Source organism: Streptomyces sp. NPDC103540 (assembly GCF_055584445.1).
The window spans coordinates 172480-226044 of sequence record NZ_JBVJMA010000014.1 but is presented as its reverse complement, the minus strand read 5'-3'; the positions used below and the strand labels follow the sequence as shown (position 1 = coordinate 226044).

55 protein-coding genes and 1 tRNA gene (2 of these 56 cut by a window edge) are annotated in these 53565 nt (G+C 74.9%); 39 read left to right on the top strand and 17 right to left on the bottom strand.

Annotated features, from left to right (window positions below; all coding sequences use genetic code 11):
- Both ACZ6ZI_RS30455 and ACZ6ZI_RS30450 read left to right on the top strand, forming a co-directional pair.
- Positions 1-713, top strand: the end of a protein-coding gene (locus ACZ6ZI_RS30455; protein ID WP_469526126.1) for a phosphatase domain-containing protein. 1591 nt of this gene lie to the left of the window's left edge; only the last 713 of its 2304 coding nucleotides appear in the window; the start codon falls outside the window, past its left edge; it ends in the stop codon at positions 711-713.
- A gap of 38 nt (positions 714-751) precedes the next feature.
- Complete coding sequence (locus tag ACZ6ZI_RS30450) at positions 752-1108, top strand: PIN domain-containing protein (protein ID WP_469526171.1); 357 nt, start codon at positions 752-754, stop codon at positions 1106-1108.
- Positions 1109-1202: 94 nt separating this feature from the next.
- Here ACZ6ZI_RS30450 and ACZ6ZI_RS30445 read toward each other — a convergent pair whose 3' ends face one another.
- The gene (locus ACZ6ZI_RS30445; protein WP_469526125.1) at positions 1203-1724 is read right to left on the bottom strand and encodes a hypothetical protein; all 522 of its coding nucleotides are present in this window, start codon (positions 1722-1724) and stop codon (positions 1203-1205) included.
- Between the two features lie 241 nt (positions 1725-1965).
- On the opposite strand from ACZ6ZI_RS30445, the gene ACZ6ZI_RS30440 reads away from it, so the two are divergent.
- Both ACZ6ZI_RS30440 and ACZ6ZI_RS30435 read left to right on the top strand, forming a co-directional pair.
- Positions 1966-2205: a DUF397 domain-containing protein gene (locus ACZ6ZI_RS30440; protein WP_363059785.1), complete on the top strand. Its 240-nt coding sequence runs from the start codon at positions 1966-1968 to the stop codon at positions 2203-2205.
- Positions 2206-2315: 110 nt separating this feature from the next.
- Positions 2316-3242, top strand: a complete 927-nt coding sequence (locus tag ACZ6ZI_RS30435; RefSeq protein ID WP_469526123.1) for a helix-turn-helix domain-containing protein — start codon at positions 2316-2318, stop codon at positions 3240-3242.
- 34 nt (positions 3243-3276) lie between these two features.
- On the opposite strand, the gene ACZ6ZI_RS30430 is transcribed toward ACZ6ZI_RS30435, so the two are convergent.
- Entirely contained in the window at positions 3277-4110 is an 834-nt protein-coding gene (locus ACZ6ZI_RS30430; RefSeq protein ID WP_469526120.1) for an SAM-dependent methyltransferase, read from the bottom strand.
- A 162-nt stretch (positions 4111-4272) separates the two neighbouring features.
- Here ACZ6ZI_RS30430 and ACZ6ZI_RS30425 point away from each other — a divergent pair, with 162 nt between their 5' ends.
- Complete coding sequence (locus ACZ6ZI_RS30425; RefSeq protein ID WP_363059779.1) at positions 4273-4647, top strand: YbjQ family protein; 375 nt, start codon at positions 4273-4275, stop codon at positions 4645-4647.
- A 126-nt stretch (positions 4648-4773) separates the two neighbouring features.
- Here the strand turns inward: ACZ6ZI_RS30425 and ACZ6ZI_RS30420 are convergent, their stop codons facing one another.
- Complete coding sequence (locus tag ACZ6ZI_RS30420; RefSeq protein ID WP_469526119.1) at positions 4774-5589, bottom strand: EamA family transporter; 816 nt, start codon at positions 5587-5589, stop codon at positions 4774-4776.
- A gap of 212 nt (positions 5590-5801) precedes the next feature.
- Here ACZ6ZI_RS30420 and pdxR point away from each other — a divergent pair, with 212 nt between their 5' ends.
- The 5 genes from pdxR to ACZ6ZI_RS30395 all read left to right on the top strand — a co-directional run bounded on the left by pdxR (position 5802) and on the right by ACZ6ZI_RS30395 (position 10534).
- On the top strand, positions 5802-7295 hold the full coding sequence (gene pdxR / locus ACZ6ZI_RS30415) for a MocR-like pyridoxine biosynthesis transcription factor PdxR (protein WP_469526118.1): 1494 nt from the start codon (positions 5802-5804) through the stop codon (positions 7293-7295).
- Between the two features lie 357 nt (positions 7296-7652).
- Positions 7653-8570 carry a nitroreductase/quinone reductase family protein gene (locus ACZ6ZI_RS30410; RefSeq protein ID WP_469526115.1) on the top strand — a complete coding sequence of 306 codons (918 nt, stop codon included), beginning with the start codon at positions 7653-7655 and terminating at the stop codon, positions 8568-8570.
- Between the two features lie 229 nt (positions 8571-8799).
- Complete coding sequence (locus ACZ6ZI_RS30405; RefSeq protein WP_469526114.1) at positions 8800-9288, top strand: LPXTG cell wall anchor domain-containing protein; 489 nt, start codon at positions 8800-8802, stop codon at positions 9286-9288.
- A gap of 8 nt (positions 9289-9296) precedes the next feature.
- Positions 9297-9977, top strand: a complete 681-nt coding sequence (locus ACZ6ZI_RS30400; protein WP_469526112.1) for an RNA polymerase sigma factor — start codon at positions 9297-9299, stop codon at positions 9975-9977.
- A complete protein-coding gene (locus ACZ6ZI_RS30395) occupies positions 9974-10534 on the top strand; it encodes a hypothetical protein (protein ID WP_469526109.1) in 561 nt (186 codons plus the stop codon). The genes ACZ6ZI_RS30400 and ACZ6ZI_RS30395 overlap by 4 nt, the downstream gene beginning before the upstream one ends.
- A gap of 57 nt (positions 10535-10591) precedes the next feature.
- Here ACZ6ZI_RS30395 and ACZ6ZI_RS30390 read toward each other — a convergent pair whose 3' ends face one another.
- Positions 10592-11053 carry a MarR family winged helix-turn-helix transcriptional regulator gene (locus ACZ6ZI_RS30390; protein WP_363059765.1) on the bottom strand — a complete coding sequence of 154 codons (462 nt, stop codon included), beginning with the start codon at positions 11051-11053 and terminating at the stop codon, positions 10592-10594.
- Positions 11054-11243: 190 nt separating this feature from the next.
- On the opposite strand from ACZ6ZI_RS30390, the gene ACZ6ZI_RS30385 reads away from it, so the two are divergent.
- The 3 genes from ACZ6ZI_RS30385 to ACZ6ZI_RS30375 all read left to right on the top strand — a co-directional run bounded on the left by ACZ6ZI_RS30385 (position 11244) and on the right by ACZ6ZI_RS30375 (position 14693).
- Positions 11244-12473: an MFS transporter gene (locus ACZ6ZI_RS30385; protein ID WP_469526106.1), complete on the top strand. Its 1230-nt coding sequence runs from the start codon at positions 11244-11246 to the stop codon at positions 12471-12473.
- Positions 12474-12535: 62 nt separating this feature from the next.
- On the top strand, positions 12536-12970 hold the full coding sequence (locus ACZ6ZI_RS30380; protein WP_363059763.1) for a GlcG/HbpS family heme-binding protein: 435 nt from the start codon (positions 12536-12538) through the stop codon (positions 12968-12970).
- 76 nt (positions 12971-13046) lie between these two features.
- Positions 13047-14693, top strand: a complete 1647-nt coding sequence (locus ACZ6ZI_RS30375; protein WP_469526102.1) for a beta-N-acetylhexosaminidase — start codon at positions 13047-13049, stop codon at positions 14691-14693.
- A 39-nt stretch (positions 14694-14732) separates the two neighbouring features.
- Here ACZ6ZI_RS30375 and ACZ6ZI_RS30370 read toward each other — a convergent pair whose 3' ends face one another.
- Positions 14733-15590 (bottom strand): endonuclease I family protein, encoded by an 858-nt coding sequence (locus ACZ6ZI_RS30370; RefSeq protein ID WP_469526101.1) that lies wholly within the window; start codon positions 15588-15590, stop codon positions 14733-14735.
- 217 nt (positions 15591-15807) lie between these two features.
- Here ACZ6ZI_RS30370 and ACZ6ZI_RS30365 point away from each other — a divergent pair, with 217 nt between their 5' ends.
- Positions 15808-16374 (top strand): DJ-1/PfpI family protein, encoded by a 567-nt coding sequence (locus ACZ6ZI_RS30365; RefSeq protein ID WP_363059757.1) that lies wholly within the window; start codon positions 15808-15810, stop codon positions 16372-16374.
- A gap of 137 nt (positions 16375-16511) precedes the next feature.
- Here ACZ6ZI_RS30365 and ACZ6ZI_RS30360 read toward each other — a convergent pair whose 3' ends face one another.
- Positions 16512-17324 carry a glutamate ABC transporter substrate-binding protein gene (locus ACZ6ZI_RS30360; RefSeq protein ID WP_363059755.1) on the bottom strand — a complete coding sequence of 271 codons (813 nt, stop codon included), beginning with the start codon at positions 17322-17324 and terminating at the stop codon, positions 16512-16514.
- Between the two features lie 255 nt (positions 17325-17579).
- Positions 17580-18266 carry a M15 family metallopeptidase gene (locus ACZ6ZI_RS30355; RefSeq protein ID WP_469526099.1) on the bottom strand — a complete coding sequence of 229 codons (687 nt, stop codon included), beginning with the start codon at positions 18264-18266 and terminating at the stop codon, positions 17580-17582.
- 151 nt (positions 18267-18417) lie between these two features.
- On the opposite strand from ACZ6ZI_RS30355, the gene ACZ6ZI_RS30350 reads away from it, so the two are divergent.
- The 6 genes from ACZ6ZI_RS30350 to ACZ6ZI_RS30325 all read left to right on the top strand — a co-directional run bounded on the left by ACZ6ZI_RS30350 (position 18418) and on the right by ACZ6ZI_RS30325 (position 24774).
- A tRNA-Arg gene (locus ACZ6ZI_RS30350) sits at positions 18418-18490 on the top strand.
- Positions 18491-18607: 117 nt separating this feature from the next.
- Positions 18608-19756 (top strand): leucine-rich repeat domain-containing protein, encoded by a 1149-nt coding sequence (locus ACZ6ZI_RS30345; protein ID WP_469526169.1) that lies wholly within the window; start codon positions 18608-18610, stop codon positions 19754-19756.
- Positions 19753-21600 (top strand): ankyrin repeat domain-containing protein, encoded by a 1848-nt coding sequence (locus ACZ6ZI_RS30340; protein ID WP_469526096.1) that lies wholly within the window; start codon positions 19753-19755, stop codon positions 21598-21600. The genes ACZ6ZI_RS30345 and ACZ6ZI_RS30340 overlap by 4 nt, the downstream gene beginning before the upstream one ends.
- Positions 21585-22808: an AAA family ATPase gene (locus ACZ6ZI_RS30335; RefSeq protein ID WP_469526093.1), complete on the top strand. Its 1224-nt coding sequence runs from the start codon at positions 21585-21587 to the stop codon at positions 22806-22808. The genes ACZ6ZI_RS30340 and ACZ6ZI_RS30335 overlap by 16 nt, the downstream gene beginning before the upstream one ends.
- A 13-nt stretch (positions 22809-22821) precedes the next feature.
- A complete protein-coding gene (locus tag ACZ6ZI_RS30330) occupies positions 22822-24051 on the top strand; it encodes a vWA domain-containing protein (protein WP_469526092.1) in 1230 nt (409 codons plus the stop codon).
- A 171-nt stretch (positions 24052-24222) separates the two neighbouring features.
- Positions 24223-24774: a TerD family protein gene (locus ACZ6ZI_RS30325; protein WP_363059745.1), complete on the top strand. Its 552-nt coding sequence runs from the start codon at positions 24223-24225 to the stop codon at positions 24772-24774.
- A gap of 171 nt (positions 24775-24945) precedes the next feature.
- On the opposite strand, the gene ACZ6ZI_RS30320 is transcribed toward ACZ6ZI_RS30325, so the two are convergent.
- Positions 24946-25566 carry a TetR/AcrR family transcriptional regulator gene (locus ACZ6ZI_RS30320; protein WP_363059743.1) on the bottom strand — a complete coding sequence of 207 codons (621 nt, stop codon included), beginning with the start codon at positions 25564-25566 and terminating at the stop codon, positions 24946-24948.
- Positions 25567-25767: 201 nt separating this feature from the next.
- Between ACZ6ZI_RS30320 and ACZ6ZI_RS30315 the strand changes: the two genes are divergently transcribed.
- From ACZ6ZI_RS30315 to ACZ6ZI_RS30280, 8 genes are all read left to right on the top strand, one after another.
- Positions 25768-26763 carry a phosphatase PAP2 family protein gene (locus ACZ6ZI_RS30315; RefSeq protein ID WP_469526090.1) on the top strand — a complete coding sequence of 332 codons (996 nt, stop codon included), beginning with the start codon at positions 25768-25770 and terminating at the stop codon, positions 26761-26763.
- On the top strand, positions 26760-27668 hold the full coding sequence (locus ACZ6ZI_RS30310) for a DMT family transporter (RefSeq protein WP_469526088.1): 909 nt from the start codon (positions 26760-26762) through the stop codon (positions 27666-27668). The genes ACZ6ZI_RS30315 and ACZ6ZI_RS30310 overlap by 4 nt, the downstream gene beginning before the upstream one ends.
- A 5-nt stretch (positions 27669-27673) precedes the next feature.
- Entirely contained in the window at positions 27674-28012 is a 339-nt protein-coding gene (locus ACZ6ZI_RS30305; protein ID WP_363059737.1) for a hypothetical protein, read from the top strand.
- Between the two features lie 114 nt (positions 28013-28126).
- Entirely contained in the window at positions 28127-28393 is a 267-nt protein-coding gene (locus ACZ6ZI_RS30300) for a GlsB/YeaQ/YmgE family stress response membrane protein (protein ID WP_363059735.1), read from the top strand.
- Between the two features lie 130 nt (positions 28394-28523).
- Positions 28524-29009 carry a ribonuclease E activity regulator RraA gene (rraA, locus tag ACZ6ZI_RS30295; protein WP_469526085.1) on the top strand — a complete coding sequence of 162 codons (486 nt, stop codon included), beginning with the start codon at positions 28524-28526 and terminating at the stop codon, positions 29007-29009.
- Between the two features lie 144 nt (positions 29010-29153).
- On the top strand, positions 29154-30863 hold the full coding sequence (locus tag ACZ6ZI_RS30290) for a peptide-N4-asparagine amidase (RefSeq protein ID WP_469526084.1): 1710 nt from the start codon (positions 29154-29156) through the stop codon (positions 30861-30863).
- A 27-nt stretch (positions 30864-30890) separates the two neighbouring features.
- Positions 30891-32579 (top strand): serine/threonine-protein kinase, encoded by a 1689-nt coding sequence (locus ACZ6ZI_RS30285; RefSeq protein WP_469526082.1) that lies wholly within the window; start codon positions 30891-30893, stop codon positions 32577-32579.
- 168 nt (positions 32580-32747) lie between these two features.
- On the top strand, positions 32748-33674 hold the full coding sequence (locus tag ACZ6ZI_RS30280) for a squalene/phytoene synthase family protein (RefSeq protein ID WP_469526080.1): 927 nt from the start codon (positions 32748-32750) through the stop codon (positions 33672-33674).
- Here ACZ6ZI_RS30280 and ACZ6ZI_RS30275 read toward each other — a convergent pair.
- Both ACZ6ZI_RS30275 and ACZ6ZI_RS30270 read right to left on the bottom strand, forming a co-directional pair.
- On the bottom strand, positions 33658-34353 hold the full coding sequence (locus tag ACZ6ZI_RS30275) for a transglycosylase SLT domain-containing protein (protein ID WP_469526078.1): 696 nt from the start codon (positions 34351-34353) through the stop codon (positions 33658-33660). The two genes, ACZ6ZI_RS30280 and ACZ6ZI_RS30275, sit on opposite strands and share 17 nt — an antisense overlap.
- A 358-nt stretch (positions 34354-34711) precedes the next feature.
- Positions 34712-35776 carry a dihydrodipicolinate synthase family protein gene (locus tag ACZ6ZI_RS30270; protein ID WP_469526076.1) on the bottom strand — a complete coding sequence of 355 codons (1065 nt, stop codon included), beginning with the start codon at positions 35774-35776 and terminating at the stop codon, positions 34712-34714.
- Positions 35777-35846: 70 nt separating this feature from the next.
- Here ACZ6ZI_RS30270 and ACZ6ZI_RS30265 point away from each other — a divergent pair, with 70 nt between their 5' ends.
- From ACZ6ZI_RS30265 to ACZ6ZI_RS30250, 4 genes are all read left to right on the top strand, one after another.
- A complete protein-coding gene (locus ACZ6ZI_RS30265) occupies positions 35847-36866 on the top strand; it encodes a LysR family transcriptional regulator (protein WP_469526074.1) in 1020 nt (339 codons plus the stop codon).
- A gap of 78 nt (positions 36867-36944) precedes the next feature.
- Positions 36945-38030: an S-(hydroxymethyl)mycothiol dehydrogenase gene (locus tag ACZ6ZI_RS30260; protein WP_363059720.1), complete on the top strand. Its 1086-nt coding sequence runs from the start codon at positions 36945-36947 to the stop codon at positions 38028-38030.
- A gap of 88 nt (positions 38031-38118) precedes the next feature.
- Entirely contained in the window at positions 38119-38883 is a 765-nt protein-coding gene (locus ACZ6ZI_RS30255; protein ID WP_469526071.1) for a PIG-L deacetylase family protein, read from the top strand.
- Positions 38884-38934: 51 nt separating this feature from the next.
- Entirely contained in the window at positions 38935-39768 is an 834-nt protein-coding gene (locus ACZ6ZI_RS30250) for an enoyl-CoA hydratase/isomerase family protein (RefSeq protein ID WP_469526069.1), read from the top strand.
- Positions 39769-39787: 19 nt separating this feature from the next.
- On the opposite strand, the gene ACZ6ZI_RS30245 is transcribed toward ACZ6ZI_RS30250, so the two are convergent.
- A complete protein-coding gene (locus tag ACZ6ZI_RS30245) occupies positions 39788-40687 on the bottom strand; it encodes an SDR family oxidoreductase (protein ID WP_469526067.1) in 900 nt (299 codons plus the stop codon).
- Positions 40688-40736: 49 nt separating this feature from the next.
- Positions 40737-41903, bottom strand: a complete 1167-nt coding sequence (locus ACZ6ZI_RS30240) for a hypothetical protein (protein WP_469526064.1) — start codon at positions 41901-41903, stop codon at positions 40737-40739.
- A gap of 417 nt (positions 41904-42320) precedes the next feature.
- Here ACZ6ZI_RS30240 and ACZ6ZI_RS30235 point away from each other — a divergent pair, with 417 nt between their 5' ends.
- The 5 genes from ACZ6ZI_RS30235 to ACZ6ZI_RS30215 all read left to right on the top strand — a co-directional run bounded on the left by ACZ6ZI_RS30235 (position 42321) and on the right by ACZ6ZI_RS30215 (position 46975).
- Complete coding sequence (locus ACZ6ZI_RS30235) at positions 42321-43298, top strand: NADPH:quinone oxidoreductase family protein (RefSeq protein WP_469526061.1); 978 nt, start codon at positions 42321-42323, stop codon at positions 43296-43298.
- Complete coding sequence (locus ACZ6ZI_RS30230; protein WP_363059708.1) at positions 43295-44488, top strand: acyl-CoA dehydrogenase family protein; 1194 nt, start codon at positions 43295-43297, stop codon at positions 44486-44488. The genes ACZ6ZI_RS30235 and ACZ6ZI_RS30230 overlap by 4 nt, the downstream gene beginning before the upstream one ends.
- Complete coding sequence (locus ACZ6ZI_RS30225) at positions 44485-45597, top strand: acyl-CoA dehydrogenase family protein (protein WP_469526058.1); 1113 nt, start codon at positions 44485-44487, stop codon at positions 45595-45597. Before ACZ6ZI_RS30230 ends, ACZ6ZI_RS30225 begins: the two co-directional genes overlap by 4 nt.
- A gap of 81 nt (positions 45598-45678) precedes the next feature.
- Complete coding sequence (locus tag ACZ6ZI_RS30220) at positions 45679-46050, top strand: tyrosinase family oxidase copper chaperone (RefSeq protein ID WP_469526057.1); 372 nt, start codon at positions 45679-45681, stop codon at positions 46048-46050.
- A gap of 58 nt (positions 46051-46108) precedes the next feature.
- Positions 46109-46975, top strand: coding sequence for a tyrosinase family protein (locus ACZ6ZI_RS30215; protein WP_363059702.1), 867 nt, complete (start codon positions 46109-46111; stop codon positions 46973-46975).
- Between the two features lie 156 nt (positions 46976-47131).
- Here the strand turns inward: ACZ6ZI_RS30215 and ACZ6ZI_RS30210 are convergent, their stop codons facing one another.
- Positions 47132-47413 carry a chaplin gene (locus tag ACZ6ZI_RS30210; protein WP_469526054.1) on the bottom strand — a complete coding sequence of 94 codons (282 nt, stop codon included), beginning with the start codon at positions 47411-47413 and terminating at the stop codon, positions 47132-47134.
- Positions 47414-47508: 95 nt separating this feature from the next.
- A complete protein-coding gene (locus ACZ6ZI_RS30205) occupies positions 47509-47847 on the bottom strand; it encodes a hypothetical protein (RefSeq protein WP_469526051.1) in 339 nt (112 codons plus the stop codon).
- Positions 47848-47985: 138 nt separating this feature from the next.
- On the opposite strand from ACZ6ZI_RS30205, the gene ACZ6ZI_RS30200 reads away from it, so the two are divergent.
- The gene (locus ACZ6ZI_RS30200) at positions 47986-49467 is read left to right on the top strand and encodes a carboxylesterase/lipase family protein (RefSeq protein ID WP_469526049.1); all 1482 of its coding nucleotides are present in this window, start codon (positions 47986-47988) and stop codon (positions 49465-49467) included.
- Here ACZ6ZI_RS30200 and ACZ6ZI_RS30195 read toward each other — a convergent pair.
- From ACZ6ZI_RS30195 to ACZ6ZI_RS30185, 3 genes are all read right to left on the bottom strand, one after another.
- Positions 49436-50854 carry an alpha/beta hydrolase gene (locus ACZ6ZI_RS30195; RefSeq protein WP_469526048.1) on the bottom strand — a complete coding sequence of 473 codons (1419 nt, stop codon included), beginning with the start codon at positions 50852-50854 and terminating at the stop codon, positions 49436-49438. The two genes, ACZ6ZI_RS30200 and ACZ6ZI_RS30195, sit on opposite strands and share 32 nt — an antisense overlap.
- 281 nt (positions 50855-51135) lie before the next feature.
- Complete coding sequence (locus tag ACZ6ZI_RS30190) at positions 51136-51822, bottom strand: GNAT family N-acetyltransferase (RefSeq protein WP_469526045.1); 687 nt, start codon at positions 51820-51822, stop codon at positions 51136-51138.
- Positions 51823-52498: 676 nt separating this feature from the next.
- Positions 52499-53263, bottom strand: a complete 765-nt coding sequence (locus ACZ6ZI_RS30185) for a GntR family transcriptional regulator (RefSeq protein ID WP_469526042.1) — start codon at positions 53261-53263, stop codon at positions 52499-52501.
- A 180-nt stretch (positions 53264-53443) separates the two neighbouring features.
- Between ACZ6ZI_RS30185 and ACZ6ZI_RS30180 the strand changes: the two genes are divergently transcribed.
- A protein-coding gene (locus ACZ6ZI_RS30180; protein WP_469526040.1) for a PTS transporter subunit EIIC crosses the window boundary here: on the top strand, positions 53444-53565 show its beginning. Its footprint extends 1126 nt past the window's final position; only the first 122 of its 1248 coding nucleotides appear in the window; its start codon is at positions 53444-53446; its stop codon lies off the right edge, out of view.

Sequence of the window (53565 nt, the reverse complement as noted above, 5' to 3'; positions counted from 1 at the left end):
TCGACGTGGTGGTCGACAACACCCACCTGACCAAGCACATCCCGAAGCGGCTCAAGGCCGCCGTGGGCGGGCGCGCCACCTTCGTCGTGCACGACTTCACCGACGTCCCGCTGGAGGAGTGCCTGCGCCGGGACGCGGCCCGGGCCAACCCGGTGGGCGAGGAGATCATCCGGATCCTCGCCGACAAGCACCGCCAGGCGCGCAAGGGCGGCTGGCGACTGACGGCGCAGTGGCTCAACGGCTCCGGCTCCGGCGCGGGGACGACGCCCGAGGTGACGCCGTACGTGCCCGACCCCGCGCTGCCCGCCGCCGTGATGTGCGACATCGACGGCACCCTCGCGCTCACCGGGGACCGGGGCCCGTACGACTTCTCGCGCTGCGAACTCGACCTGCTGAACGAGTCGGTCAAGCACGCCCTGGACGCCTTCCGCCGGGCCGACGGCGACGTGATCGTCCTGCTGTCGGGCCGCAGCGAGGAACACCGGCCGCAGACCGAGTCCTGGCTGCGCCGGCACGGGGTGCCCTACGACGAGCTGTGGATGCGGGCCGCCGGCGACACCCGGCGCGACGACGTCGTGAAGGCCGAACTGTTCGACGCCCACGTACGCGACCGCTTCGCGGTGCGGGTGTCGCTCGACGACCGGGACCGGGTGGTCGCGGTCTGGCGCCGGATGGGCCTGCCCACGTGGCAGGTCAACTACGGGGACTTCTGAGCGCCGTGCCCGGGGACGAGCCCGGTCGCGGGGCGACCCTGCTGATCGTGGACGGAGCGAACGTCGTCGGCTCCGTCCCCGACGGCTGGTGGCGCGACCGGCGCGGCGCCGCCGAGCGGCTGCGCGACCGGCTCGCGGAGCGCGGGCGCGGGGAGGAGATCGTGCTCGTCGTCGAGGGCGCCGCCCGGGGCGTCGACTCCGTGCCCGGCGTGCGGGTGGAGGAGGCGCCGGGCAGCGGGGACGACCTGATCGTGGAACTGGTGGCGGCGGCCGGCGAGGGCCGCCGCCGGGTCGTCGTCACGGCGGACCGGGAACTGCGGGCCCGGGTGGAGGCGTACGGCGGCGAGTGCGTGGGGCCCCGTACCGTACGCCCCGTCGACCGACCGGGCCGCTAGGGCCGGTCGTCGCACTCCCGTCTGCCGGGCGACGACAGGAGTGCGACGACAGGCCCTGGACCACGCCTTCCGGATCAGCCGGGCCGGCGGTGGGTCAGAAGCGGCACCACTTCACCGGGGTGAGGTTCTTGACGTAGCGGGCGGAGACCCAGGCGCCGCGGTGCTCCGCGTGGCCCTTGTGGCCCTCGGCGGCGCTCCGGGAGGCGTCGCCGTCCTGCGACTCCCGCAGTCCGTCGAGCGGCTCCATGCCGTTGTCGCCGTTCTCGTGACGCTTGAGGTCCAGGAGGTACCAGAGGTCGTTGCCGTCGACCTTCTGCCCGCGGGTCTTGCACTCCAGCGCCAGCTTCCGGTGCGGGTGCACCTTGCCCAGCAGGTAGGAGTGCGTGGTGGGGTGGCTGCGGACGCTGAGCGGTCCCTTCGAGACCACCTTGCCGTAGGCGCGGTGATAGCCCTCGGAGTCGTACTCGTCCCCGCCCGGGTGCCCGGCGGCGAGCCCGACCGAGGCGGGTCCCTCGTCGACGGGGGCGGTGTCGGCGACGGAGACGCCCGCACCGAGCAGGCCGAGCGCCAGGGTGCCGGCCGCGAGGGCGAGAACGGTCCGGGTGGGTTGCAGCATGAGCCGGCTCCTCTACGAAGACGTCCGTCCGGGCGCGCCACACGTCCGGGGCGGCGACCGGGCGGTCGCCACGGACGACTATGGCGAGGGGGCACGGGCCCGTCCCGGCGGCGCACCGGCCTTTAGCCCGAAATGCCCAACCCTTTCGAGGGACTTCCAGGCGCCCGAGGGCCGGCTAGCATGCTGAGGAGTGCTTGTCATGCCATCCCACCGGGGGTGGCCGATGAGGAGGGGCAGGGTCATGCGGTTACACAATGGCGTCGCGGCGAGCGGGATTCCGGGCGCGGTCTGGGTGAAGAGCAGTGCCAGCGTGGGCAACGGGAACTGTGTGGAGGTCGCCGCGTTGGAGGGCGGAGAGGTGGCGGTGCGCAACTCCCGCCATCCGGACGGACCGGCGCTGGTGTTCACGGCGGCCGAGATGGAGGCCTTCATCGACGGCGCCAAGCGATCCGAGTTCGACCGACTGACTTCGACCGACTGAGTTCGACCGACTGACCGGATGACATTCATATCGTAGGCCAAAGCTTGGATGGCAGGGGCTGACACTCCATTCTGAGGACCGGGACCCGTCCCCGTCGCATTGGAGTCCGTATGTCCGCCCTCCCCGAGCCGACGTCCGAGCCGTCACCCGATCCCCTCGCCTCCGTACTGCCGTTGGAGCGTGAACCGGGTCGGGCGGCGGCCGGGCGCGTGCTGGGCCAGGCCCTGCGGGGGCACCGCGAGGACCGGGGGCTCACCCTGAGACAGGTGGCGGCGGTGATCCGCGGCTCCGTCTCCAAGGTCAGCCGTCTGGAGCGCGGGGAGAGCCCGCCCAAGGCCCGGGACGTCCACGACCTCGTCCACCACTACGGCCTCGACGCCGAGGAGCGGCGGACGATCGAGCGCCTCCTGGAGTTCGCCCAGGACCGCGAGTGGTACGAGCAGTACAGCGACGTGACCCCGGGCTTCCTCAGGCGCCTGATCCAACTGGAGGGCGAGGCCGAGGAGATCTGCGTCTACGAGAACCTCGTCGTCCCCGGCATCCTCCAACTGCCCTCCTACGCGCGGCACATGGTCAGGGCCGTCATGCCCAGCGCCCCCGCCGAGGAGATCGAGCGGGTCGTGCAGCTGCGCACCCAACGCCGACTGCGCCTGATGGACGGCGACGTCCCCCGGCTGACGGCGCTGCTGGACCAGGGCATCCTCAAGCGCCGCTGCGGCAACGCACAGGTGATGCGCGAGCAGCTCACGTACCTGCTGGAGGCGGGCGACACCGCCCGGGTCAACATCCGCATCCTCGACATGACCTCCGGCTACGTCGCCGCCCCGCCGTACCCGATCACGCACCTCACCTTCCGCGACGGCGGCCCCGGCGAACTCGCCTACGTCGAGCACATCAACGGAGCCAACTACGTGACCCGGCCCCGAGCCCTGGACGACCACCGCAACGCGCTGAGCAACCTGCGGGTCGCCGCGGCCTCCCGGGACCGCAGCAGGGAGATGATCCTGGAGGCGCGGGACGCCTTCGCGGGCGAGTGAGCGACCGCCCGCGCGGGGCGGTCGCCGGTAGGGGTCAGCGCGACAGGCGCCCGACGCCGCCCCACTCGACCCAGTCCTTCGGTCGGCGTTCGGGCGGAGGCGGCGCGGAGTCCGGCCGCCAGTCGACCACGTCGACGAGGCGGGGCTCCAGGATCTCCAGACCCTCGAAGTAGCGCGCCACCTCGTGCGGCTCGCGCACCCGGCCCCAGTTCCCGTGGGTGCTGACGTCCATGAGCCGGGTGACCTGCTCGCGCACCTCGGCGTCGTCGCTCACGAGTTGGCAGATCACCATGAAGCTGCCCGGCGGCAGCAGTTCCGCCGTGCGGCGCACGACGGCGGCGGGGGAGCGGTCGTCCTCGGTGTCCGGGATGCAGTGCAGCACCGACACGAACAGGGCGGCCATGGGCTGCCCCCAGTCGAGGAACCGGTCCGTGGCCCGGCGGATCCGCTCGGTCTCGCGCATGTCCTCGGAGATGACCAGCGTGCCGGCGTTGTCGTGCAGGGTGGTCTGGGCGTGCGCGAGGACCATCGGGTCGTTGTCGACGTACGCGACCCGGCAGGCGGGGTGGGCGCGCTGGGCCACCTCGTGGACGTTGTCCTGGGTGGGCAGGCCGGAACCGTGGTCGAGGAACTGGCGGATGCCGTAGTCCTCGACGAGCGTGCGCACGACCCGGGTGAGGAAGGCCCGGTTGTTGCGGGCCAGCAGCTGCGTGCTCGGTGCTATCTCCAGCAGCTTCGCGCACGCCTCCCGGTCGCTGGCGTAGTTCTCCACGCCGCCCAGGAGCCAGTCGTACATCCTGGCCACGCTCGGGGTGTGCATGTCGATGAGGGGTGGCGGGGGATCCTGGGGTTCGTGACGTAAGTACATGTGCCCTCCTCCGTGCGGTCGGCCCATGCTAGGGAGTGGCCCCGAAACCGGGCAATCATCCGGGGACGTTCCGGCCACATTCCGCACGCCGTCCCGGCGCGCGCGTCGGCCCGGGCGCCGCCTGCGGATGCGGGCGGGCGCGCGCGGGGCCACAGTGGCCGCATGGGTATCGAAGACTACGGCGGCGGCCCCGGAGCCCAGCGGACCGGTGTTCTCGTCGTGACCACCAATGACGTTCCCGGGTACCGCGTCGAACAGGTCATCGGCGAGGTCTTCGGGCTCACGGTGCGTTCGCGCCACCTCGGCAGCCAGATCGGAGCCGGCCTGAAGTCCATGATCGGCGGCGAGCTCAAGGGGCTGACCAAGACCCTGGTGGAGACCCGCAACCAGGCCATGGACCGGCTCATCGAACAGGCCAAGGCGCGCGGAGCCAACGCCGTGCTGATGATGCGCTTCGACGTCACGGACGCCGCGGACGTCGGCACCGAGGTGTGCGCGTACGGGACGGCCGTGGTCCTGGTCCCCGCAGCCGGCTGACCGCGCCGACCCCCGGGTCGTCCCGCCGCCCCGGGCGCGTCCCCGCCCCGGGCGCGTCCCCGGCCCCCGGACCGCGTCCCCGGCCCGCGTCCCGCGCGCCGGCGCCCGGAGGGACCGCCCGGTGGCTCACTCCCGCAGTCCCAGAGCGAGTCCGGCGATCACCACGGTGAGCCCCAGCCACACCGCCGCCCCCGGTACGCCGCCCCCCGACAGCACCCCGCCGCCCGCCGCCGCGAGCGGCGCGACCCCCGTCAGCAGCCCCGCCCGGCCGGATCCCACGGCCGCCACCGTGCGGTACCAGAGCAGGAACGCCACCGCCGTCACCAGGACCGCGAGGTACCCGACGGCCGCCCACTGGCCCCCCGACAGGCGCCCCGCGGCAGCCGGTCCCTCCACGCACACCGCCGCCACCGCGAACATCACGGCGCCCATCCACACCGCGTGCAGGGACACCCCCCACGCGCCGTGCCGCCCCAGCACCGGCACCGCCAGCAGCGTGAACCCCGCCTCGCAGGCCAGGGCCAGCGCCGCCCAGGCCACCCCGGCCGCGTCGGTGCGGCCCGTCCCCTCGACCAGGACGGCCCCCGCCACCACGACCGGCGCGGCCCACAGCACCCGACGGCTCGGCGCGCGCCGCTCCAGCAGCGGGCCCATCACCCCCAGAACGATCGGCACGGAGGCCACCGCGACGGCGATGACGGCCGGTTCCGCGTGCGCGACGCCCCGTACGACCGCGACGTTGAACAGCACCAGCCCGGTGGCGGCGATCCCGCCCAGCCACCACCACTCCGCGCCCCGGGGCAGGGACGGTCGGACCCCGGCGGCGCGGGCGAGGCCCACCAGGATCAGGGCGGCGGCCACGTACCGGACGGCCTGCGCGGTGAACAGCGGGGCGTCGACGAGCGTGCGCGAGACGGTGACGCTGCTGCCGACCAGCGCCATGCCCACGACCCCCGGGGCCAGGGCGGCGAGGGAGGACGCGGGGCGCGGGGCCGGGGCCCCGGCCCCGGCGGCGGCCGAGGGCGCGTGGGGTGCGGGGGCGGTGGGTGTGGAAGCCGTGGAAGCCGCAGAAGCCGTAGAAGCCGCAGAAGCCGTGGAGGGCGTGGAGGGCGTGGAAGTGCTCATGCCGTCCAGGCTGCGGGCACAATGGTCCGGTGAGCAGGTCCAAACCAGGCGCCACCGAGGGGTCCAAAACCGTCGACGCCCGCCCGCCCGGCGCCGCCGGCGGAGCGGACTTCCTCCAGCTCGACCTCACGGACGCCCCAGCCGGCGGACGCACCGAATGGCTCGCCGACCGGCTGCGCGCCGCGATCGCGGACGGCACCCTCCCGATCGGCAGCCGACTGCCCGCCGGCCGGGTGCTCGCCGCCGAACTCGGCGTCTCCCGGGGCCTGGTGACCGAGGCCTACCAGCGGCTCGCGGAGACGGGCCAGGTCGCCGGTCGGGGCCGCGCCGGCACCGTGGTCGTCGCCGCACCGCCCCCGCCGCCCGCCGCCGGCGCCGCCGAGGCCGCTCGCGGGGGGCCGGTGGACGCCCTGCGCGCCGTGTCCTGCCGCATCGACCTCTCGCCCGGCGTGCCCGACCTCACCGCCTTCCCCCGCACCGCCTGGCTCCAGGCCGAACGCCGGGTCCTGTCCGCCCTCACCCCCGCCGACTTCGGCTACGGCAACCCCCAGGGGGCGCCCGCCCTGCGGGAGGCCGTCGCCGGTTGGCTCGCCCGCAACCGGGGCGTCCGCGCGGACCCCGCCGAGGTCGTCGTGGTCGCCGGCGTCGCCCAGGCCCTGTGGCTGCTCGCACAGGTCCTGCCCGCACAGGGCGTGCGCCGGATCGCGGTGGAGGACCCCGGTTCGCTGGGCGCGCGCGGGCAGCTCGAACACGCCGGGCTGGACGTCGTCGGCGTACCGGTGGACGGGGCCGGGCTGGACGTGGCCGCGCTCCGCGCGAGCGGGGCCCCGGCGGTGCTGCTGACGCCCGCGCACCAGTTCCCGACCGGGGTCGTGCTCGACGGGGAGCGCCGCCGGGAACTGCTGGACTGGGCCGCGGCCGGGGGACTGGTCGTCGAGGACGACTACGACGCCGAGCACCGCTACGACCGCGCTCCCGTCCCCGCGCTGCGGGCCATGCTGCCCGAGGCCGTCGCCTACGCGGGCAGCGTCTCCAAGCTGCTCGCCCCCGCCCTGCGGCTGGGCTGGTTGCTGGTCCCGACCCGGCTGCGCGACGCGGTGGTCGCCGCCAAACGCCACGCCGACCTCGGCAACCCCGTCCTCGCGCAACTGGTCCTCGCCCGGCTGATGGAGTCCGGGGAACTGGAGCGCCACCTGCGCTTCGTCCGCCGCCGCCACCGCCGCCGCCGGGACGCGATGCTGCGGGCCGTCGCCGCCGAACTGCCCGGCGCCCGGGTCCACGGCGCGGCGGCGGGCCTGCACCTCATGGTCACCTTCGACGGCGCCCCCTTCGCGGACACGGACCTCGCGGCGACCGCCCTCGCCCTCGGGGTCAAGACCCACCCCCTGTCCTGGCACCGCATGCGCCCCGGACCGCCCGGTCTGATCCTCGGGTACGCCGCCGGCCCGGCGGGCGAGATCGAGGAGGGCGTCGCCCTGTTGGGCCGCGCCCTGCGCACCTGCGCCCGCGCGCAACGGAGTTGACAGCGCCGCGCCGGCTGCGTGTAATGGGCAACGGTGTCGCGTGGCGCCGGCCACAGAGCAGTGGGCCGGCCGGCGATCGGGCGAACACCCTTCCTTCAGGAGAACACCATGAGTTCTTCGCCCTCTTCTTCCCCGCACCGCGGTTGACGCGCGGCGGCGCCGGCGATCCGGCCCCGCCCCCGCACCGACCCCCTCGGCACCTCCGTCGTGCCCGTGCGTCGTCCTTCCCCCTTCCACACCCTTCGCCACCCGGGCCTCCCCCGCCCCGCCGCGCACGCCGCGCGCCTGCGCCACGCCGTGGCGGCGCCGTCGGCCGCCGACGGCGCGCACGGGCCCGCCCGGAGAGAGAGACCAACCGTGCCCACGTCCTTCAACCAGTCCGTCATCGAGGAGTTCCGTGCCCACCGGGGCAAGGTCGGCGGCCCCTTCGAGGGGTCCGACCTCCTCCTGCTGACCACCACCGGCGCCCGGTCCGGCGCCCGGACCACCACCCCCCTCGGCTACGTCCGTCACGCGGGCGCGCTGCTGGTCGTCGCCTCCAACCTCGGGGCGCCCCGCCACCCGGACTGGTACCACAACCTGCTCGCCCACCCCCTGGTCGAGGTGGAACTCGGCGAGGAGACCTTCGAGGCGCTCGCCGTCCCCACCGAGGGGGAGCGGCGCGAGGAACTCTTCGCCGAGGTGGTCCGCGCGGCCCCCGGCTACGCCGACTACCAGGCCCGTACCACCCGCGTCCTGCCCGTCGTCCGCCTGGAGCCCGCCGAACCCGACGGCTGGGAGCCGCCGGCCGAGGTGCGCGACCTCGCCGGGAAGCTGCTGGAGACCCACACCTGGCTGCGGGCCCAACTGCGCCACGTGAGCGCCGAGACCGAGGAACACTTCGCCGCCCGGGCCTCCCACACGGGGCCGGGGGAGCCGCCCGCGCCCGGCCTCGGCATCCAGATCCGCCAGCGCTGCCTGGCCTTCTGCCGCGCCCTGGAGTTCCACCACACCGCCGAGGACGCGCACCTGTTCCCCGGGATCGCCGTCCACCACCCGCACCTGGCGGACACGTTCGAGCGGCTGCGGGTCGAACACGCCGTCCTGGCCGGGATCCAGGACGAGCTGGTCGCCCTGCTGGACGGTCTCGCGATCGCCGACCCCGTCCGCTTCCGCGCGGAGCTGGAACGGATGACGGAGCGGCTCACGAGCCACCTCGACCACGAGGAGCGGACGCTGCTGCCGCTGCTGGCGGAGGTCCCCTGGCCACCGGTGGCGCCGCCCGCACGCGACTGACCGGGGCGCGGGCGGCGGGGCGGTCCACGGGGCGGTCCGCAAAGCGGTCCACGGGGCGGTCCGCAGGGCCGGCCGCGGGCCCGGTCGCGGGCCTGGCCCGGCCGTTTCGGCGGGCGCGGAAAGTTTTTCGAAATCGGCGGCAACCGATCGGGGACTCGCGCGTCGTGCGGGGGTGAAGGGCGGGACACACACGCCCTCGTACCGACCGACCCGACCGTGGAGAACCACCGTGAAGAACCTGAAGCGCCTTCCCCTGTCCGCCCACCGGGCGGCCGTCGTCGCCGCGGCCGCCGGCGTGGCCGTCGCGCTCGGCGGGCCGGCCTTCGCCGCGCAGGGGACCTCGCCCGTGCCGACCGCGCCCGCCTCCGCGACCCCGAGCGCCGCTCCCAGCGCGGTCCCGACGAGCCCGGCCGGCAGCGCCACCCCGAGCCCGGCCCCGACCTCGGGTACCGGCAAGCCGAGCCCGGTCCCGACCGCCCCGGGCGGCACCGCCACCCCGAGCCCGGCCCCGACCGGCCCGGCGGGTGCCAAGCCGACCCCGTCGGCGTCCCACCCGGCGGGCGCGACCCCGACCGCCGAGCCCTCCGCCCCGGCCGGAACGGAACTCGCGCATACTGGCTCTTCCGCCACGACCATCGCACTGGGCACCGGCGCCGCCGGCCTCATCGCCGTCGGCGCGGGCGCCCTGTACACCGTGCGGCGCCGCACCAGCAGCTGAGGACCTCCGTGCTCGACCTCGCACCAGCCTCCGGCCCCCTCATGCCCGGGTTCTCCCGGGCGTGGCGGGGCCTTCGGTGGTGGTTCGCGCGCCGGGACCGGTCGGCCACGCCGACGGGTCCCGGCCCGTACGCGTACACCCACGACCGAGACCGTGACCGCACGACCGCCGGCGGGGGCGCCAGCGCGCCGCCGACCGCCGGCGCACCCACGGTCAGCGAGCTGTACCACGCGCACCGCCTGGGCATGGTCCGCCTGGCGGTGCTCCTCGTCGACGACCTGGCCACCGCCGAGGACGTGGTGCAGGACGCCTTCACCGCGCTGTACCGCCGCCACGGGGAACGGATCGCGGAGGTGGACAACGCGCTCGGCTACCTGCGCACCGCCGTCGTCAACACCTCCCGTTCCGTTCTGCGGCGCCGGCGCACCGCACGCGCCTGGATCCCGCCGCGCACGGCGGACGTCCCCTCCGCCGAGGCCGCGGTCGTCCTGGGGGAGGCGCACCGCGAAGTGCTGGCGGCGTTGGGCGCGTTGACCCCGCGCCGCCGCCAGGTCCTGGTGCTGCGGTACTGGGCCGACATGAGCGAGGCGGAGATCGCCGAGACGCTCGGCATCAGCCGGGGCGCCGTGAAGTCGAACGCCAGCCGTGCCCTGGACGCGCTGGAGAAGATTCTGGAGGGACGGGTATGACCGGATCTACGGGTACGCCGCCGGGCGGCGACCGCCCCGTGGAGCGGCTCCTGCGCGACGCCCTCTCCGCCCGGGCGGACGAGATCACGGTCCGCGTGCTGCGCCCGGCGGACCCGCCGGGCCCGCACCTGCGACGGCTGTCCGTGCGGGCCCTGTGGCGGCGTCGCTCGACGTGGGCGCTGGCCGGGTTGTCCGGGCTGGCCGCGGCGGCCGTGGCCGGCTACCTCTTCCTCGGTTCCGGTCCGGTCGGCGAGCGGCACGAGCCGCCCGCCACCCCGCCGGAGCTGACCTCGCCCACCCCGTCGCCGAGCCGTCCGTCCGGCACCCCGTCGCCGAGTCCGTCCGCGGTGCCGTCGCCGCCGCCGACCCGGCCCGGTTCCTCCCTCGGGCCGACGCCCCGGCTCTCGACCGCCGGGGCCACGCCGTCCGCGGCGCCGCCCGCCACCCGGGCGGGCGCGTTCTCCTCGGCGACCCCGACCCCGCCGCCGCCCGCGGGCGGGGCGAGGACGACGACGCCCGTCCCCTCGGCGTCGCCGCCGGCCGCCCCGAAGGGGTAGCGCCGCGGGGTCCTTGACCGGGGGCGGTACCGCCCCCGGTCAAGGACCCCGCGGGTCTCAGACGTGGGCGGGGCGGGAGTTCTCGACCGCCGCGACCAGGGGTGCGAGCTGCGGGTTCAGGGCGGCCTCGTCCAGCGCCTCGCGCAGGGCCGCGTCGTTCGTGGGGCGGGCCTCGGCCAGCAGGGCCAGGCCCGCCTCGCTCACGTCGGTGTAGATGCCCCGACGGTCCGTGTCGCACAGGTACCGGTTCAGCAGTCCGCGGTCCTCCAGCCGGGTCACCAGCCGCGTCGTCGCGCTCTGGCTGAGCACCACCGAGTCCGCGACCTGGTGCATCCGCAGGTGGCCGCCGACGCCGGAGTGCTGCCGGCTGAGCACGTCGAGCAGGGAGTACTCGCGCACGCTCAGGCCGTGCCCGCTCTGCAAGGCCCGTTCGATGTGGGCCTCGATGCGGCCGTGGAGGAGGGAAAGGGCGCACCAGCCCTGGGCGAGTGCGGTCAGGGCGCCGTCCGTGGCCGTCATGGGCTCCTCCGTGTTCGTAGATCGTCGTACCGCCAGGATAGGTCACGCGCGAAATAGTCGGCGTTTGCAAATATCCCGCGTCTGCAATTAATGTGGACGCAGGCAATCGGCGAGCGCCACAGTGCGCCGTCCGCCCGGTTCTCCCCACCTCCCCCTCCTCGCCCCCGCACCTCTGAAGGGCTGCTCCGTCATGCCTCTCGCGCTCCTCGCCCTCGCCATCGGGGCCTTCGGGATCGGCACCACCGAATTCGTGATCATGGGCCTGCTCCCCGAGGTCGCCGCCGACTACGGCGTCACCATCCCCACCGCGGGCCTGCTCGTCACCGGCTACGCCCTCGGCGTGGTCCTCGGCGCCCCGCTCATGACCGTCCTCGGCACCCGCGTCCCGCGCAAGCGCATGTTGATGCTCCTCATGGGCCTGTTCGTCGTCGGCAACGTGCTCTCCGCCCTGGCCCCCGCCCTCGGCGTGATGCTCGCCGGCCGGGTCGTCGCCTCCCTCGCGCACGGCGCCTTCTTCGGCATCGGCTCCGTCGTCGCCGCCGGCCTCGTGGCCCCCGAGAAGAAGGCCGGCGCCATCGCCATGATGTTCACCGGCCTGACCGTGGCCAACGTCGTCGGCGTGCCGCTCGGCACCCTCGTCGGCCAGCACCTCGGCTGGCGCGTCACCTTCCTGATCGTCGCCGCCCTCGGCGTCGTCGGCCTGCTCGGCATCGCCCGGCTCGTCCCCGACCTGCCCCGCCCCGAAGGGGTGCGGATCCGCCACGAGCTGGCCGCCTTCCGCAACGTCCAGGTGCTGCTGGCCATGGCCATGACCGTCCTCGGCTTCGGCGGCGTCTTCGCGGCCATCACGTACATCACCCCGATGCTCACGAACGTCGCCGGCTTCGCCGACACCTCCGTCACCTGGCTGCTCGTCCTCTTCGGCCTCGGCATGGTCGCGGGCAACCTGATCGGAGGCCGGTTCGCCGACCGCGCCCTGATGCCGATGCTCTACGTCTCCCTGGGCGCCCTCGCCGTCGTCCTGGCCCTGTTCACCCTCACCGCCCACAGCAAGACCGGCGCCGCCGTCACCGTCACGCTCATCGGCGCCCTCGGCTTCGCCACCGTCCCGCCGCTCCAGAAGCGGGTCCTCGACCAGGCCGCCGGCGCCCCCACCCTGGCCTCCGCCGTCAACATCGGCGCCTTCAACCTGGGCAACGCCCTCGCCGCCTGGCTCGGCGGCCTCGTGATCGCCGCCGGACTGGGCTGGACCGCCCCGAACTGGGTCGGCGCCGCCCTCGCCGCCTCCGCGCTCGTCCTCGCCGTCGTCTCCGGGGCCCTGGAGCGGCGTACGGGCCGGCGCGCGCCGGACGCGGGCCGCCTCGTGGCGACGGGCGCCCCCGCCTCCCCGGCCACCCCCGTTACCGCCATCCGTTCCTGACCTCCCCCTCTCGCCACACCCACATCCACCCCCACACCCCACACAGATCCACAGGAGTAACCGTGAGCACCACCCGTACCGCCGTCGCCCCGCTGACCACCGAGGACGCCGAACTGCTCGTCGGCGCCGCCCACGCCGCCGCCGAGGAGGCCGGGGCCACCGTCAGCGTCTCCGTCCTCGACGCGGGCGGCCACCCGCTGGCCTTCCGCCGCGACGACCGGGCCGTGCTGATCTCCGGCGAGACCGCCACCCGCAAGGCCTTCACCGCCCTCCAGCTCGACGCCCCCACGGCCGACCTCGTCGACGCCGTCCGGCCCGACGGCCCCTTCCACACCCTGCCCACGGCCCTGGACCGGCCGCTGCTGTTCATCGCGGGCGGTCTGCCCGTCCACCGCGACGGCCGTCTGATCGGGGCCGTCGGCGTCGGTGGCGGCGCGCCCGAGCAGGACCACGCCTTCGCGACCGCGGCCCTGGAGACCCTGGCCGCGCTGCGCTGACCCGCGCCCGCCGACCCCTTCCGGTCGCGCGCCCGTGTCCCCCGTGCCAGGTTGGTACGGGGGACACGGATGCACCATGAGGACGGCGACCGGGCGGATACGCGGGCGGGCCATCGCGACGGCAGTGGCCGCCGCCGTGGTCACCCTCGCCGTACCCTCCTGCTCCGCCGGCGCCCAGGACACCCGGGACACCCGGGACACCCGGGGCGCCCCCACCACCTCCCCGCCCGCCGACCCCGGCGGCCCCACCCCGACCGCGACCCCGCCGCCCTCCGCGCCGTCGACGTACGCGCTGTCCAGCGCCCCGCGCACCGTCCCGGCCGTACGGGAACACGAGCCCGCCCGGGGCCCCGGCTGGAAACCGGCACCGGCCGCGCGGGTCCTCGTGGCACCCGCGAACAGCGCGGCCCTGGCCGACGAGGGGAAGCTGCTCGCCGGTGAGCTGCGGATGGGCTACGCCGAGTCGAACGACGCCCGGCCCGGGGACGTGAGCCTCGCCCTCGGCGCCCGCGGCTCGGGACCGGCGGAGTCCTACACCCTCACGGTCGGGGGCGGCCGGGTCACGATCACCGCCCCCGACGAGGCGGGCGTCTTCTACGGCACCCGGACCCTCAAGCAGGCGGTGCGGGGGGCCGGCTCGGCCCCCGAGGGCACCGTCCGCGACGCCCCGGCCAAACCCCAGCGCGGACTCAACCTCGACATCGCCCGCAAGCACTTCACCGCCGAGTGGATCCAGGCCCGGATGCGCGAGATGGCGGACATGAAGCTCAACCAGCTCGGCCTGCACTTCTCCGACGACCAGGCCTTCCGGATCCAGTCCGACAGCCACCCGGAGATCGTGTCCACCCCGCACCTGACCAAGGCGGAGGTGCGCGGGATCACCGCCCTCGCGGCGCGGCTCCACATCGCGGTCGTCCCCGAGATCGACTCGCCCGGACACCTCGGTGCCGTCCTGCGCGCCCACCCGGACCTGCAACTGCGCGACGTCGGGGGCCGGGCGGTCAAGGGCGCCGTGGACATATCCAACCCGGCCGCGGCCAAGCTCGTCGACGAACTGCTGCGCGAGTACCTGCCGCTCTTCCCCGCCGGAGCCTGGCACCTGGGGGCCGACGAGTACCAGGCCCTGGTCGTGCGCGACCCGCAGGCCTCCTTCCCGCAACTCGCCGCCGCGGCCCGGGCCCGCTACGGGGCGGGCGCGAAGGTCCAGGACCTGGCGACGGGCTGGCTCGACGACCGCGCGGCCGTGGTCCGTCCCTCGGGCAAGGCCCTCAAGGCGTGGAACGACGGCTTCTTCGCCGGGGGAGTGGCCAAGGCCGCCCCGGACCTCCAGGTCGAGTACTGGACGGGCAAGGAGATCGGGGCACGGCCCCCGCTCGCCTACCTGGACGAGGGCCGCAAGGTGGTCAACCTCAACGACGAGTACCTCTACTACGTCCTCGGCGAGCCCAACGCGTTCACGTACCCGACCGGCAAGCGGATCTACGAGCAGTGGACCCCGCTCGTCCTGCGCGGCACGACCGCCGTCCCGGCCCGCTACGACCCGCAGGTCCTCGGCGCCCGGCTCGCCGTCTGGTGCGACCTCGCCGGGGCCCAGACCCCCGCGCAGGTGGCGGCGGGCATCAGGCTCCCGCTGGCCGCCCTCGCGCAGAAGACCTGGGACCCGCGTCCCCCGCAGGCGCCCTGGGCGGACTTCAGCGCCCTCGCCGGGCGCCTGGGGGGATGAGGACCGGGGCCGACCGCTTCCGACCGGGTCCCGGCGGGGCTACCAGATCGAGGCGACCCACTCCGGGTGGTCGATGAACGGGTTCCGGTTGTGCTGGTAGGTGTCGAATATGACCTGGTTGCGGCGCTGCTCGAAGGCGTCCGGCGGGTCCTGCTGGTGCCACTGCTTCAGGACGCTGATCCGGCCCATCGCCGGGGCGCTGCCGTTGTTGACCTTGTCGTTCATCTCCAGGTTGGCGAAGCCGTCACCGCCGTCGTAACGCACCGCCATGTAGAGCAGCATGCGCGCGACGTCGCCCTTGACCGCGTCGCGGGGCTCGAAGGAATCGCCGTCCGTGAAGCTGCCGGGAGCCTCGGAGACGGGGCTGCCGCCCTTGTCGAAGTCCTTGTTGCCGCGGGTGCTGTTGACCGTCACGTCCTCGGGGCGCAGGTGGTGCAGGTCGGTGCCCGGGCCGGTGGCGGTGCCGAAGTCGCCGTGGCTCTTGGCCCAGACGTGCTCGCGGTTCCAGTCGTTGGCCCCGCCGCCGTTGGTGGACTTGGACTGGGAGCGGCCGGAGTAGAGCAGGATGACGTTGTTCGGGTTGGCCGGGTCCTGGTCGGTGACCTTCAGCGCGTTCCACACGCCGTCGTAGTTCACCTTGGACTGGGTCTTGATGATGGAGTGCAGGGCCGTCTTCAGCGCGGCGCCGGTCTTGCCCTCGGCGGCGGCGTAGTACGCGTCCACGCTCGCGGCCGAGGGGCCGGACGGGGCTGACGGCGCGGACGCGGGGGCCGGGGCGGCGACGTCGGCGTGGGGATGCGCCGTCTCCCGCTGGCCCGCCGAGGCGGTGGCCGGCAGGACCAGGAGCGCGCCGGCGGCGAGGGCTGCCGCCCAGGAGGATTTACCGGGGATTCTCATGGTGTGGGGGACCTCTTCGTATGCACCGTGCCCGCCATGGCAGTTGGCGGGGTGTCAGGTGGCAGTGCGAGGGTCACATTGTCATGTGCCGAACAGGTAAAGGCCATGTGTCGGCACGCGGACCACGGCGTTTGCCGTCCGTTGGGTCTGGGCACGGTTGCGGTGGCCTCGGCGGGGCCGGGCCCACCGTGATGAACAGCCTTGTCTGGAGCAGCCCATGGCAGTGAAGATCCTCATCGTGACCGGCGACGCGGCCGAGTCGCTGGAGGTGCTCTACCCCTACCAGCGCCTGCGGGAGGAGGGGTACGAGGTCCACATCGCCGCGCCCTCGCGCAAGAAACTGCGGTTCGTGGTGCACGACTTCGAGGAGGGCTTCGACACCTACACGGAGAAGCCCGGCTACACCTGGCCCGCGGACCTCGCCTTCGCCGAGGTCGTTCCCGAGGAGTACGCGGCCGTCGTGGTCCCGGGCGGACGCGCGCCCGAGTACCTGCGCAACGATCCCGAGGTGCGGCGGATCCTGGCGTCGTTCGCCGGCGCCGACAAGCCCATCGCGCAGATCTGCCACGGCCCGCTGATCACCGCCGCGAGCGGGGCCCTGGAGGGGCGTCGGGTCACGGCGTACCCGGCGCTGGAGCCGGACATGAAGGCCGCGGGGGCCGCGTTCGAGGACTCCGAGGCGGTGGTCGACGGCACCCTGGTCTCGGCCCGGGCCTGGCCCGACCACTCCGCCTGGATGCGGGAGTTCCTGACCGTGCTGCGCGGCAAGGCCCCGACGGCGTAGGGGCGCGGCCGGGCGCCCGGCCGAAGCGGGCCCGGGCGCTCGGCCGAAGCGGGCCCGGGCGCCGGACGCGGCGGCGGGCCCGCGGGGTCGACGTCCCGCGTTCGGACGTCGACCGGCGGGCTCCGCCGCGCGGTTCGTCAGCCGCTGGTCGTGACCTGCGGCGCCGGCTCGTACTTGTAGTTGGCCGGGCCGAAGTTCTTCTTCACGGCCGCTTCCCAGGAGCCGTCGGCGACCATCTTGGTCAGGGCCGTGTTGATCTTCCGCTGGAGATCGCCGTCGCCCTTCTTCAGGCCGATGCCGTAGTTCTCGTTGCTCAGGTTCAGTCCGACCAGCTTGAACTTGCCCTCGTTGCCCTTCCTGGCCGCGTACCCCGCCAGGATGGAGTTGTCGGTGGTCATGGCGTCGACCAGGTTGTCCTGGAGGGCGACCAGGCACTCCGAGTAGCCGCCCAGCTCCAGCACGCTCGCCTTCGGCGCGAGGTTCTTGCGGACGTTCTCGGCGGAGGTGGAGCCGGTCACCGAGCACAGCCGCTTGGTGTTGAGGTCCTCGGCCTTGGTGATCGAGGCGTCGTCGGCCCGGACCAGCAGGTCCTGGTGGGCGATGAAGTAGGGGCCGGCGAAGTCGACCTTCTCGCGACGCTTGTCGTTGATCGTATAACTGGCGGCGACGAACTCGACCTCGTTGTACTGGATCAGCAGTTCCCGGTCGGAGCTGTAGACCTGCTTGAACTCGATCTCGTTCGGCTTGTAGCCGAGCTCCTTGCCGATGTACCTGGCCACGTCGACGTCGAAACCGGTGAAGGTGCCGTCGCTCTCGCGCATGCCGATGCCCGGCTGGTCGAACTTGATGCCGACGGAGAGGGGCTCCTTCGGGGCTTCGCCAGCACAGCCGGAGGCGGTGGCGGCGAGGGCGATCACTGCGGCGACCGCACCGGCCTTGGGAACCTTCATGCTGCACTCTTTCCTCGGGAACGCGTAACCACGTGGGGGTGCGCGGGAACGGGGCACGTGCGTCGCCGATCGGGCGTGAAGGCACGTGTACGAGGAAGCTAGGAAGCCGACGGGAGCGGCGTCACTAGATCTGAGTAAAACTTGAGGATAACGATCCGGTTCAGTCGAAGGATCTTCGGTCGACGCGGAGCGTCACGGGAGAAGGGTCGCGGGCACCCTCCGCGGGGTGGGCGGACGCGGCGCCCGCCGGGCCGCTCAGCCACCCTCGGCGGAGAAGTGCTGGTAGTCGGGCGGGCTCCAGCGACCGCCCCAGTACCAGCCCTCCTCCCGGAAGGCCCGGGTCACGACCCCGTCCGGGGTGATCATCCCGGGGCGGACCCGCTCGCGGTCGAGGTGGGAGCGGCCGTTCGGGGGATGGCTGGTGCCCCGGACGTCGACGTACGGGTTCTCGACCGGGTTGATGTCGACCGCGTCGCCCCAGGCGTGCCGCGAGCGCCGGCCCGGGTCGCCGGTGACCTGCCGGCAGTTGAAGGCGGAGGTGTTGTCGTCCGCCATCGCCGCGAGGTCGTCGCCTCCGTACGCGGCCGTCACCCGCATGCGACGGATCGGGAAGCCCTCGGCGAAGGCCTTCCCGAAGACCCGCAGCACCGGGGCGACCACCTCCTCGCGCACCACCAGCTCGCCCCGGTGCACCGCGCCGTCGAAGCCCCAGTGGTTCATCGTCACGAGCCTGAGCCGCTCCGGCGCCACCGGGCACCCGGCGCGGTGGGTCGCGCCCAGTTTGTCCGGGGGGACGGCCGTGACGTGGGCCGACAGGGTCTTCACGGCGGGCCGGGGGGCGACCTGGGCGCGGAGGGCGGACTGCGGGGTCGTGGTCGTGCAGGACGACGCGGTCGCGCACAGGACGGCGGTGAGGACGACGCGTACCAGGCGATGGCTCACGGATCCACCGTAGGCACGGCCCCGACCCCCCGCCGGCGGGGAGGCGGGCGGGTCGCGACCGCGTCGCCCCCGCCGGCGCGGGCCGCCGACCGCGCCGGCGCTCAAACTGGTGATCGATTCCGGGGCGTCGGGCCGCTATGATCGCCGCAGCAAGGCCGTAGCGCAGAGGTCGTCGCGCCCGAGCATCGAGCTGGAGGACGTCGGTTCGAATCCGACCGGTCTTGCCCTGACCGCCCGTCGCCACCAGCCGTACCGGTGCCCCGTCCCACCGCTGCGGCTCCGTCCACGTCGTTGACGTCGTTGTGATCGCCGGACACCGGCGAGGAACCGGTGAAGTGGTGATGACACGGCCGACGCCCGTACGGTGCCCCGCGATCGAGCACCCCGACCTGCCGCTCGCCGACCCGGCCGACCTCGCCCCGCTCCTCGCGCGCCTCGCGCGGGACCTGCCCCTCGAAGCCGACGAGACCTTCCCGCTCGGCACCCTGCGCCCCGACGGCCGGCTCGACCTGTGCAAGCAGGGACTCGGCCCGGCGGGCGCCGCCCGCCTGCTGCCCGTCGCCGTCGCCTCCCCGCACGCCGCGCACCTGCTCCTCGGCACCAACGCCCTGACGGACGAAGGCGCGCGCACCCTGGCCGACGCGCTCGCGGCCGAGGACTCCCACGGGATCCACACCCTCTACCTCGGCTGCAACCGCATCGGCGCCGACGGGGTCCTCGCCCTGGCCGCCGCCCTCGCCGAGGACACCACCGTCCGCGCCCTGTGGCTCAAGCGCAACCCCCTCTTCGAGGACGGCGCCCGCACCCTCGCGGCCCTCCTGCGCCGCAACACCGCGCTGCGCACCCTCGACCTGGTCAACACCGGCATCGGCGCCGACGGCGTACGCCTGCTCCTCGACGCCCTCCTGACCCGCGAGGCACCCCTGGAGCGGATCTTCCTCGGCGGGAACGGCCTCACCCCCGAGGCCGCCCCGCTGCTCGCCGCCCTCGTCCGCGACGCGGGGGTCCGCGAGCTGTACGCCCCCGCCAACCACCTCGGCGACGAGGGCGTCGCCGTCCTCGCCGAGGCGGCCGCCGCGGCGGGACCCGAGCGCCCGGTCCGACTCGGCCTCGGCGGCAACGGCATCGGCCCCGCCGGCGCCCGCGCCCTGGCCGAAGCGCTCGGCGGCATCGAAGCCCTCGACCTCGGCCGGGCCCCGTCCGAGCGCAGCCTCGGCTCCGTCGGCAACGACACCGGCGACGAAGGGGCGTACGCCCTGGCCGCCGCACTCCCCGGCAGCCCGCTGCGCCGCCTCGAACTGAGCCACACCGGCCTCACCGGGCGCGGCGCCAAGAGCCTGTTGGCCGCGCTGCCCGACGACTGCCCCCTGGAGCACGTGGGCCTCGGCCCCGGACTGCCCCGCCGGGTGAAGCGCTCCTTCACCGAACGCCTGCGCCCCGCCCGTGCCTCCCACCCCGACCTGCGAGCCATCGGGAGCGTGTACCGGTGACGCGTCGCCCCGTCCCGCCCGGCACCCCCTCGTCCGAGGAACTCGGCAGCCGGCGCCGCGTGCGCCGCTACGCCGTACCCGGCTGGATGATCGAAGCGGCCGGCGCGCACCGGGAGGCCGGGGACTGGCGCGCCGCCTGCGCGGCCGCCGCCGTGGACGCGGCCCTGGAACCGGCCGCCCTCGCCGCCCGCCACGGGCGCGCCGTCGCCGACGCGGTCCTGGAGGACCTGCGCCACCTCGCCCCCGACCTGCTGCGCTGGCACCTGCCCCGGGTCCTGGGCGGACGTACGACCCTGGTCCCGGACCAGCGGATCCTGCTCGCCCACTACGGGCCTGCCGGCGGCCCGGGCCGCCCGGGCCGGGGCGTACCGTCCCTGCACGTGCGCACCTACGGCATGGTGGACGGCCCCCAGCGGCTGCGGCTGGAGTGCGGCCCCTTCGTCCCCGTCCCCGACGCCAACCCCTACGCCCGCGTGACCACCGTGGACTGGAGCACCGCCCGGCACCTGTGGGACGTCCGCCACGCGCCCGACCTGCGCACCCGCGCCGCGGGCGGCGGCGCGGACCGGCTGCCCTTCTTCGCCCCCGACGGGACCCCGCTCCCCGCCGACGCCCTGGCCACCCGCGACCCCGGCCCCGGGGACCCGGCCGCCAGGACCGAGTGGATCGCGGTCCTCCAGTCCCGCGCCGGCTCCCGCGCCCACCTCGTGGAGGCCTTCGCCGCGGCCGGGATCGAGGCCGACCTGGACAAGCCCGCGGACGAGTGGCGCTCGTACGGCGTCGTGCACCTGGAGGACGCGCTCGCCTCGGGCCACGTGGACCTGTCCCGCCTGGCCCACGAGACGCGCCTGCTCGCCGCGGCCGGTCTGGGCGACCGGTTCCGCCTCGCCCCGGACTGGCGCGACGGACTGCTCGTGGAGGTCACCGGACCCGGCGAGGGAGACACGGTGCGCGTTCGCACCGCCCGATCCGACGAGCTGCGCGCGCTCGCGCCGCTGCCCGAGCACGCCTGGCGTCCGCTGCCCGACCTCCAGCTGGTGCGGGCCGGCCGCGTCGCCCCCACCGAGCTGCACCCGCTCGTCGCCGCCTCCCTCTTCCCGGGTTCCGGCCCCGCCACGGGGCCGGCGGGCCCCACCGCGCCCCGGCCCGTCCGGGTGCGCTGCCTCGGCGTCTGGCACGAGGTACGGGTCCGGGCCGACGGCCTCGCCATCCCGCACACCGACGAGGAGCGGCGGCGCGAGCGCGCCCTGCGGGCCTTCGGCGGGGTCGTCGCCGGCTGCTTCGCCGCCGAGCGGGCCTGGACCTCGGGCGAGGGCAGGCTGCCGCGCGCCCTGCGCGAGGAGCGGCAGGACCTGTTCGAGCGCGTCCAGCACGGCGACGCCCCCGGCGTGATGGCCCTGCTGGACGCGGGCGTCGACCCGCGCGTGCGCAACGGACGCGGCCAGGGCCTGTTGCACGTCCTGTACCTCCTCGACCACGAGGAACTGCTGCCCAGGCTGCTGGGGGCCGGCCTCGGCCTGGAGGACCACGACCGCGCCGGCCGCACCCCGCTGCTGTCCGCCGTCCACCACGGCGGCGCCCCCGCCCTGGTCCGCGCGCTGATCGACGCAGGCGCCCGCGTCGACGTCACCGACGAGGAGGGCCTCAGCCTGCCCCAGATCGCCCGCCGCTACCGGCGCACCGATCTGGCCTTCCTGCGGGAGCTGGTGGAGGCCGGGCACCCGGACATCGGATCCCCCGACTTCGACGAGTACATGGACGAACGAGACGACGAGTACCGGCGCGAGAACGAGAGCGACGGCCACGAACCGGAACCGGAGGAGGAGCTGTGGGAGGAGGGCTGACGGGCACCACGACGGCGGGAGCCGCGGGGCCGGCGGGGGCGCTGGCCGCCGCCGACGCCCTCAACGCCCGCCTGGGCGAAACCCGTACCGAACCGGCCGAGAACCCCCGACTGGAGGCTCTGGCGCTCGCGGTGACGGCCAATCAGCCCGTCCTGCTCTGGGGCGAGCCCGGCATCGGCAAGTCCGCCGGGATGGAGCGGCTCGCCGCCGCCCTCGGCGTCGGACTGGAGACGGTGATCGCCAGCGTCCACGAGCCCTCCGACTTCGCGGGGCTCCCCGTCGTCGGCGACGACCCGGCCACGACCGGCGTCCCCATGGCCCCGCCGGACTGGGCGGTGCGCCTGGCCCGCACCGGGCACGGACTGCTGTTCTTCGACGAACTGTCCTCCGCCCCGCCCGCCGTCCAGGCCGCCCTGCTGCGCGTGGTCCTCGAACGACGCGTCGGCAGCCTCGAACTGCCCGCCTCCGTACGCATCATCGCGGCGGCCAACCCGCCGTCGAGCGCGGCCGACGGCTGGCACCTCAGCCCGCCGCTCGCCAACCGCTTCGTCCACCTCGAATGGACGCACGACCCGCGCACGGTCGCCCGCGGCATGGCCGGGACCTGGCCCGAGGTCGCCCTGCCCACCGTCGACCCGCGCCGCGCCGCCGGCGCCGCCGCCCGCGCCCGGGGCGTGGTCTCCGGCTTCCTCTCCGCCCGCCCCGGCCTGGTCCACCACCTGCCGAACGACGCCGAGGGGCGCGGCCGGGCCTGGCCCTCCCCGCGCACCTGGGAGATGGCGCTGCGCCTGCTGGCCACCGGTTACGCCGCCGGCGCGAGCGGCGAGGCCCTGTCCGCCGCCCTCACCGGGGCCGTCGGCGACGGAGCGGGCCTGGAGCTGCTCACCTACCTGGAGCACCTCGACCTGCCCGACCCCGAGAAGGTGCTGGCCGACCCGGACGCCTTCGCCCTGCCCACGCGCGGCGACCGTCAACTGGCCTTCCTCATCGCGGTGGTGGCCGCCGTCCAGGCCGACCCGACGCGCTCCCGGTGGGAGGCCGGCTGGGTGGTCCTCGCCAAGGCCGTCGACGCGGGCGTACCGGACGTGGCCGCACGGGCCGCCGCCGACCTCGCCGCGCTGCGCGAACCGGCCTGGGCGGTTCCCGCGGGCATCGACGCGTTCGTCGAAATCCTGAGTCTGGCCGGGTCCCTGCCCGGCCCCCGCTGAGGGACCGGACGCCGTGCCGGGCGACGAACCGCCCCCCGCCCTCGACCGGGCCAAGCTGCTCGCCGCCCGCTACGCGGCGGCCGAGGCCCGCCCGTACCTGGCCTCGGCCCTGTACGCGCTCACCGTGGTGCCCTCCCCGGGCCCCGGCGGCGTGGGGACCATGGGCGTCGACCGGCACTGGCGCTGCTACGTCTCGCCGGCGTTCGTCGCCCGCACCCCGGTCGCCGAGCTCGGCGGGGTGTGGATCCACGAGGTCGCGCACCTGCTGCGCGACCACCACACCCGCGCCGACCGCCTCCCGGCGGCCGACCAGGGCGATCCGGTCCGCGTCAACATCGCCCAGGACTGCGAGATCAACGACGACCTCCTGGCCGACGGACTGGCGCTGCCCGCCGGCCGGATGGAGCCGCGCCTGTTCGGCCTGCCCGCGGGCGGCCTGTTCGAGGGCTACCTCCCGGCCGTCCCCCGTACCCCGCCGCACGGCGTCGACTGCGGGTCGGGCGCCCACGGGATCGCCGCCCCGTGGGAGCTCGGCGACGGCGCGCCCGGGGACCGGAGCGGGGATCCCGCGCGGCTGGGACCCGCGGAGGCGCAGGCCCTGCGCCGGCAGACCGCCCAGGCGATGCGGGCCCACCGGCGCGCCCGGGGCGCCCTCCCGGCCGGCTGGCTGCGCTGGGCGGACGAGGTGCTGGAGCCCGTCGTCGACTGGCGCCGCGCGCTGTCCGGGGCGGTGCGGGAGGCCGCCGCCTGGTCCGCCGGCGCGGTCGACTACACCTACCGGCGCCCCTCGCGCCGTACCCCCGCCCTGGGCGGCCGGGTGGTGCTGCCGAGCCTGCGCAGGCCGCTGCCGCGGGTCGCGATCGTCGTCGACACCTCCGGGTCCATGGGCGAGGCCGAACTGGCGGCGGCGCTGGGCGAGGTGACCGGCGTCCTGCGCGAGGTCGGGGTACGGGGCAACCGGGTCGCGGTGCTGGCCTGCGACGCCGACGTACGGGCCGTGAGGCGGGTGACCAGCGCCGCGGAGGTTCACCTCGCCGGGGGCGGCGGCACCGACATGCGCGTGGGCATCGCCGCGGCGTCGGCCGTCCCCGACCGGCCGAACATCGTGGTCGTGCTGACCGACGGGCACACGCCCTGGCCGGACGAGCCCGCCTCCTGCCGCCTGATCGCCGCCCTGATCGGGGCGGACGCCCCGGCGCCGCCGGCGTGGGTGGAGACCGTGCGCGTGACCCCCGGTGCGTGATGCCCGGTGCGTGATGCCCGGCGCGTGCGCGCGGCGCGGGTCCGGCCCCCGGCCGGCGGAGCGGCGTACGGGCCGGCCGGGAACGTACGGTGATCCGCCCGCCCGTCCCGGGGTCGTGACAGCATGGCCGGGCGACGCGGTCGGAACCGGCCGCGGTGGAGGGGGAGTTCGGTGAGTGGAGTACGCAAGGGCCTGACCAGGGTGGAGATCGCTTTGCGCTGGGACCCCAGCGCGGCCGGCGAGCCCCCGCACGACCTGGACCTCGTCGCGGCGGTGTACGCGAGCGCCGACCCGCACGGCGAGCCCGTCCACCTCGTGCACTTCGGCAGCCGGTCCCCGGACGGCACCATCACCCTGAGCCGGGACAGCCGGACCGGGCAGGGCTTCGGCTTCGACGAGGTGATGGTGATCGAGCTGGACCGGATGGCGTCCGGGGCGGGCCGGGTCGTCGTCGGCGTGGTGATACAGGACGCGGGGGCCGGCGGCCCGGCGCCGCGGCGCAAGCCGTTCGCGGCCGTGCCCGGCACGGGGTTGCGCGTCCGCGCCGGCTACGAGGACCTCGCGACGACGGACTTCGCCGAGGTGGCGGACGCCACGGCGGCCACCGTCGCCGAGTTCACGCGCGAGGACTCGGGCGGCTGGACGCTGGAGGAGGCGCGCCCCCGGGGATTCGAGGCGGACGCGCACGAGTTCACCCGGGTCATGGGCGCCGCCCGCGCCTGATCCCGGGACCGGTCTCGGGGGCGGCTCCCCGGGGAGGAAGCCGTCCGGACCGGGTGGCGGTCACCCTGCTCGGGAGTGACCGCCACCCCGTCCGGTGGCGCGCTGCCGCCGTCCCCACGAGGCAGCGCGAGCGGGTCGCCGTCCGGTCATCGTGGACGGCGGCCCACCGGTTCAGGTGGCCCGTACGGCCTCGGGCGTGATCCCGAGGGCGGGCAACAGGGCCACGTCGACGAACCTGACCAGGTAGTCGGTGTCCGCGTAGCGGCCCTCCAGCACGGGGCGGATCCGTAGGACGCCCATCAGCTGCGCCGGGAGGAACTCCACCGCCGGATGGTCCGCGGTGATCTCACCCCGGGCCACGGCCCGCGCCACGATCGCGGCGAACGCGGTCAGTTCGGGCTCCACCAGCGCCTCGCGGAGCGCGCCCTGGAGTTCCTCGTCACTGAGCACCGCGTGCCCGAGGGCCTGCGTCAGCCGGGTGTCGCGCCCCGAGGTGCAGGCCGCGATCCGGGCCGCCTCCCGCAGGTCGCCCACGAGGCTGCCGGTGTCCACGTCGGCCAGCGAACGATCGCTGCGGCTCGCGCGCAGGGCCGCCGCGACCAGCCGGGGCTTGGTCTTCCACTGCCGGTAGAGCGTCGACTTGCCGCAGCTGGCGCGGGCGGCGACGCCCTCCATGGTGAGCGCCTCGTACCCGTGCTCGCGCAACTGCTCCAGGACGGCGTCGTAGAACTCCTGCTCGCGCTCCGGCGAGATCTTGGAGCGGCGCGCGGTGACCTGCGGCGTCGACGTCATGGGCGGGGGCACTCCTCGGGCTCCGGGACGGGGTGGGTCCGTGCTCCGAGTGTACGGCCAACCGGAGCTCATCGGTACACGCGCGTATCGATACGGGAATGTATCGATACACTGGCGTGTCGATGGAGAGGTGATCCGGACCGACGGCCTCGCCGGCGGACCACCCCGAAGCAGCCGCACCGAAAGAAGTGAGACCGGGGGATGACCACCTCCCACACCACACCGGACCGACCGGCCGCCGGAGCCGGGCGCCGGGACACCCGCCGCCGGCTCCTGCGCGAGCTGCTGCTCGTCGGGGGCCTGTTCGCCGTCTACAAGGCGGGCCGGGCGTTCTCCACGGGCCGTACCGAAGAGGCGTTCCGCAACGCCGCCCGAGTCTGGGACGCCGAACGGACCCTGCGCCTGCCGGGGGAGGGCGCCGTCCAACGGCTGCTGCTCCACTCCGACGCCCTCGTCCACACCGCGAACACCTACTACGCGGCCGTGCACTTCCCGGCGACCGCCCTGTTCCTGATCTGGCTCTACCTGCGCCGACCCCGCCACTACCTGTGGACCCGCAGGGTGCTCACCGCCCTCACCGGCGTGGCCCTCGCCCTCCACCTGGCCTTCCCGCTCGCACCCCCGCGGATGCTGGACGCCGCCCACCTGATCGACACCGGACAGGTCTACGGGCCCACCGTCTACCAGGCCGCCCCGGACGCCGACCGGCTCGCCAACCAGTTCGCCGCCATGCCCTCGCTGCACTTCGGCTGGGCGCTGATGCTGGCGCTCGGCATGATCGCGGCGACGCGCTCCCGCCTGCGCCTCCTGTGGCTGCTGCACCCCCTGGTGACCCTGCTCGTGGTCGTCGGCACCGCCAACCACTACTGGCTCGACGCGATCGTGGCCGGCCTCCTGCTGGGCGCGGCCCTCCTGCTGGTGCCGCGCCCGACCACCACGCCCCCGGGCGACCCCGCGGGGCCGCGACCGCCCGCGGACGGCGCCCCGGCGCCGGTCGCGGCCCCGACGGTGCCGCCGCCGGTCGCGGTCGGGGATCCGTACGCGGACCCGTACGCGGACCCGGACCCGGTCGCGGTCGCGGTCGGGGTCGGGGATCCGTACGCGGACCCGGACCCGGTCGCGGTCGCGGTCGGGGATCCGGTCCGGGCCGCGGAGCCGGCGTCCCGCCTCGCCTCCTCCGCCGGAGCCGGCCGATGAACGCCACCGTCCTCGCCGTGGCCCTCTGCCTCGCCTCCGCCGTCACCTACGCGGCGGCCGCCGTCGCCCAGGAGCGGCTCGCCCGCCGCGCCACCGCCCGCACCGCCCGCGCCCTCCTCGGCAACGGAGCCTGGTGGTGGTCCGCCGGACTGAACGCCGCCGCGGCCCTGCTGCACGCCGCGGCCCTGCGCTACGGCCCGCTGACCCTGGTCCAGCCACTCGGCGCGCTCACCCTCGTCGCCGCCGTCCCGCTGGGCGCGCGGGGCGCCGGGCGACGGGTCGCGGCCACCGAGTGGCGCGGCACCCTGGCCACCGTCGTCGGCCTCGGCCTGCTCCTGCTGCCCGCCTCCGGCCCGGCCCCCGACGACACCCTCACCCTGGCCGAGGCCCTCGCCGTGTCCGGAGCCACCGTCGCCGCGATCCTGCTGCTCACCGCCCGCAAGGACCCCCGTTCCGGACTGCGCCACGCCACCGCCTCCGGGCTGGCGTCCGCCGTCGCCTCCGCCCTGACCCAGACCGTCGCCGTCGCGGGCGGCCGGGGAGGCTCGTTGTTCAGCGTCCGGGTGGTCTCCGTGGCCCTGCTGGTGGTCGTCTTCGCCGTCGGCGGGATGCTGCTCTCGCAGCGCGCCTACCGGGGCGGGCTCGGGGCCCCGCTCGCCGTCGTCAACCTCGCCAACCCGCTGGCCGCCGCCGCCATCGGCATGATCCTGCTCGGGGAACGCCTCCACGGGGGCGCGCTCGGGATCCTGCTCGCCGTGGCCGGCGCCCTCGCGGCGACCCGGGGGGTCCTGCTGCTCACCCGTACGCCGACCGGTTCCCCGACGGGGCCGGCGCCGGTCGCCGCCCGATCCGCCGTGCCGGTTCCGGCGGGAGCGCCCGTACCGGCCGGCCGTGTGACAGCCTGATCGACATGGCTCACTACCGCGACCCGTCGTTCCTCTCCCTGTGGTCCAAGGACTCCGTGCTCTCGATCGGCTCGGTGGGCTCGGTCCTGTCCATCGGCTCGGTGGGCTCCGCCCTGTCCGTGGGCTCCGTCGGCAGCGTGCTCTCCGCCGTCTCCGTCGGATCCGGCCTCTCCGTCGCCTCCGTGGGCTCCTGGCTGAGCCTCGCGTCCGGGTTCTCCGTGCAGTCCTCGCGCTCGTTCCTCTCCTGCCGTTCCCGGGGCGGCTTCGCCACCACCGGGGCCGTCGCCGCCGGGGCGGTCGCCGTCACGCTCCTGCTCCGCGCGGCGTCCACCCGCCGCGCGTAGACGCCGGGGGCGGCCCTCCGCGCGCCGCCCCAGAACCGTTTCGCCCCCGGCCGGCGTCCTGACCGGTGACAGAAGGACGCGAAGGACGCGCACGAGCGAACGGAACGGAACACCATGGGCATCATCGGCTGGATCATCCTCGGACTCCTCGCGGGAGCCATCGCCAAGCTCCTGCTGCCCGGCCGCGACCCGGGCGGCGCCATCGGCACCACCCTCATCGGAGTCGCCGGCTCCTTCCTCGGCGGCTGGCTCTCCGCGAAGTTCCTCGACCGGCCCGTCCAGACCCAGTTCTTCGACCTGGCCACCTGGGGCTCGGCCATCGCGGGCTCACTCGTCCTGCTCATCGGCTACCGGATCCTCTTCGGCAACTCCCGCGACTGAGTCCGCCCCCGTCCGGCCCCGCCCGCCCCCCCGCCACCTGCGGATCCACCCCTCCCCGTACCGCCGGACGCGCCCCGCACCGCCTACGCTGGGCCGCGGCGCGACGTACCAGCCGGGAGGATCCCGAACCATGAGCACCACCCCCGTCCCCACCGCCGACCTCTACGACGAGTACGGCGAGGACCTCGGCATCTGCGCCACCGCCTTCCGGACCATCGGCGGCCGCCGGCTGTTCGCCGGACCCGTGCGCACCGTCCGCTGCCACGAGGACAACGCCCTGCTGCGCGAACTCCTCCACACCCCCGGCGACGGCGCCGTCCTCGTCATCGACGGCGGCGGCTCGCTGCGCACCGCCCTGGTCGGCGACCTCATCGCCGGCGCCGCCCTGCGCTCCGGTTGGGCCGGACTGATCGTCAACGGGGCCGTCCGCGACAGCGTCGCCCTCGGCGGGCTCGACCTGGGCGTCCACGCGCTCGGCACCTGCCCCCGCAAGAGCGGCAAGACCGGCGCGGGCACCGTCGACGGACCCGTCACCATCGGCGGGGTCACCTTCCGCCCCGGCGACACCGTGTACGCGGACGAGGACGGCGTCGTGGTGCTGCCCGCCGGCCACTGACGCGGCGCGGCGCGCCGACGCCGGCGGGGCGCGGAACGGCGCCGGGACGGGCCCGGAAGGGGGCCGGGACGGGATCGAGAACCCGCCAGGTCCCCCTGCCGGGCCCTGGCGGCGGCCGCCCCCGCCGGGCTTCACTGCGGGCCCATGAGACGACACAGGATCACGGGTCTGCTCGGCGCGCTCACCCTCGCCGCGGGCGCCCTGACCGCCGGCGCGGCACCGGCGGCGGCCGACGCGCACGGCGGCCCGACCCCCCGGGCCGCGGTCCAGGGCGAGCCCGCCCCCGGCGCCCCCATCCCCGGCGAACGCGCCGCCGGGGAGCCCGCCGCAGGCGACCCCGTACCGCCCGCCGAGTTCGGCACCGACTGGCACGACCCCCTCACCGCGGCCCCGCCCGTGACCCGGCCCGCGACGCGTTCCTGCACGCTCACCCTGGCCCGCGCGAGCTTCCGCGACTTCACCCCCCACCGGGGCGCGTACGCGCCGCCCGCCGACTGTGCCGCGGGACCCTGGGCCAAGGTCGTCCTGCGCCTCGACGGCAACGTCAAGGGCCGCCAGTACGACCGACTGGGCAACCTCACCCTCGGCGGGGTGGAGATCCTGCGCACCTCCACCCCGCAGCCCTCCCCGGACGGCATCACCTGGTCCGTCGAGAAGGACGTCACCCGCTACCGCGACACCCTCAGCCGCCCGCAGCCGGTGGAGATGCTGATCGGCAACGTCGTCGACGCCACCTACACGGGCGTGATCGACGTGACGGTCACCCTCACCTTCTTCGCCGCCGAGGGGCCCGTCGGCCCCGCCGACACCCCCGACCTGGTCATCCCGCTCACCGGACCCACCGTCACCACCCCGCGCAACACCGAGCGGATCGTCGCCGAGGTGTACGCCACCGGATCCGGCGGCGGCTGCGAGGAGTACTGGTACATGACCGTCCCCGACGCCGCCCCCTACTCCTGCAAGGCGGCCGACGGACCCCACCGCGAGGTCCGCGTCCACGTGGACGGCCGGCTCGCCGGCATCGCCGCGCCCTTCCCCACCGTCTGGACCGGAGGCTGGTCCAACCCCTTCCTCTGGTACGTCACCCCCGGCCCGCGCGCCTTCGACGTCCGGCCGATCCGCTACGACCTCACCCCCTACGCCGCCCTCCTCAACGACGGCCGCCCCCACCGCGTCGAGGTGACCGTCGCCGGAGTACCCGCCGGACAGAGCGGCTGGAGCACCCCCACCAACCTGCTGATCGACCGGGACCCCGGACGCCGGATCGTCACCGGAGCCCTGACCCGCCACGAGGAGACCGCCCCGAGCGGCCACTCCCGCTGGACCCCCGGCACCGAGCACCGCCTCGACACCGAGGGGGCCCACCGACTCACCACCGCCGGGTACCTGAACACCTCCCGGGGCCGGGTCACCACCACCGTCACCCGCGAGGTCCGCGCCGACTCCACCCACCGCTGGACCGACGGCGAGACCCGCGACGCCCTCACCGCCGAGTGGACCGACGGCGAGGAGGTCACCCGGGGGAACACCACCACCCGCACCGCGCGCACGTACACGATGGACGGCGAGACCACCCTCGGCGCCGGCGACCGCCTGCGCACCGTGCTGTCCCTCGGCGACCGGGCCGAGACCGTCACCCTGCGCGGCGGCAGGCCCCTGGACCGCACCCGCCTCGACGACCGGTACACGGGCGACGCCACCTACACCACGAACGTCCCCCGTGACCAGCGGCACGCCGTCGGCACCACCACCGCACGCCACCAGGAGTACGGCTCCGAGGCGGGCGGCGGCTGCTACGACCGTACGGTGACCACCGCCCAGGGCACGGTGACGGCGGACCGCCGTCGTTGCTGACACAGGCGGCGCCTACGATGACCGCCCATGGACACGAGTGAGGCCGACAGACGGCTGGTCGACGGACGTTTCGAACTGATCGCTCCGCTGGGGAGCGGCGGTATGGGCACGGTGTGGCGTGCCCGCGACATCGCACTGCACCGCGAGGTCGCCCTCAAGGAGGTGCGCCCGCCGGACCCCGCCACCGCCGCCGCCCAACCCGAACTCGCCGTCCAACTGCGCGAACGGGCCGTCCGCGAAGCCCGCGCCCTCGCCCGCCTGGCCCACCCGAACGTGGTGACCATCCACCACATCGTCGAACCCGCCGCCGAGGCCGACGGGCACCCCTGGATCGTGATGGAACTGGTCAAGGGCGGCTCCCTCGCCGACCGGCTCGCCGAGGGGCCGATGCCCCCGGCCGAGGTGGTGCGGCTGGGACTCGACGTGCTGTCGGCGCTGCGCGCCGCGCACGCCGAGGGCGTGCTCCACCGGGACGTGAAACCGGCCAACGTCCTGCTGCGTCCCGACGGGGCGGCGGTGCTCACCGACTTCGGCATCGCCGCCCTGCACGGCTCCACCGCCCTGACCTCCACCGGCGTGCTGATCGGCTCCCCGGAGTACATCGCGCCCGAACGCGCCCGAGGCGAGGAGGGACTCGCCGCCTCCGACCTGTGGTCGCTCGGGATGATGCTGTACGTGGCCGCGGAGGGGACCCACCCGCTGCGCCGCGCCACCAGCCTGGCGACCGTGGTGGCCATCCTCGACGAGCCGATCCCGGCGCCGGTGCGGTCGGGCCCGCTGGGGCCCGTACTGGAGCGGGTCCTCGTACGGGACACGGACGCGCGCCCCGACGGCGCCGCGCTGGAGGCGCTGCTCCGGGAGGCGGGCGCCGCTCTCGGCGGGACCGCCCCGCCCGGCGGGTACGGGTACCCGCCGCCGGCGGCGACCCCGTACGCCCCGTCCACCCCGTACGCCGTCCCCGCGTACGGCCCGACCTACGCCCCGACCTCGGTCCTGGGCCAGGGGGCCGCCCCGGACGCGGGCACCTTCGTCGGCGCGGCGGCGCCGGCGCGCCGACCCCGGCCCCGGAAGGCGGCCCTGTGGGCCGCGGTGGCCGTCCTCGTGCTCGCCGGCGGCGTCACGGGGCTCCTGCGCCTGCTGCCCGACGGGGGAGCGGGCACGGACGCCGAGGCCAAGCCGGACCGCTCCGCTTCCGCCCCGCCGGCCGCGTCGGCCACGCCCTCCTCCGCCGGGCGCACCGGCGTCCCCGGCACGGGCGCCGTCGCCGCGGCCGACACGGACCTCCTCACCCCGGCCGGGGTCCGCGACGCCCTCGACGCCCTGCGCCGGGCGACCGGCACCACCACCTTCGCCGACCTGCGGATCTACCCCGGCTACGTGCTCGCCAAGGTGCCCACCGCCCCCGGGGCCCGCACCCTCGACGGATGGGAGTACCGGGGCGGCGCGACCCGCCGCACCGGACCCGACGGGACCGTCGACGAGGGCGATCCCGTCATCGACATGTCCACCGTCGACTGGAACGCACTGCCCGGGCTCCTGGAAGCGGCGCGCACGGAGCTCGGGGTGGAGCGGCCGACCTCGCGGTACGTGATCGTCGACCCCTGGATGATGGACAACCTCCCCGCCATGCGGGCCTACCTGAGCGACGCGTACGGACAGGGCGGCTACGTCCTCGCCGGAACCGACGGCAAGGTGAGGAAGACCTACAAGTCCTGAGCCCACGAGGCCCACAGGAACCACGAGGCCCACAGGAACCACGAGCCCACAGGAACCACGAGCCCACAGGAACCACGAGCCCACGGGAACCACGAGGCCACCGGGACCACGGGGCCCACCGGGCCCACGGGCCCGCAACGACCCACACCGTGCGAGGAGCAGCCCACCGTGCCCACCTGGCGCACCACCCTCACCCGCGCCGGCATCTCGGCGCCCGGGTTGCGCGAGGACTACACGCGCGCCGCGCGTCGCGTCCTGCGCAGGGACCCGGCCCCCTACGTCACCCTGCGCCTGCTGGCCGAGCCCTCGCTGGTGCCGTGGCTCGCGGCCGGGCTGGCCTTCATGAACCTGGTCGACGACGTCGCCGAGACCGGCACCCCCGCGCAGCGGGCCGCCGGACTCGCGGAGTTGACCGAACGGACCGAGGCGGCCCTGGTCACCGGGGACAGCCCGGACCCGCTGCTGCGGGCCTACGCGCACGCCGTGGCCACCCGGGGACTGCCGCACAGGTGGGTCACCCGGTTCCTGGAGGGCGCCGCCGGGGCCGAGGCGGCCTTCGACGGCTTCGCCGACGAGGCGGACTTCCAGGCGTACCTCGACGCCTACGCCTGGCCGGGGGTGCTCGTCTTCACCGGTCTGCAGTACCCGGGAGGCCCCGACGCCGCGCAGGCGCGGGGTTGGCGCGCCTTCGTGGACGCCGCCCAGCGGGTGGACTTCCTCGCCGACCTCGCCGGGGACCTCGCCGAGGGGCGATTGTGCCTTCCGCGTGCCCGCCTCGACGAGCACGCGGTGACCCGCGCGGACCTGGAGGGGGCCCGAGACACCCCCGCCGTACGGGGGCTGTTGGCGGCGGAGTGCGGGCGGGCCCGGACGGCCCTGGCGGCCGGCGCGGGGATCCTGGACCTCACCGAACCGGGACTGCGGCCGGTGGTCCGGGCCATGACCGAGCTGATGGAGCACCAGCTGACGGCCGTGGAGAAGGCGGGCGCGGGCGCGCTGCGCGAGGACGTCGGCTACGGGCTGGTGGCGCCGCTGCGGACCCTCCTGCGCGCCCGGACCGGGCGGACGGCCGCCAGGGTCAGTACGGCCCGTTGACGTTGTCGATCGAGCCGTAGCGGGCCGCGGCGTAATTGCAGGCCGCGGTGATGTTGGCGACGGGGTCGTAGGAGTCCATCGGCGTTCCGGGGACGTGATAGGCGCGGAACGTCGGGTCGATCACCTGGAGGAGGCCCTTGGAGGGAATTCCGGCGGCCGCGTTGGAGTCCCAGTTGTTGATCGCCATCGGGTTGCCCGAGGACTCGCGCATCACGTTGCGGTGGATTCCGTTGTAGCTGCCGGGAATTCCGTGCCGGCTCATGACGTCGAGGGACTCGCGGATCCAGCCGTCGAGGTTGTCGGGGTAGGCGTCGGCGGGCTTCGCGGCCGCCTGCGCCGCACCGGCGGCCTTCGCCGCCGCCCGCGGGGCCTTCGCGGCGGCACCGAGCGCCAGCTTGGTCCCGGGGCGGATCACCGACGGATTGTCCCCGACCACGCCCTTGTTGGCGGCGTACAGACCCTGCCAGCCGCCGGAGACGGAGTGCTCCGCCGCGATCTTCGAGAGGGTGTCTCCCGCGACCACGGAATAGGTGGTGGGCGCCGCCGCGGTCTCCACCGCTCCGGCCGGGTTCGCGCCGATCAACGGCAGGGCGAGGGCGGCTCCACCCGTTCCGGCGAGTGCCAGGCGGCGGGCGATCGGGTTCTGCTTCGGCCGGCGGTGCTTACCCTTTGCGGGCATGGCGCTGCTCCTCACGTGGGGGTACGGGAGAGCCCGGCGGCGGCCGGATTCGGCAATCGGCCGCCGGGAGTGAGGTGACCGTAGGCGAGTGTTCCGGGCCGGAACAAGACACGAATTCCACCCGGAGATCGACTTCCCGTGGATGCCCCCGCAAATGACCTTGGGGCGGTCCGCGCGAACAGGCCGATTCCCTTTCCGGTGAAAGGGAATCGGCCTTTTCGACGAAATGATGTTGATTACTTCGGTGTGACCCACATCATGGGTTCGGCGGGTTTGGTGAAGGGGACCCGCAATAGGGTCAATTCACTCTCCGATGCGCCCGATTCGGGCTACCGGTGCGATCGGATCAAAACGCCCATCAGGCACCATTCTGCTCGACCGTGCCGACCTCGTAGGCCTCACGGACCTCACCGACCTCACCGGCTTCCAGGACCTCCAGGACCTCCAGGGCAGCCGTCACGGCCGCCCCCGAGGCCGGCAGCAGCGGCAGGCGGACGTCCGGGGTCGGGATCAGGCCCCGGGCGTGCAGCACCCCCTTCGTCACCGCCGGGTTCGGCTCCGCGAAGGCCGCCGCCGAGAGTCGGGCCAGCGCGTGCCCCAGGGGTCGGGCCCGGGGGAGGTCGCCGACCCGCCAGGCCTCCACCAGCTCCACGAACCGCCGGGTCGCCAGGTGCGCCGAGGCGAGGATCCCGCCGCTCGCGCCCATCGCCAGCAACGGGGACAGGTAGGCGTCGTCCCCGGCCAGCACCGCGAAGTCGTCCGGCAGGTCACCCAACAGCGCCACCGTGTCCGCGTCGATCCCGCCGCCCGCGTACTTCATTCCCACGACCCCGGGCAGGGCCCCCAGCGCCCGCAGGGTCGTCGCGTCCAGCGACCGCGCCGTCCGGTAGGGGATGTGATAGACGATCAGCGGTACGGGGCTCACCTCCGCCAGCCGCGCGAAATGGGCCAGCACCCCCGCCTCGGAGGGCCGCACGAACGAGGGCACCGTCACCAGCGCCGCCCGTACCTCCGGCCGGCGCGCCAGCCGCGCGAGGGCCGCCTCGCCCGCCGCCGTGGAGGCGGCCCCCGCGCCCACGACGAGCGGAGCGTCGCGCTCCCGGCAGACGCGGGCGCAGACCTCCGTCACCGCCTCCCGCTCCGCCTCCTCCAGCGCGGCGCTCTCGGCGGTGGTCCCGAGCGCCACGATCCCGGACGCGCCCGCGTCGAGGACCCGGTGGGCGAGCGCCTCCAGCGCGTCCGCGGCCACGCTCCCGTCGGCGGCGAAGGGGGTGACGAGGGGGACGTGGATCCCGTCGAGGACCGGTGCGCCGGCCCGGCGGTCCTCGGCGTGCCGTGCGGGTCGGGCGTCGCGGGTGTCCCGTGCCTTCCGGGTGTCCCGGCTGTCTCGGGTGTCTCGGGTCTGCTGTGTGTCCTGTCGCATGGGACGAGCCTCGTCGCTCCCGAGCGTCGAATCCAGTTCGCTTTCCTTCATCGAACCGTAAGCTGAGCCGATGCTCGACGTACGCCGCCTGCGGCTCCTGCGGGAACTCTCCCGCCGCGGCACCATCGCCGCCGTGGCGGAGGCCCTGGCCTTCAGCCCCTCCGCCGTCTCCCAACAGCTCTCCGCCCTGGAGCGCGAGGCCGGTCTGCCCCTGCTGGAACGCACCGGCCGCACGGTCCGGCTCACCCCGGCCGGGCTGCACCTGGTCGGGCACGCCGAGGTCGTGCTGGAGCGGCTGGAGCGGGCCGAGGCCGAACTCGCGCAGGCGCGCAGCGGCCTGGCCGGGGTGCTGCGCGTCGGCGCCTTCCCCACCGCGACCCGGGCCATCGTTCCCGCGGCCCTCACCCACCTGGCCCGCCGCCACCCGGGGCTGGAGCCGATGGTCCGCGAGATCGACCCGGCGGGGGTGGCGCACGCGCTGCGGGCCGGGGAGTTGGACGTGGCCCTGGTCCACGAGTACGACTTCGTGCCCACGCCGGCGGAGCCGGGGCTGGCCACCCGCCCGCTCTACGTGGAGGCGATGTACCTCGCCGAGCCCGCGGGCGACCCGTTCGACGGCACGCCGGCCGACGGCGCACCGCTCGCGGGCCTCCCCGACCTCCCCGACCTCCCGGCCGACCCGCCGGAGCGGGACCCCGCCCCCGACCCCGCCCCCCTCCACCAGGACGCGGTGCTGCGCGCCCGGCGCGACGCTCCGTGGATCACCGCCACCACCGGCACGCTCTGCCACGCCATGACCGTACGGGCCTGCCAGGCGGCCGGGTTCACCCCCCGCGTGCGCCACCAGGTCGACGAGTTCGCCACCGTCCTCGCCCTGGTCGCCGCCGGGCAGGGCGTGGCCGTCGTCCCGCGCCTGGGGGTGACGGACCCGGCGGATCCCGCCGTCACCCTCACCCGCCTGCGCATGGAACGCCGTACGAAGATCGCCTGCCGCGCGGGCTCCGGCGGACACCCCGCCGTGGCCGCCTTCACGCGCGCCCTGCGGGCCGTCCTGCCACCCGATCCGGCCACGCCGCGCCCCGAGGCGTGACGCGACTCCCGCCCGGCGCGACGTCCGTGTACGTTCGATGATCCAGACCGATTCCGAACCTTCAGAGTGGGGAACGACGTGACACATCGCGTACGGGGCGTCATCGCGCGGAGCAAGGGCGCACCGGTGGAGACGACGACCATCCTCGTGCCCGATCCGGGCCCGGGCGAAGCCCTCGTCAAGATCCAGGCCTGCGGGGTCTGTCACACCGACCTGCACTACCGCGAGGGCGGCATCAACGACGAGTTCCCCTTCCTCCTCGGCCACGAGGCGGCCGGTGTCGTCGAGTCCGTCGGTCCGGACGTCACCTCGGTCGCCCCGGGCGACTTCGTCGTCCTCAACTGGCGCGCGGTGTGCGGCACCTGTCGGGCGTGCCGCAGGGGCCGTCCCTGGTACTGCTTCGCCACGCACAACGCCGTGCAGCCCATGACGCTGGAGGACGGCACCCCGCTCTCCCCGGCGCTGGGCATCGGGGCCTTCGCCGAGAAGACGCTGGTCGCCGCCGGGCAGTGCACCAAGGTGGACCCGGCGGCCTCGCCGGCCGCCGCCGGACTCCTCGGCTGCGGGGTGATGGCCGGCCTCGGCGCCGCCCTGAACACGGGCAACGTCGGCCGCGGTGACTCGGTGGCCGTGATCGGCTGCGGCGGCGTGGGCAACGCGGCGGTCGCCGGCGCGCGGCTCGCGGGCGCTTCGAAGATCATCGCCGTCGACCTGGACGAGCGGAAGCTGGAGTGGGCGCGCGGCCTGGGCGCCACCGACACGGTGAACGCGCGCACCGAGGACGTGGTCAAGGCGATCCAGGCCCTGACCGGCGGCAACGGCGCCGACGTGGTCATCGAGGCCGTCGGTCGGCCCGAGACCTACCGGCAGGCCTTCTACGCCCGCGACCTGGCGGGCACGGTGGTCCTGGTCGGCGTCCCCACGCCGGACATGAAGCTCGAACTCCCCCTCCTCGACGTCTTCGGACGCGGCGGCGCGCTCAAGTCCTCCTGGTACGGGGACTGCCTGCCCGAGCGGGACTTCCCGCTGCTGGTCGACCTCTACCTCCAGGGTCGCCTCGACCTGGACGCGTTCGTCTCGGAGACCATCCCCCTCGACGGGGTCGAGGAGGCCTTCGCCCGCATGGAGCGCGGCGAGGTGCTCCGTTCGGTCGTCACCTTCTGAGACCGCTCCGCCGGGGCCGCCGGCCCGGACCGGGGTCGGGCGGGGGCGTCGCCCGTCCCCGTCCGCCCGGTCGCCTATTGTGCGGTTCATGAGTGAAAGAGCTGACGAGCAGGCCCCCTTGCAGCCGATGCCCACCGACTGGGAGCGCGCCCTCGCGGTGGTGGCCCACCCCGACGACCTGGAGTACGGCTGCGCGGCGGCCATCGCCGACTGGACCGACGGCGGCCGCGAGGTCGTCTACGTCCTCGCCACCCGGGGCGAGGCCGGCATCGACACCGTCGACCCGGCGGCCTGCGCCCCGCTGCGCGAGGCCGAACAGCGCGCGAGCGCGGCGGTCGTCGGGGTGTCCACGGTGGAGTTCCTCGACCACCGCGACGGGATCGTCGAGTACGGTCTCGACCTGCGCCGGGACATCGCGGCCGCCATCCGGCGCCACCGTCCCGAGCTGGTCGTCACCCTGAACCACCGTGACACCTGGGGCGGTCAGGGGGGCGGCGGGGCCTGGAACACCCCCGACCACCGCGCCGTCGGCCGCGCCACCCTGGACGCGGCGGCCGACGCCGGCAATCGGTGGATCTTCCCGGAGCTGATCTCCGAGCAGGGCCTCCAGCCGTGGAACGGGGTGCGCTGGGTCGCGGTCGCGGGCTCCTCCACCCCCACGCACGCCGCCGACGCCGGGCCCGGCCTGGAGCGGTCGGTGAAGTCCCTGCTGGAGCACAAGGCCTACATCGAGGTGCTGACCGACCAGGACCCCGAGGAGTACGTACGGACCTTCCTGACGGGCAACGCGCAGCAGGCCGCGGCCCGCTTCGGCGGCCGTCCGGCGGTGCCGTTCGAGGTCTTCCCCCGCTGACCGGCCGGCCCTAGGCTGACGGTCCGTCAATTCCGGTCCGGGGGGCACGCGATGATCGACACGGTCACCACGGAGATCGCCGAGGGCGAGGAACGCCTGCGCCTGGAGGTCGCGGACGGGATCGCCGTCCTCACCCTGTGCCGCCCGGAGAAGCTCAACGGGTGGAGCTGGGAGTCCACCCGCCAGCTCGGCCTGCTGGCCGACCGGATCCGCTTCGACTCCTCCGCGCGCGTGGTGCTGCTGCGCGCGGAGGGGCGGTCCTTCTGCGCGGGCATCGACGTGACCGCGCCCGGCGGGGCCATCACGGGCGACTCCGCCGCGCAGCGGACCCGCAACTACTACGAGGGCATCCGCTGGGTCCACGAACGCTTCGCGGTCCTCTCCCGGTTGCCCCAACCCGTCGTCGCCGCGGTGCAGGGCCACTGCCTCGGCTTCGGCTTCGAGCTGGCCCTGATGGCGGACGTCCGCGTCGCCGCCGAGGACGCCGTCTTCGCCCTGCCCGAGGCCCGGCTCGGGGTGGCCGTGGACGCGGGCGGTGACCTGCGCGTCGCCCGGGAGGCGGGCGCCGGCTGGGCCAAGCTGCTGGCCCTGACCGGCCGCAGGATCGACGCCGCGACCGCGGAGCGGCTGGGCCTCGTCCAACTGTGCGTACCCGGAGCCGAGCTGGATGCCACCGCGCGCGCCCTCGCGGCCGAGATCGCGGCGAACGCCCCCCTCGCGGTGCAGGGGATCAAGAGGGCCGTCGACTCCTACGTCGACGCCGCCCTGCCCGCCGCCCTCGACGGGGTCGCCATGAACGCAGCCCTCACCCTCACCTCCGAGGACTGCCGGGAGGGGTACGGCGCCGGCGCGAGCCGCACGACGCCCCGCTTCAAGGGGGCCTGAGCAGCCCCGGCGACGGCCCCTACAAGGTGAACCGGCCGCGCCCCAGTTGCTCGCGCACCGGCACCACCTCGGGCTGGACCAGCGCCCTGCGCTGCCAGTTCGCCCCGTCGACGACCAGGGTGTGCCCGGTGACGAACCGGGCGTAGGGGGAGGCCAGGAAGGTCGCGGCCCAGCCCAACTCGCGCGGTACGCCGACCCGCAGGGCGGGCTGTCGGGCGGCGTGGTCCCCGCCGGGAGCGCGGGCGAGGCCGCCGCGGATGTCCTCGGTCATGTCGTCGTGCGGGAACAGTCCGGGCACCAGGGCGTTGATCCGGATCCCGTACGGGCCCCACTCGACGGCGAGCGTCTCCACCAGGTTCTTCACGCCGGCCTTGGCGGCGGCGCTGTGGGCGAAGCCGGGGCCGCCGGTCCACGCGTACGAGGCGCCCACGCTGACGATCGCCCCCGGTGTGCCGGCCGCGAGGTGGCGGCGGCCGAACTCGCGGGTGGCGAACCAGGTTCCGGTGAGCGTGGTGTCCACCACCGCCCGCCAGGCGTTGGGGGACAGGTCCTCCGCCGGGCAGGGGAAGTTGGCCGCCGCGCTGTTCACCAGGACGTCGGGACGCCCGAGCGCGCCCTCGGCGGCGTCGAAGACCTCCGCGACCCGCTCCGGGTCGCGGACGTCGCAGACGGCGGCGGCGACCGGGCCCGCGCCCGGCACCGCCGCCAACTCCGCGCGGGCGCGCTCCAGCCGCTCCGCCCGGCGGCCCGCGACGACCACGCCCGCGCCGAGCCGGGCGAACTCGGCGGCGATGGCCTTGCCCAGCCCGGTGCCGGCGCCGGTCACCAGGACCACCTGTCCCGCGTAGGTACCGGCGGGCAGGGCGGTGGCGCCGAGCGGGGGCGGCGCGGGCAGCCCGCGCGGAGTGTCGTCCGTCATGGGGCATCGATAGCGCGTGGAGGCCGAGATCTCCATGCCCCGGTCGGTATCAGCCCTGCGGGGCGTACGCCTGCCGGCTCGCGCAGTTCCAGACGAGGGGGCCGCCGGAGACCGTGCTCATGTCCCAGTAGGTGCCGCCGACGCGGTCGTCGTCGCTGACGGTGCGCGCGCTGCTGCGCGTGTACCGGTCCGCGCCGGCCGGGTGGGGCAGCGCGAGCGGGGCGCCCTTGCCCGACCAGAGGGCGGCCTGCGTGTACTGGGCGAATCCCTCCTCGAAGGTCATGGCGGTGCCGACGCTCACGTTGGTACTCGGGCTGATCGCCTCCAGCGTGAGCTGCTTGTAGCCCGCGACCTTGCCGGGGCTGGTGGGCAGGGCGTCGTAGGGCTTCTTCCACAGGGCGGGGGTGCGCTGCTGGTCGTCGCGCCAGCCGTAGTGCTCGTAGCCGACGACGCGGCCGTTGTTGTCGATGTCCCGCGCGTACGAGGCCCACGACCAGTGGCCCTCGTTCCAGATCTGGAGGCCGTAGGGCGGGTAGCCGCCGCCGGCGGGCCAGACGACGGGGAAGGTCTTGCTGACCGTCTCGTCGTTCGCGGCGTCGTAGTACTCCGAGTGCGCCGTGCCGACGATGTCGCCGCGCTTGTTGATGCCGCTCACGGAGACGACCCTGGCGCTCGGGTGCGCGTCCGCGGGGACGGGCAGCTCCCGGACCACCTTCCCGCCGACCCACTCCTTGGCGACGCCGTCGTCCAGGGCCACCACGTGGCCGGCGTCGTTGACGTTCGCCGTGCCGCTGCGCGTGGAGACGGCCGTGATCAGCTGCACCGCGGCCGCACCCTGCTGGTAGGTGAAGGCGGCGGTGGCGCGGTCCGAGGTGCGGGTGACCGTACCCACCATCAGGCCCTTGGCGTTGACGTCCGTGACCAGGCCCTCCTGGAAGCCCTCGGGGAGCGGTACGGCGTGCGGGGTGTGCTCGGGGCCGGTCCAGTAGACGGGCAGCCGTCCGCTGTCGCCCGCGACGAGCGAGTTCGCGCCGAAGGCGCGGGCCTCGCCGCCGCTGCGGCCCGGGAGGGAGGGCAGGACGTCGACGGACGGGGTGCACGCGGCGGGCGCGCCCGGCGTGGCCGCGGAGGCGGGGCCGGCGGCGGTGACGATCCCGGCGAGGACGACGGCCGCGGCGGCCGTGACGGCGGCCCGGCGGCCGAGGGTGTGGGTCATGGTGTGGATCCCCCTGAGAAGTGCGGGGGGCGCGCGTTCGTGCACCCGGAGCGGCGGTCGGCTCCGGGCGTGCTGTGACCCCCCGTGTCGTGTCATATGCCCTGTGGCAGCGGCTTGTTGATGTTATCCCCACGTTCCCGTGTTCACCCCTGGTTCACGCGTCCGATTTTCGAGCCCGGCGGCGTGCGGGAGCCGCCGCCCGGGCCGACCTCCGTCCCGCCGCCGGCCCCAGCGCCTGTCGTCGAACTCCCGCCTGCCCCGCGACGCCCGGCACGCCGAGAGCGCGCACCGGACGCCGCGGGCCGCCCTCCGGGCGACGGCGGGAGTTCGACGACGGGCCCTGGGGTTCCCAACGGAGCAAGCGACCGCTTAGTATGCCGCCGAGCGTGGTCCCTCGACGGCGGCTGGAGGCCCCGGATGCAGGCATGGCGAGTACACACCCTGGGAGAACCCCGAGAGGCCATGCGCCTGGAGGAGGTCCCCGAACCGGTGCCCGGCGAGGGCGAGGTGAGGATCAGGGTGCTCGCGGCGAACCTCAACTTCCCCGACGCCCTCCTCGTACGGGGCCAGTACCAGATCCGGCCGCCGCTGCCCTTCACCCCCGGCGTGGAGGTCTGCGGCCTCACCGACGACGGCCGCCGCGTCATCGCCAACCCCAGCCTGCCCCACGGCGGCTTCGCCGAGTACGTCGTCGCCCCCGGACGGGCGCTGCTCCCCGCACCCGAATCCCTGGACGACGCCGAGGCCGCCGCCCTCCACATCGGCTACCAGACCGGCTGGTTCGGCCTGCACCGCCGCGCCCGCCTCCGGGCCGGCGAGACCCTCCTCGTGCACGCCGCGGCCGGCGGCGTCGGCAGCGCCGCCGTCCAGCTCGGCAAGGCCGCCGGAGCCACCGTCATCGGGGTCGTCGGGGGCAAGGCCAAGGCGCGCACCGCCGAGGAACTCGGCTGCGACCTGGTCGTCGACCGCACGACCGAGGACGTCGTTTCCCGGGTGAAGGAGTTCACCGGCGGCCGCGGCGCCGACGTCGTGTACGACCCCGTCGGCGGCGACTCCTACACCGCCTCCGCCAAGTGCGTGGCCTTCGAGGGCCGCATCGTCGTCGTCGGCTTCGCCGGCGGCACCGTCCCCACCCCCGCCCTGAACCACGCCCTCGTCAAGAACTACTCCATCCTCGGCCTGCACTGGGGCCTCTACGCCGCCAAGGACCCGGCCGCCATCGCCGCCTGCCACGGCGAACTGACCCGCCTCGCCGCCGAAGGGGTGATCAAACCCCTGATCAGCGAGACCATCGCGCTGCCCGCCGTCGCCGACGCCGTGCAGCGCCTCGCCGACGGTGCCACCACCGGCCGACTGGTCCTCGTCCTGCCCCGGGAGCGGGGGACCGCCCGATGACCGCGACCACACCCGAGGCCCTCCTCGCCCGCGTACGGGACCTGCTCGCCGCGCACCCGCCCGCGACCACCCCCCGCGCCGACTTCCTGCGGGCGCGCTTCGACGCCGGACTCGCCTGGGTGCACTTCCCCGAGGGCCTCGGCGGGCTCGACGCCCCCCGCACCCTCCAGGCCGTCGTGGACGCCGAACTGGAGGCCGCCGAGGCCCCCGACAACGACCCGCGCCGCATCGGCATCGGCCTCGGCATGGCCGCGCCCACGATCCTCGCCTACGGCACCGAGGAGCAGAAGCGCCGCTTCCTGCGCCCCCTGTGGACGGGGGAGGAGGTCTGGTGCCAGCTCTTCAGCGAACCCGGCGCCGGATCCGACCTCGCGGCCCTCGCCACCCGAGCCGTGCGCGACGAGGACGACGGCGACTGGGTCGTCGACGGGCAGAAGGTGTGGACCTCCAGCGCGCACACCGCCCGCTGGGCCATCCTCATCGCCCGCACCGACCCCACCCTGCCCAAGCACCAGGGCATCACCTACTTCCTGTGCGACATGCACGCCCCCGGCGTCGAGGTCCGCCCCCTGCGCCAGATCACCGGCGAGGCCGAGTTCAACGAGGTCTTCCTGACCGGCGTCCGCGTTCCCGACGCCCACCGCCTCGGCGCCGTGGGCCAGGGCTGGGCCGTCGCCCGCACCACCCTGATGAACGAACGCGTCGCGATCGGCGGCATGCGCGTCCCCCGCGAGGGCGGCATGATCGCCCCCCTCGCCGCCACCTGGCGCGAACGTCCCGAACTGCGCACCCACGCCCTGCACCAGCGCCTGCTGGAACTGTGGGTCGAGGCCGAGGTGGCCCGCCTCACCGGCGAGCGGCTGCGCCAACAGCTCGCCGCCGGCCGACCGGGCCCCGAGGGCAGCGGCATGAAGCTGACCTTCGCCCGCCTGAACCAGGAGATCAGCTCCCTGGAGGTCGAACTCCTCGCCGAGGAGGGCCTGCTGTACGAGGACTGGACGATGCGCCGCCCGGAGATCGTCGACTTCACCGGCCGCGACGCCGGGTACCGCTACCTGCGGGCCAAGGGCAACAGCATCGAGGGCGGCACCAGCGAGATCCTCCTCAACATCGTCGCCGAACGCGTCCTCGGGCTGCCCGCCGAACCCCGCGACGACAAGGACACCCCGTGGAAGGACCTCCTGCGATGACGGCACCGGTCGACCTGCTCTACTCCGAGACCGAGGAGGAACTGCGCTCCGCCGTACGGTCCCTGCTCGCGGACCGCTGCGCCCCCGCGGACGTGCTCGCCCGCGCCGAGACCGGCGACCCCTACGACGCCGTCCTCTCGCGCACCCTCGGCGCCGACATCGGCGCCGCCGGGCTCCTCGTGCCCGAGAAGCTCGGGGGCGCGGGCGCCGGCCACCGGGAGGCCGCCGTGGTCCTGGAGGAACTGGGGCGGGCCGTGGCCCCCGTCCCGTACCTGACGGGTTCCGTCCTGGCCGTCGAGATCCTGCTGGGCTGTGACACCACCGCCCCCGACACGGCCGCCCTGCTCCGCGAGATCGCCGCCGGCCTGCGTACGTGCGTCCCCGCCGTCCCCCTCACCCTGGCCCCCGGCGCGCCCCTGCCGCGCCCCGTCCACGACACCGGCGACGGACGGCTGACCGGCACGGTGACCTCCGTCGCCGACGCGCGCGCCGCCGACGTCCTGCTGGTCCTCGCCGACACCGGACTGCACGCCGTCCCCGCCGAGGCGCTCACCCTCACGCCCGCCGTCCCGCTCGACCTGACCCGCCCCCTCGCCCGCGTCACCCTCGACGGGGCCCCCGGAACCCGGCTGGCGGACGCCGCCACCGCCCGCGCCGCCCTCGCCGGAGCACTGCTGTCCGCCGCCGGGCTGCTCGCCTCGGAGCAGCTGGGCATCGCCGAGTGGTGCCTCACCGAGACCGTCACCCACCTGCGCGCCCGCCACCAGTTCAACCGCCCCCTCGGCTCCTTCCAGGCCCTCAAGCACCGGCTGGCCCGCCTCTGGCTCGACGTGGCCTCCGCCCGCGCCGCGGCCCGCGCTGCGGCCGACGCCCTCGCGACCGGAGCCCCGGACGCCCCGCTCACCGTCGCGGTCGCCCAGGCCCACTGCTCCGGGGTCGCGGTCCGCGCGGCCGAGGAGTGCGTACAGCTCCACGGCGGCATCGGCATGACCTGGGAACACCCCGCGCACCTGTACCTCAAGCGGGCCAAGGCCGACTCCCTGGCCCTGGGCACCACCGGCCACCACCGCGGCCTGGTTGCGGACTTCGCGGAGCTTCCCGCCCCGTAGCTCCCCGCCCCGTGGAGGTGACCTCGCCCCGTACCCCGCGTTAGACCCCGTAGCGCGGACCAATCGAGCGAGGGAGACCGTATGCGCACCGCATCCGTCGTCGCACCACCGACCCGTCGCGCGGTCCTGCGGGCGGCCTTCACCGCGGCCGTGCTCGCCGGCACGGCCGCGGCCCTGGGCCCCGTCCTGCGGGCCCGGCGGCCCCGGCAGACGCTCACCCCGGCCCCGCTCGCGGAGGAGAGCTACCGGGGCCGGCACATCAGCGTCGACCTCGCGACCGCGGCGGTCCGCATCGACGGCCGTCCCCTGCACGTCATGCGCCGCGCCGACGGCAGCTACCTGAGCGGGATCAACCACTTCGAGTCCTACGCGACCCCCATGGAGCTGGCCCGCGCCGCCGTCGACGAACTCGGCACCACACAGCTGGCCCTCGCGGCCCCCCACCACGGCTGACGGACCGGCCGACCGGCCGGGAGGCCGGCCGGCGGGCCCGCACGGGAGGAGCCCCGCCTTGTACACCCGGCAGAACCAGCGGAACCTGACCAGCGCGCAGAAGAAGCGCTTCACGGCGGCCGTCCTCGCACTCAAGCGCGACGGCACGTACGACGCCTTCGTGCGCACCCACGACAGGTACTTCGTCCCCGACCGGGACCGCAAACTGCGCGTGGGACACATGTCCCCGTCGTTCTTCCCCTGGCACCGGCGCTACCTGCTGGAGTTCGAGAAGCTGCTGCGGGCCGTCGACCCCGGGGTGTCCATCCCCTACTGGGACTGGACCGCCGACCAGAGCCCGGTCTCCTCCCTGTGGGCCGAGGACTTCCTCGGCGGCACCGGCCGGGCGAGCGACCGCAAGGTCATGACCGGCCCCTTCGCCCACGACACCGGCAACTGGACGATCACCGTGGGCGTCTCCGAGGCCCGCTTCCTCACCCGCAACCTGGGCCGGCCCGCCAACCCCATCGCCCTGCCCACCGCCGCCGAACTCCAGTGGGCCCTCGACGACCCGGTCTACGACGTCTCGCCCTGGGACTCCACCGCCACGGCCGGGGGCTTCCGCAACCGGTTGGAGGGCTGGGCCGCGCCCAAGAGCGAACGCTGGCGCAACCACAACAAGGTCCACCAGTGGATCGGCGGCCACATGACGGGCGGCACCGCCCCCAACGACCCGGCCTTCTGGCTGCACCACGCCTTCGTCGACCTGCTCTGGGACCGCTGGCAGCAGCGGCACCCCGACTCCGGCTACCTGCCCGCCGCGCCCCTGGCCTACGGAGACCTCCAGCGCGGCCGGGTGATCGCCCTCGACGAGCCGATGCCCCCGTGGGACGTCACCCCGCGCGAGATGCTCGGACACCAGGGCGTCTACCGCTACGAGGCGTAGCCCCCGCTCCCCCCGCCGGTTCCCCCGGGCCCGCCGGTCCCCGGGTCCACCCGGGGCCCACGGGCACGCCGGAACGGGCACGCGGGAGCGGGAACGGGCACGCGGAAAGGCCCCCGCCACAGGGCGGGGGCCTCGTGCCCGCAGGCGTGCGGTCGATCAGCCGCCGTAGCCCTCGGTGTGGTGGTCGCCACCGTGACCCGAGGCGTTCACGCAGGTGTTGCCGAACGCGGGGTTCAGCAGGCCGACCACGTTCACGGTGTTGCCGCAGACGTTGACCGGGACGTGGACCGGAACCTGGACCAGGTTGCCGGACAGGACACCGGGGGAGCCGACCGCCGCACCGTGCGCTCCGGCATCGGCAGCCGCCAGACCCGCACCGGCCGCCAGGGCGCTACCGGCGGCAGCGGTGATGACGAATGCCTTCGCGATACGCGACATCAAGATCTCCTCCTGAGACGTGGGCGCCGCACTCTTCTGCGGCGTTCGACATGGCATACAACGCGGGGACCGTCGAGTGGTCACGGCCCGTGCGCCTACCCGGTGAATCGGATCGAGGCGAAGTACGGCCGCACCTGCGCGACCGACCCCGGCGCCAGCCGCGCCACGGCCGGGCCCGCGCAGCGCGGCTCGCGGTGGAAGGTGGCCGTGGCCCGGGTCTTGTTGGTGACGGCACGGGTACCGCCGCCCTCGGCCTCGACGCAGCCCTTCGGGGAGGTCACCCCGTGGACCCGGTCGTCCTGGCCGACGTACTGGAACGCGGGCCCGCCGGCCGGGGCGGGGCCCGCGGCGCCGACGGCGCCGGCCGCCAGCAGCAGGACGGACAGGCCCCGCAGCGCGCGCGGTGCGGGGCGGGAGAAGAGAGTGGCTCGCATGCCGGTCCAACCCGGCCCGCCCCCGAGGGGGTCACGCCTTGTCACCCCCGGCACGGCTGTGCGAACGTGCGAGGGAGGCGCCGGCCGCGCGCGGCCGCCCCGCCCCGCACGACCGGCACCGGATCCAGGAGCACAGGCATGAGCGCAGCGGGCGGCGACCGCCCCCGGGTCGACACCCGGTACGGCACGGTGGAAGGCCGGTGGGGCGCCGACGGGAGCGCCGTCTTCCGGGGCATCCCCTACGCCGCCGCGCCCGTCGGCGCCCGCCTCTTCGCCCCGCCCGCGCCCCCGGCCGCCCGGGACGACGTACGCGACGCCGGCGCGTTCGGGCCCACCGCGCCCAAGGTCCCCTACCCGCCGACCTTCGCCGCGCTGCTGCCCGACCCGGTGGTCGAGGGCGACGACTGCCTGAACCTCAACGTGTGGACCCCCGCCCCGGACCCCGGGGCACGCCGACCCGTCATGGTGTGGATCCACGGCGGCGCCCACACCCGGGGCTCCTCCGCCGTCCCCGTCTACGACGGCGCGGCCTTCGCCCGCGACGGCGTCGTGCTCGTCTCGATCAACTTCCGGCTCGGCGTCCTCGGCTACGGCCTCTTCCCCGACGCGCCCGCCAACCGGGGCCTGCTCGACCAGATCGCCGCCCTCGAATGGGTCCGCGACAACATCGCGGCCTTCGGCGGTGACCCCGGGCGGGTCACCGTCTTCGGCGAGTCCGCCGGAGCGATCAGCGTCGGCGCCCTCCTGGCCGCCCCCCGCGCGGCCGGCCTCTTCCACCGGGCCGTCCTGCAGAGCGGCGCCCCCGAGGCGCTGCCCCGCCGGGGGGTGCGGACCATGGTCCGCAGGATGGCCGCCCTGCTCAAGGTGCCCGCCACCGCCGCCGCCTTCGCCGCCGCCGGCACCGAGGCGCTGCTCACCGCCCAGGCGGCGGTGCTGCGCCGGTCCTCCCCGCTGCTCGGCACGGCCGCCTTCGGCCTGGTCGAAGACCCCGACACGCTGCCCGTCGACCCGCTGCGGGCGGCCGCGCGGTCCCGGGTGCCGCTGCTGGTCGGCTGGACCTCCGAGGAGTACCGGCTGTGGCTCGCGCCCACCGGCGGGATGCGGACCATGGACCGGCTCGGCCCGCTGACCGTGGAGCTGGCCCGCGCCCGCAGCGGCAAGGACCGGGCCGCCGTACGGGACCTGCGGGCCGCCCTGCCCGACGCCGGACCGGCGGACCTCGCCGGACACCTGATCACCGACCGGCTGTTGCGCGATCCGCTGCGCCGGCTCGCGGGAGCCCCGCGGTCGGCGCCGAGCCACCTCTACGAGTTCCGTTGGCCCAGCGGCGTACCGGGTCTCGGGGCCTGCCACGCCCTGGAGTTGGGCTTCGTCTTCGACACCCTCCGGGTGCCCGAGGCGTCCTGGCTCGCCGGCCCCGACGCCCCGCAGTGGCTCGCCGACGAGATGCACGCGGCCTGGGTGGCCTTCGCCGTGGACGGCGACCCGGGTTGGGCCCCTTGGGACGGCGCCGGCCCGCCGAAGGCGTTCGGCGGGCCGGGGCACGAGGGGGGACCGGGGCGACGGTCGGAGGCGGGGGTGCCGCTTCCTACTCGACGGGGCCTTCCATCACCTGGCTGATGAACTGGATGGGACCCTCGCCCATGTTCGGCACGTAGGTCTTGGCGTTGTGCTGGCCGCCCGGGATCACGCGCAGGCTGGTGTGGACCGGGCCCTTGGTGAAGGTCTGGACGAACTTCTGCACGTCCGGGAGCGTCTTCTTGTTGTTCTCGTTGTCACCGACCTGGAAGGCCAGATAGACGTCCGGGCCCTTCTTGTCGATGAGCTGCTTGGCCAGCAGCTCGGGGTTGTTCTCGGCCTTCTCCTTCTCGTGGCCCTTCCACAGGGAGGAGTCCGGGACGATGTCCGGGCCGGAGGCGATCACGGCCTTGAACTTGTCCGGGTGCTTCAGCACGGCCTTCAGACCCGCGAACCCGCCCGTGGAGGAGCCCATGAAGGCCCAGCCGTCACGGGACTTGACGGTGCGGAAGTTCTCCCGCATCAGGTCGGGGACGTCCTCGGTGAGCCAGGTGCCCATCTTGGGCTGACCGGGGATGTCCGAGCCGTCCCAGTAGATGCCCTTGTCGTCGGGGGCCGGGTTCAGCACGGGCATGGCGAGGATGAAGGGCTTGCTCTTGCCCTCGGCGTACCACTTGCTGATGCTGGTCTGGAGACCGAGGTCGGTGCCCATCCAGTAGTTGTTGGGGAAGCCCGCGCCGCCCGGCAGGGCGATCATGACCGGGAAGCCGCTCTTGGCGAACTTCGGGTCGTTGTACTCCTTGGGGGCCCACACCCAGACCTTGCCGGTGAAGCCGGACTTCTTGCCGGTGACCGTGGTGACGGCCACGTGGGTGCCGTCGTTCAGGGTCATCGAATTCTTGAAGTCGGCCTGCGGGCCGGTCGGCATGAGCATCTTCGAGTTGGGCGCGGACTTGGCCGCGCCGCCCTTGCCGTCGGGCGTCTTGCCGAAGGACACGGCCTTGCCCTTGTCGGTGAACGGCGGTATCTCGAAGTGGTTCATCACGAGCGCGGCGGCGCCCGCCAGGGCCAGCACGGTGCCGCCGGCTATGAGCCAACGCTTGACCTTGGACTTGCGGCGCGGCGGCTCCTGACCGTACGGGTCGTAGGGCTCGTACGGCTGCTGCTGCGCGTCGTGGGGCCGGTACTGCTCGTGCTGCCGCGGGTCGAAGAGCGGCTGCTGCTGCGTGGCCTGCTCACCGCGCTGCTCCCGGTAGGAGTCCGACTGCGGCGGGCGGGGCGGCTGTCCGTACGGCGGCGGGGCCTGCTGCGGCTGCCGGCCGTAGGGGCCCGGCGGCGGGGGCGGCGGCTGGCCCTGCGGCGCGTAGGGGGGTCGCCCCTGCGCCGGTCCGGACGGTCGGTCCTGCGGGCGGCCGTGGGGCGGCTGCTGAGGGTACTGCCCTTCCGGCCGGCGCGGCGGCTGGTACTGCCCTTCGGGTGAGTGAGACATGTGCGGTGGCTCTCCGGCTGTTGCCGCCCCGTCGGGCGTGTGGACTGCTTCCGTTCGAATGATGAACGAAACGCCCCTCGGGTTCCCAATTTTTCCTTCTCTTGGGATCTCGTAGGGGAGCCCATGACCCGAGCGCCGAACGGCGGTCCGCGCCGCACCGCTCGCGACCCGCCTCCCCGGCCCGCGACCCCCCGCCCCGGTCCTCCTCGGCCGGGCGCGAGGGCGCCGGGCAGGACCGGGGCGGGGGTCGGTGGAGGGCCTGGTGGGGGGCCGCAGGACCGTTACGCCGGGATCAGCGTCTTGCGTCGCCGCTTGCGGGGCGCGGCGGCCGAGAGGCGCAGTTCGATGAGGGAGCGCACGGTGGGCCACTCCTCGTCGAGCACCGAGTAGAAGGCCGTGCTGCGCACCGCTCCGTCCAGCCCTCTGGAATGGGCCCGGCGGACCCCTTCGCAGGTGAAGCCGAGACGTTCCATCGCGGCCCTGGAGCGGCCGTTGCGGGCGTCCGCGCGCAACGAGATGCGGCGTACGCCCCAGGTCTCGAAGGCGTGGCGGAGCATGAGCAGCTTGGCCTCGGTGTTGATCCCGGTGCCCTGGGCGCTCGGGGACAGCCAGGTGTTCCCGATCTCCGCGGCGTCGGGGATGGCGGTCGCCGGATCCCCGAAGGGGACGCCGGGCACGGCGGGCCACACCAGCGGTCCCTGCCAGTAGTCGAGATCCAGGAACCGGGTCGAACCGACGACCCGCCCGTCAGAAGCTCTGACCACGGCGAACGCCAGCGAACGACCCGCGGCCTGATCGGAGAGGGCGCGGTCGATGTACTCGTGGGACGCCTGCAACCCGTGCGGAACGGGTGTGAAGGCGTAAGTCGTACGATCCTCGGCCCCGGCCACGGCCAGGGCCTCGGTGTGGTGGGGGGCGAGGGGCTCGAGCCGCACGGAGCGGCCGGCGAGGAGTACGGGTACGGGCACGGAGCCTTCGGTCCTTCTGGGCGGTGGGGTGGTTGCACAGTCTGCGCTCCTGACGTCGCCCCCCGCGCAAAACGCGAGTGAAAGGCAACGGGCTGTCAGGTGAACGCGAGTGGCTCAATGTAGCTCCTTAATCTCCTCTCATGAACCCCCAATTCGGCAATGGCGCGGTTACGTTTTTCGAGGCGTTCCCTCCCTGCGGGGAGACACCCGTCATCCTGGTCCACGCACGCCCGTCGAACCGCTCGACGCGGGTGCCCCGGACAGCCGTCCGGGCCGCCTACGGACCTTGGATCACGGCCTCTGACCTGCGGTGATGTGGAGAGGGTCCGGTCGATCAAGGAGAGGACCCGCCGTCCGTCCCGATGGATGAAGCGGTCGCCCCGCCGGAGTAGCCGGGAATCGAACAGGCGGTCGTCGGTGGAGTGTCCGCAGGCCGCTCGACCGCGCCCGTGATCCGGTTGCGCCACCCGGGTGGGGAGCGGGTTCGGAGGTCCCCGCGAGAGGGTGCGGAGCGCCTGCGTCGACGAGGTGATCGACGGGGCGGCCGGCGGGGTGATCGGCGGGGTGATCGTCGGGGTGATCGTCGGGCGTCGGCGGGTCTCCCGACCGGTCGCGGCGGGGCCTTTCGTCGGGCCCCCGGGTGCCCATCGGCGCCCGGGGGCGCGGTCCTGCCGTGTCAGGCTGTCTGGAGGGTGGTGCGCAGCCGGTAGCGGTCGCCGCCGTACTCCACCGTCGACAGCAGCAACGGGCGCCGGTCGCGGGTGTACACGGTCTGGTCGAGGACGAGGACGGGCGCTCCCGGGGTGATCGCGAGGTGCCCGGCGAGGGTCTCGTCGGCCGTCCGTGCCTCGATGGTGGCCTCGGCGTACTCCGGCGCGACGCCCCAGCGCCGGAGTTCGTCGAAGAGGGAGGCCTCGCGGAAGTCCGTACGGGTCAGGTCGGGCGCCAGGGCGGCGACGATCAGGGTCCGGTCGAGTGCGATGCGTACGTCGTTCAGCAGCCGGACCCGCTCCAGGCGCGTCAGCGGGGTGCCGGCCGGGACCCCGAGGCGGTCCGCGTCGTCCAGGGACGCCGTGACGGTGTCGTGGCGCAGCACCAGCGAGCCGGGCCGCATGTGCTTGCGGCGGGCGGTGGCGGTGAAGGACTCCAGGTCCTTGGGCCAGTCCCGGGCGGGGGTGGGCGCGGTCGGGGCGGCGACGAACCAGCCGCGCCCGTGGGAGGCGGTGACCAGGCCCTGTTCCACGAGGTGCGCGAGCGCCCGGCGCAGGGTGACGCGGGAGACGTCGAGCCGTGTGCACAGCTCGCGTTCGGGCGGCAGCCGGCTCCCCTCGGACAGCCCGCGGCGGGCGATCTCCTCGCGGATCCGGTCGGCGGCCCGGGACCACAGGGGGGCGACCCCGTCGGCGGTGACGGGGGCGGGGACGGTGGCTTCGTCGGTCATGGAACGGACCATACCACTGGCTACCACTTGGTTCGGGGCGGAAGTCCCGGCCTGCCCGGGACCTTGGCCATCGGTTGGCCAGACCCGGGGTAGACCACTCAATACCTCCGTTGACCACAAACGGACCACTCGCTACGTTCGGGAGCGTCCCCACCCCCCGCTCGACGAGGAGCACCACCGATGAGTACGGCCACCGCCCCGCCCGTCACGGCGCCGACACCGGGCCGCAGGCCTGCCCGGATCATGCCGTTCATGCAGCGCATCGGCCGGAGCCTGATGCTGCCGGTGGCCACCCTGCCCGC

What these genes read in the sequence shown, in the direction of transcription:
- ACZ6ZI_RS30445 (WP_469526125.1), bottom strand. Translation starts at nt 1,724, where the DNA reads ATGCTGCAACCCACCCGGACCGTTCTCGCCCTCGCGGCCGGCACCCTG.
- ACZ6ZI_RS30440 (WP_363059785.1), top strand. Translation starts at nt 1,966, where the DNA reads ATGCGGTTACACAATGGCGTCGCGGCGAGCGGGATTCCGGGCGCGGTC.
- ACZ6ZI_RS30435 (WP_469526123.1), top strand. Translation starts at nt 2,316, where the DNA reads ATGTCCGCCCTCCCCGAGCCGACGTCCGAGCCGTCACCCGATCCCCTC.
- ACZ6ZI_RS30430 (WP_469526120.1), bottom strand. Translation starts at nt 4,110, where the DNA reads ATGTACTTACGTCACGAACCCCAGGATCCCCCGCCACCCCTCATCGAC.
- ACZ6ZI_RS30425 (WP_363059779.1), top strand. Translation starts at nt 4,273, where the DNA reads ATGGGTATCGAAGACTACGGCGGCGGCCCCGGAGCCCAGCGGACCGGT.
- ACZ6ZI_RS30420 (WP_469526119.1), bottom strand. Translation starts at nt 5,589, where the DNA reads ATGGCGCTGGTCGGCAGCAGCGTCACCGTCTCGCGCACGCTCGTCGAC.
- ACZ6ZI_RS30395 (WP_469526109.1), top strand. Translation starts at nt 9,974, where the DNA reads ATGACCGGATCTACGGGTACGCCGCCGGGCGGCGACCGCCCCGTGGAG.
- ACZ6ZI_RS30390 (WP_363059765.1), bottom strand. Translation starts at nt 11,053, where the DNA reads ATGACGGCCACGGACGGCGCCCTGACCGCACTCGCCCAGGGCTGGTGC.
- ACZ6ZI_RS30385 (WP_469526106.1), top strand. Translation starts at nt 11,244, where the DNA reads ATGCCTCTCGCGCTCCTCGCCCTCGCCATCGGGGCCTTCGGGATCGGC.
- ACZ6ZI_RS30375 (WP_469526102.1), top strand. Translation starts at nt 13,047, where the DNA reads ATGAGGACGGCGACCGGGCGGATACGCGGGCGGGCCATCGCGACGGCA.
- ACZ6ZI_RS30370 (WP_469526101.1), bottom strand. Translation starts at nt 15,590, where the DNA reads ATGAGAATCCCCGGTAAATCCTCCTGGGCGGCAGCCCTCGCCGCCGGC.
- ACZ6ZI_RS30365 (WP_363059757.1), top strand. Translation starts at nt 15,808, where the DNA reads ATGGCAGTGAAGATCCTCATCGTGACCGGCGACGCGGCCGAGTCGCTG.
- ACZ6ZI_RS30360 (WP_363059755.1), bottom strand. Translation starts at nt 17,324, where the DNA reads ATGAAGGTTCCCAAGGCCGGTGCGGTCGCCGCAGTGATCGCCCTCGCC.
- ACZ6ZI_RS30345 (WP_469526169.1), top strand. Translation starts at nt 18,608, where the DNA reads ATGACACGGCCGACGCCCGTACGGTGCCCCGCGATCGAGCACCCCGAC.
- ACZ6ZI_RS30320 (WP_363059743.1), bottom strand. Translation starts at nt 25,566, where the DNA reads ATGACGTCGACGCCGCAGGTCACCGCGCGCCGCTCCAAGATCTCGCCG.
- ACZ6ZI_RS30315 (WP_469526090.1), top strand. Translation starts at nt 25,768, where the DNA reads ATGACCACCTCCCACACCACACCGGACCGACCGGCCGCCGGAGCCGGG.
- ACZ6ZI_RS30310 (WP_469526088.1), top strand. Translation starts at nt 26,760, where the DNA reads ATGAACGCCACCGTCCTCGCCGTGGCCCTCTGCCTCGCCTCCGCCGTC.
- ACZ6ZI_RS30305 (WP_363059737.1), top strand. Translation starts at nt 27,674, where the DNA reads ATGGCTCACTACCGCGACCCGTCGTTCCTCTCCCTGTGGTCCAAGGAC.
- ACZ6ZI_RS30300 (WP_363059735.1), top strand. Translation starts at nt 28,127, where the DNA reads ATGGGCATCATCGGCTGGATCATCCTCGGACTCCTCGCGGGAGCCATC.
- rraA (WP_469526085.1), top strand. Translation starts at nt 28,524, where the DNA reads ATGAGCACCACCCCCGTCCCCACCGCCGACCTCTACGACGAGTACGGC.
- ACZ6ZI_RS30290 (WP_469526084.1), top strand. Translation starts at nt 29,154, where the DNA reads ATGAGACGACACAGGATCACGGGTCTGCTCGGCGCGCTCACCCTCGCC.
- ACZ6ZI_RS30285 (WP_469526082.1), top strand. Translation starts at nt 30,891, where the DNA reads ATGGACACGAGTGAGGCCGACAGACGGCTGGTCGACGGACGTTTCGAA.
- ACZ6ZI_RS30275 (WP_469526078.1), bottom strand. Translation starts at nt 34,353, where the DNA reads ATGCCCGCAAAGGGTAAGCACCGCCGGCCGAAGCAGAACCCGATCGCC.
- ACZ6ZI_RS30270 (WP_469526076.1), bottom strand. Translation starts at nt 35,776, where the DNA reads ATGCGACAGGACACACAGCAGACCCGAGACACCCGAGACAGCCGGGAC.
- ACZ6ZI_RS30265 (WP_469526074.1), top strand. Translation starts at nt 35,847, where the DNA reads ATGCTCGACGTACGCCGCCTGCGGCTCCTGCGGGAACTCTCCCGCCGC.
- ACZ6ZI_RS30255 (WP_469526071.1), top strand. Translation starts at nt 38,119, where the DNA reads ATGAGTGAAAGAGCTGACGAGCAGGCCCCCTTGCAGCCGATGCCCACC.
- ACZ6ZI_RS30250 (WP_469526069.1), top strand. Translation starts at nt 38,935, where the DNA reads ATGATCGACACGGTCACCACGGAGATCGCCGAGGGCGAGGAACGCCTG.
- ACZ6ZI_RS30245 (WP_469526067.1), bottom strand. Translation starts at nt 40,687, where the DNA reads ATGACGGACGACACTCCGCGCGGGCTGCCCGCGCCGCCCCCGCTCGGC.
- ACZ6ZI_RS30240 (WP_469526064.1), bottom strand. Translation starts at nt 41,903, where the DNA reads ATGACCCACACCCTCGGCCGCCGGGCCGCCGTCACGGCCGCCGCGGCC.
- ACZ6ZI_RS30235 (WP_469526061.1), top strand. Translation starts at nt 42,321, where the DNA reads ATGCAGGCATGGCGAGTACACACCCTGGGAGAACCCCGAGAGGCCATG.
- ACZ6ZI_RS30230 (WP_363059708.1), top strand. Translation starts at nt 43,295, where the DNA reads ATGACCGCGACCACACCCGAGGCCCTCCTCGCCCGCGTACGGGACCTG.
- ACZ6ZI_RS30225 (WP_469526058.1), top strand. Translation starts at nt 44,485, where the DNA reads ATGACGGCACCGGTCGACCTGCTCTACTCCGAGACCGAGGAGGAACTG.
- ACZ6ZI_RS30220 (WP_469526057.1), top strand. Translation starts at nt 45,679, where the DNA reads ATGCGCACCGCATCCGTCGTCGCACCACCGACCCGTCGCGCGGTCCTG.
- ACZ6ZI_RS30210 (WP_469526054.1), bottom strand. Translation starts at nt 47,413, where the DNA reads ATGTCGCGTATCGCGAAGGCATTCGTCATCACCGCTGCCGCCGGTAGC.
- ACZ6ZI_RS30205 (WP_469526051.1), bottom strand. Translation starts at nt 47,847, where the DNA reads ATGCGAGCCACTCTCTTCTCCCGCCCCGCACCGCGCGCGCTGCGGGGC.
- ACZ6ZI_RS30200 (WP_469526049.1), top strand. Translation starts at nt 47,986, where the DNA reads ATGAGCGCAGCGGGCGGCGACCGCCCCCGGGTCGACACCCGGTACGGC.
- ACZ6ZI_RS30195 (WP_469526048.1), bottom strand. Translation starts at nt 50,854, where the DNA reads ATGTCTCACTCACCCGAAGGGCAGTACCAGCCGCCGCGCCGGCCGGAA.
- ACZ6ZI_RS30185 (WP_469526042.1), bottom strand. Translation starts at nt 53,263, where the DNA reads ATGACCGACGAAGCCACCGTCCCCGCCCCCGTCACCGCCGACGGGGTC.